Origin of the sequence: Mycobacterium colombiense (assembly GCF_003284975.1) — a bacterium.
GTDB lineage: Bacteria > Actinomycetota > Actinomycetes > Mycobacteriales > Mycobacteriaceae > Mycobacterium > Mycobacterium europaeum_A.
This window is the reverse complement of record NZ_QMEU01000008.1, coordinates 57,672-101,944: the sequence shown is the minus strand read 5'-3', so window position 1 is coordinate 101,944 and position 44,273 is coordinate 57,672. Positions and strand designations below refer to the sequence as shown.

The 44,273-nt window shown below is 67.7% G+C and carries 43 protein-coding genes and 1 pseudogene (1 of these 44 only partly in view); 19 read left to right on the top strand and 25 right to left on the bottom strand.

The window, feature by feature from the left end; translation table 11 throughout:
- The 4 genes and pseudogenes from DQP58_RS05510 to DQP58_RS05495 all read right to left on the bottom strand — a co-directional run.
- Positions 1-306, bottom strand: a pseudogene (locus DQP58_RS05510) (aldehyde dehydrogenase); the annotation flags it as partial.
- Positions 307-308: 2 nt separating this feature from the next.
- Positions 309-1,403, bottom strand: a complete 1,095-nt coding sequence (locus DQP58_RS05505; RefSeq protein WP_112707472.1) for an AMP-binding protein — start codon at positions 1,401-1,403, stop codon at positions 309-311.
- 135 nt (positions 1,404-1,538) lie between these two features.
- Entirely contained in the window at positions 1,539-2,303 is a 765-nt protein-coding gene (locus tag DQP58_RS05500; protein ID WP_112707471.1) for an SDR family oxidoreductase, read from the bottom strand.
- A 161-nt stretch (positions 2,304-2,464) separates the two neighbouring features.
- Entirely contained in the window at positions 2,465-3,424 is a 960-nt protein-coding gene (locus DQP58_RS05495) for an oxygenase MpaB family protein (RefSeq protein ID WP_112707488.1), read from the bottom strand.
- 193 nt (positions 3,425-3,617) lie between these two features.
- Here DQP58_RS05495 and DQP58_RS05490 point away from each other — a divergent pair, with 193 nt between their 5' ends.
- The 3 genes from DQP58_RS05490 (at position 3,618) to DQP58_RS05480 (ending at position 6,521) form a co-directional block, all read left to right on the top strand.
- Positions 3,618-4,223, top strand: a complete 606-nt coding sequence (locus DQP58_RS05490; protein ID WP_112707487.1) for a TetR/AcrR family transcriptional regulator — start codon at positions 3,618-3,620, stop codon at positions 4,221-4,223.
- Between the two features lie 40 nt (positions 4,224-4,263).
- Complete coding sequence (locus tag DQP58_RS05485) at positions 4,264-5,640, top strand: adenylate/guanylate cyclase domain-containing protein (protein WP_112707470.1); 1,377 nt, start codon at positions 4,264-4,266, stop codon at positions 5,638-5,640.
- Between the two features lie 134 nt (positions 5,641-5,774).
- Complete coding sequence (locus tag DQP58_RS05480; RefSeq protein WP_112707469.1) at positions 5,775-6,521, top strand: methyltransferase domain-containing protein; 747 nt, start codon at positions 5,775-5,777, stop codon at positions 6,519-6,521.
- 33 nt (positions 6,522-6,554) lie between these two features.
- On the opposite strand, the gene DQP58_RS05475 is transcribed toward DQP58_RS05480, so the two are convergent.
- Together DQP58_RS05475 and DQP58_RS05470 are read right to left on the bottom strand one after the other, a co-directional pair.
- On the bottom strand, positions 6,555-7,004 hold the full coding sequence (locus DQP58_RS05475; RefSeq protein ID WP_112707468.1) for an SRPBCC family protein: 450 nt from the start codon (positions 7,002-7,004) through the stop codon (positions 6,555-6,557).
- A gap of 253 nt (positions 7,005-7,257) precedes the next feature.
- Positions 7,258-7,953, bottom strand: coding sequence for an SDR family oxidoreductase (locus DQP58_RS05470; RefSeq protein WP_112707467.1), 696 nt, complete (start codon positions 7,951-7,953; stop codon positions 7,258-7,260).
- 148 nt (positions 7,954-8,101) lie between these two features.
- On the opposite strand from DQP58_RS05470, the gene DQP58_RS05465 reads away from it, so the two are divergent.
- Positions 8,102-8,692 (top strand): CGNR zinc finger domain-containing protein, encoded by a 591-nt coding sequence (locus DQP58_RS05465; RefSeq protein ID WP_112707486.1) that lies wholly within the window; start codon positions 8,102-8,104, stop codon positions 8,690-8,692.
- On the opposite strand, the gene DQP58_RS05460 is transcribed toward DQP58_RS05465, so the two are convergent.
- The 3 genes from DQP58_RS05460 to DQP58_RS05455 form a co-directional block, all read right to left on the bottom strand.
- Complete coding sequence (locus tag DQP58_RS05460; protein WP_112707466.1) at positions 8,627-9,238, bottom strand: class I SAM-dependent methyltransferase; 612 nt, start codon at positions 9,236-9,238, stop codon at positions 8,627-8,629. The genes DQP58_RS05465 and DQP58_RS05460 overlap by 66 nt on opposite strands.
- Positions 9,239-9,266: 28 nt before the next feature.
- The gene (locus DQP58_RS26735) at positions 9,267-9,428 is read right to left on the bottom strand and encodes a hypothetical protein (RefSeq protein WP_165827801.1); all 162 of its coding nucleotides are present in this window, start codon (positions 9,426-9,428) and stop codon (positions 9,267-9,269) included.
- A 154-nt stretch (positions 9,429-9,582) separates the two neighbouring features.
- Complete coding sequence (locus tag DQP58_RS05455) at positions 9,583-10,428, bottom strand: SDR family oxidoreductase (protein WP_112707465.1); 846 nt, start codon at positions 10,426-10,428, stop codon at positions 9,583-9,585.
- A gap of 92 nt (positions 10,429-10,520) precedes the next feature.
- Between DQP58_RS05455 and DQP58_RS05450 the strand changes: the two genes are divergently transcribed.
- Positions 10,521-11,135: a PaaI family thioesterase gene (locus DQP58_RS05450; protein ID WP_112707464.1), complete on the top strand. Its 615-nt coding sequence runs from the start codon at positions 10,521-10,523 to the stop codon at positions 11,133-11,135.
- A 14-nt stretch (positions 11,136-11,149) separates the two neighbouring features.
- On the opposite strand, the gene DQP58_RS05445 is transcribed toward DQP58_RS05450, so the two are convergent.
- The 4 genes from DQP58_RS05445 to DQP58_RS05430 form a co-directional block, all read right to left on the bottom strand.
- Positions 11,150-11,914: a DUF2127 domain-containing protein gene (locus tag DQP58_RS05445; RefSeq protein ID WP_112707485.1), complete on the bottom strand. Its 765-nt coding sequence runs from the start codon at positions 11,912-11,914 to the stop codon at positions 11,150-11,152.
- A gap of 67 nt (positions 11,915-11,981) precedes the next feature.
- Complete coding sequence (locus DQP58_RS05440; protein ID WP_112707463.1) at positions 11,982-13,370, bottom strand: MmgE/PrpD family protein; 1,389 nt, start codon at positions 13,368-13,370, stop codon at positions 11,982-11,984.
- A gap of 111 nt (positions 13,371-13,481) precedes the next feature.
- Positions 13,482-14,438, bottom strand: a complete 957-nt coding sequence (locus DQP58_RS05435) for a LysR family transcriptional regulator (RefSeq protein ID WP_112707462.1) — start codon at positions 14,436-14,438, stop codon at positions 13,482-13,484.
- 9 nt (positions 14,439-14,447) lie between these two features.
- Positions 14,448-15,323, bottom strand: a complete 876-nt coding sequence (locus DQP58_RS05430) for an IclR family transcriptional regulator (RefSeq protein WP_112707461.1) — start codon at positions 15,321-15,323, stop codon at positions 14,448-14,450.
- Positions 15,324-15,438: 115 nt separating this feature from the next.
- Between DQP58_RS05430 and DQP58_RS05425 the strand changes: the two genes are divergently transcribed.
- The 4 genes from DQP58_RS05425 (at position 15,439) to DQP58_RS05410 (ending at position 19,071) form a co-directional block, all read left to right on the top strand.
- Complete coding sequence (locus DQP58_RS05425) at positions 15,439-15,807, top strand: nuclear transport factor 2 family protein (protein ID WP_240629572.1); 369 nt, start codon at positions 15,439-15,441, stop codon at positions 15,805-15,807.
- Positions 15,808-16,629, top strand: coding sequence for an SDR family NAD(P)-dependent oxidoreductase (locus DQP58_RS05420; protein ID WP_112707459.1), 822 nt, complete (start codon positions 15,808-15,810; stop codon positions 16,627-16,629). It abuts the gene before it with no gap.
- A 236-nt stretch (positions 16,630-16,865) separates the two neighbouring features.
- Positions 16,866-18,170, top strand: a complete 1,305-nt coding sequence (locus tag DQP58_RS05415; protein ID WP_112707458.1) for a sodium/calcium exchanger protein — start codon at positions 16,866-16,868, stop codon at positions 18,168-18,170.
- Between the two features lie 64 nt (positions 18,171-18,234).
- Positions 18,235-19,071, top strand: coding sequence for an SDR family oxidoreductase (locus DQP58_RS05410; RefSeq protein WP_112707457.1), 837 nt, complete (start codon positions 18,235-18,237; stop codon positions 19,069-19,071).
- On the opposite strand, the gene DQP58_RS05405 is transcribed toward DQP58_RS05410, so the two are convergent.
- The 6 genes from DQP58_RS05405 to DQP58_RS05380 all read right to left on the bottom strand — a co-directional run bounded on the left by DQP58_RS05405 (position 19,068) and on the right by DQP58_RS05380 (position 26,807).
- On the bottom strand, positions 19,068-20,837 hold the full coding sequence (locus tag DQP58_RS05405; RefSeq protein ID WP_240629575.1) for a SulP family inorganic anion transporter: 1,770 nt from the start codon (positions 20,835-20,837) through the stop codon (positions 19,068-19,070). The two genes, DQP58_RS05410 and DQP58_RS05405, sit on opposite strands and share 4 nt — an antisense overlap.
- A 23-nt stretch (positions 20,838-20,860) precedes the next feature.
- Positions 20,861-21,934 (bottom strand): sulfate ABC transporter substrate-binding protein, encoded by a 1,074-nt coding sequence (locus tag DQP58_RS05400; protein WP_112707484.1) that lies wholly within the window; start codon positions 21,932-21,934, stop codon positions 20,861-20,863.
- A 178-nt stretch (positions 21,935-22,112) separates the two neighbouring features.
- On the bottom strand, positions 22,113-23,678 hold the full coding sequence (locus DQP58_RS05395) for a flavin-containing monooxygenase (RefSeq protein WP_112707483.1): 1,566 nt from the start codon (positions 23,676-23,678) through the stop codon (positions 22,113-22,115).
- Entirely contained in the window at positions 23,675-25,474 is a 1,800-nt protein-coding gene (locus tag DQP58_RS05390; RefSeq protein ID WP_112707455.1) for a flavin-containing monooxygenase, read from the bottom strand. The genes DQP58_RS05395 and DQP58_RS05390 overlap by 4 nt, the downstream gene beginning before the upstream one ends.
- 159 nt (positions 25,475-25,633) lie before the next feature.
- Positions 25,634-26,128: a DUF417 family protein gene (locus DQP58_RS05385; RefSeq protein ID WP_112707454.1), complete on the bottom strand. Its 495-nt coding sequence runs from the start codon at positions 26,126-26,128 to the stop codon at positions 25,634-25,636.
- A 67-nt stretch (positions 26,129-26,195) separates the two neighbouring features.
- Positions 26,196-26,807, bottom strand: a complete 612-nt coding sequence (locus DQP58_RS05380) for a TetR/AcrR family transcriptional regulator (RefSeq protein ID WP_112707453.1) — start codon at positions 26,805-26,807, stop codon at positions 26,196-26,198.
- Positions 26,808-26,966: 159 nt separating this feature from the next.
- On the opposite strand from DQP58_RS05380, the gene DQP58_RS05375 reads away from it, so the two are divergent.
- Positions 26,967-27,527 (top strand): pyridoxamine 5'-phosphate oxidase family protein, encoded by a 561-nt coding sequence (locus DQP58_RS05375; protein WP_112707452.1) that lies wholly within the window; start codon positions 26,967-26,969, stop codon positions 27,525-27,527.
- Here DQP58_RS05375 and DQP58_RS05370 read toward each other — a convergent pair whose 3' ends face one another.
- On the bottom strand, positions 27,528-27,998 hold the full coding sequence (locus DQP58_RS05370) for an SRPBCC family protein (RefSeq protein ID WP_112707451.1): 471 nt from the start codon (positions 27,996-27,998) through the stop codon (positions 27,528-27,530).
- 125 nt (positions 27,999-28,123) lie between these two features.
- On the opposite strand from DQP58_RS05370, the gene DQP58_RS05365 reads away from it, so the two are divergent.
- From DQP58_RS05365 to DQP58_RS05340, 6 genes are all read left to right on the top strand, one after another.
- Positions 28,124-28,336 carry a heavy-metal-associated domain-containing protein gene (locus DQP58_RS05365; protein WP_112707450.1) on the top strand — a complete coding sequence of 71 codons (213 nt, stop codon included), beginning with the start codon at positions 28,124-28,126 and terminating at the stop codon, positions 28,334-28,336.
- Positions 28,333-30,588, top strand: a complete 2,256-nt coding sequence (locus DQP58_RS05360; protein ID WP_112707449.1) for a heavy metal translocating P-type ATPase — start codon at positions 28,333-28,335, stop codon at positions 30,586-30,588. The genes DQP58_RS05365 and DQP58_RS05360 overlap by 4 nt, the downstream gene beginning before the upstream one ends.
- A 173-nt stretch (positions 30,589-30,761) precedes the next feature.
- On the top strand, positions 30,762-32,162 hold the full coding sequence (locus DQP58_RS05355) for an alpha/beta hydrolase-fold protein (RefSeq protein ID WP_112707448.1): 1,401 nt from the start codon (positions 30,762-30,764) through the stop codon (positions 32,160-32,162).
- Positions 32,163-32,417: 255 nt separating this feature from the next.
- A complete protein-coding gene (locus tag DQP58_RS05350; RefSeq protein WP_066868462.1) occupies positions 32,418-33,227 on the top strand; it encodes a polysaccharide deacetylase family protein in 810 nt (269 codons plus the stop codon).
- Positions 33,228-33,380: 153 nt separating this feature from the next.
- Positions 33,381-34,670 carry a lipase family protein gene (locus tag DQP58_RS05345; RefSeq protein WP_165827800.1) on the top strand — a complete coding sequence of 430 codons (1,290 nt, stop codon included), beginning with the start codon at positions 33,381-33,383 and terminating at the stop codon, positions 34,668-34,670.
- Positions 34,671-34,713: 43 nt separating this feature from the next.
- A complete protein-coding gene (locus DQP58_RS05340; protein ID WP_430915696.1) occupies positions 34,714-35,349 on the top strand; it encodes a TetR/AcrR family transcriptional regulator in 636 nt (211 codons plus the stop codon).
- Between the two features lie 22 nt (positions 35,350-35,371).
- Here DQP58_RS05340 and DQP58_RS05335 read toward each other — a convergent pair whose 3' ends face one another.
- Together DQP58_RS05335 and DQP58_RS05330 are read right to left on the bottom strand one after the other, a co-directional pair.
- On the bottom strand, positions 35,372-38,575 hold the full coding sequence (locus DQP58_RS05335) for an ATP-binding protein (RefSeq protein WP_240629571.1): 3,204 nt from the start codon (positions 38,573-38,575) through the stop codon (positions 35,372-35,374).
- A 103-nt stretch (positions 38,576-38,678) separates the two neighbouring features.
- The gene (locus DQP58_RS05330) at positions 38,679-39,287 is read right to left on the bottom strand and encodes a TetR/AcrR family transcriptional regulator (protein WP_112707446.1); all 609 of its coding nucleotides are present in this window, start codon (positions 39,285-39,287) and stop codon (positions 38,679-38,681) included.
- A 67-nt stretch (positions 39,288-39,354) separates the two neighbouring features.
- Between DQP58_RS05330 and DQP58_RS05325 the strand changes: the two genes are divergently transcribed.
- The 3 genes from DQP58_RS05325 (at position 39,355) to fadD1 (ending at position 43,099) form a co-directional block, all read left to right on the top strand.
- Complete coding sequence (locus DQP58_RS05325) at positions 39,355-40,185, top strand: alpha/beta fold hydrolase (protein WP_112707445.1); 831 nt, start codon at positions 39,355-39,357, stop codon at positions 40,183-40,185.
- 38 nt (positions 40,186-40,223) lie between these two features.
- Entirely contained in the window at positions 40,224-40,994 is a 771-nt protein-coding gene (locus DQP58_RS05320) for an SDR family NAD(P)-dependent oxidoreductase (protein ID WP_112707444.1), read from the top strand.
- A 362-nt stretch (positions 40,995-41,356) separates the two neighbouring features.
- A complete protein-coding gene (fadD1, locus tag DQP58_RS05315) occupies positions 41,357-43,099 on the top strand; it encodes a fatty-acid--CoA ligase FadD1 (RefSeq protein ID WP_112707443.1) in 1,743 nt (580 codons plus the stop codon).
- Here fadD1 and DQP58_RS05310 read toward each other — a convergent pair.
- The 3 genes in view from DQP58_RS05310 to DQP58_RS05300 are tightly spaced (each overlapping or abutting the next) and all read right to left on the bottom strand, a layout consistent with a single transcriptional unit that may run on beyond the window.
- Entirely contained in the window at positions 43,038-43,688 is a 651-nt protein-coding gene (locus DQP58_RS05310; RefSeq protein ID WP_112707442.1) for a PadR family transcriptional regulator, read from the bottom strand. The two genes, fadD1 and DQP58_RS05310, sit on opposite strands and share 62 nt — an antisense overlap.
- Entirely contained in the window at positions 43,685-44,119 is a 435-nt protein-coding gene (locus DQP58_RS05305) for a Zn-ribbon domain-containing OB-fold protein (protein WP_112707441.1), read from the bottom strand. Before DQP58_RS05305 ends, DQP58_RS05310 begins: the two co-directional genes overlap by 4 nt.
- On the bottom strand, positions 44,116-44,273 hold the 3' portion of the coding sequence (locus tag DQP58_RS05300; RefSeq protein WP_112707440.1) for a thiolase family protein. Its footprint extends 1,009 nt past the window's final position; the window shows 158 of its 1,167 coding nt (coding positions 1,010-1,167); the start codon falls outside the window, past its right edge; the stop codon is at positions 44,116-44,118. Before DQP58_RS05300 ends, DQP58_RS05305 begins: the two co-directional genes overlap by 4 nt.

Here is a 44,273-nt window from a genome sequence, read left to right as displayed (position 1 = left end):
GCCCGAAATCCGGGCGGCCAACGCCACATAGGTCTCGAAATCCAGCCCCGCGATGACACCGTCGGCGAAGATGCCGGCGGCCCGAGAGAGCGCGGCCTCCCGCCGGGCAACGGGCAGCGGTGCGGCCCTGCGCTGCGCGCCCAGCGTCCGCGAAACGTACAGCGGCGGAACCAGGCTCAGCTCCGCGACCGCGGCACCGGCGGTGGTGGTGACCAACTCGCGTTTGCGGGTCCGGTAGTCGCCATCCGCACCGAGGGCGTCGAGTGCCACCAAACCGGTTGCCGCACAGCCACTGTCACCGGCCACGCTCAGTACACGCCCTCGATGACGGCCTCACCCTCGAAGGTGGACACCGGCCGCACCTCGCTGACCGAATCGCTGAGATCGCCCGCCGGTCCGGGCATCCTGATCGCCAGGTCGCGCTCCAGGTTGTTCGGTATGAACATGCCCTTGCTGATGTGGTGCATCACCACCTGACCCGGACGCCCGTGGGGCACCCGCTCCCCGGTGTCGGGATCGACCACCCAGAACACCACATACGGGGTGCGCGGATCGAAGACGAAGCAGTCGTTGTCGCCGGTCCGGGTGACCGCCTGCGACAGCACCATGGTGCTGCCGAACGCCATGGCGATGGTCGTCGCGGGAAAGATGTCGCGCAGCAGGTCGAGGGTGTCGGCGTCCACGTGCGACCCGCTGAGCAGCAGGTAGCGGATCTTGTCGTTGACCAGGTCGACCACCCGATCGTTGCGGGCGATCGCCTCCAGCAGCGGCGGGGTGGTGTGCAGGTTGGCCACGGACTGTGTCTGCAACACGAAGACCGCCTGCTCGACAACGTGGTCGACGTAGGCCGCCACCTCAGTTGCCGCCCCGCGCGCGGCGAGCTTTTTCACCCAGCGGGGATCGATATCGATTGCGTGGACGACGGAGCCGAGCCGCTGCGACACCAGCCGGGAGAAGTAGCCGACGCCGTGCGGACCGCTCGGCATCACACACAGAAAGCCGTGGCCCCGCCGGAAGCCGCCCGCGGCGAAGTCCTCGGTTTGCCATTCGACTACCTGTGCGACCCAATCCGGCAGCTGCACAGTGCGTTTCGGGACGCCGGTGGTGCCCCCTGATTCGAAGACCAGGGGCACCGGTGGCCGGGGCCCGTAACCGCGCGGAATGAGGTCTTCCACTGGGACACTGCGTAATTCGTTGACCAGGTTGGGGAACAGTTGTAGGTCGGCGAAGGTGTTGACGTCGGTCAGCGGGTTGAAGTTCAACGTGCGGGCGGCCCGCAGCCAGAAAGGTGAACCGGTGCCCTCGCCGAAGTGCCAGGCCATCGCCGCCCGCAGGTAGGCCTCGGCGTCTGCCACGGGTGCCGCCCGCGGGACGTCCAACAACGAGAAATCGACTGCGGCCATGCCCTCGATACTCTCGCATCAGGACCGTGCCGCCAAGGACGACGGGCGCCCGCGGCCGCGGCCGTATCGTCTTATCCGCTTATTTCACAAGGATTTTCATCTGCGTGCACGCGGTGTTCAGCGGAACCGCCCCGCCTAGCCGCCGAACATGGCGGTAATCGTCTCGTTGAAGCGGGGATAGATGTCGTCGTACGTGCCGTCGCGCTCGGCGAACCGGAACATCTTGGCGCGCTCCACCACGATCTCCTTGGCCTGCGGCTGCGTCTGCAACAGGGTGATGGTCTCGGTGATGTAGTCCTCCAGCGGCATCGCCCGAGGATCGAATCCCCGCTCGCCCTGCAGCGCGGTCTGCACGTGCGGCGGGATGACCTCGATCACCTGCACCGAAGTGCCGCGCAACTGGAAGCGCAGCGATTCGGTGTAGGAGTGCAGCGCCGCCTTGGAGGCGCAGTAGCTCGGGGTGAGCGCGCTGGGCATGAAGGCCAGGCCGGAAGTGACGTTGAGAATGGTGGCGTGCGGCTTGCGCAGCAGCGCGGGCAGCAGGGCCGAGGTCAGCCGGAGGGGGCCCAGCAGGTTGATGGCCACCGACTGCTCGGCCAGGCCGACGTTGCCGGTGGTGAGGTCCTCGACCCGTTGAATGCCGGCATTGTTGACCAGCACGTTGAGGTCCGGATAGTGGTCGGTCAGCTGGGTGGCGAACCGGCGGATATCGGCGGCGTCCCCCTGATCGAGCGACAGCGTCTGGATGCCCGGGTTGGCCTCGGCGACGGCTCGCAACCGGTCGCTGCGGCGGGCGGCGATGATCACCTGGTTGCCCAACCGGTGGAAGGATTCGGCCAGACCTCGGCCGATTCCGCTGCCACCGCCGGTGACCAGAACGGTATTGCCCGTCATCTGCATCGCGGTTCTCCTTCGGGTCGCCCTTGCCAACGGCTCGATCGACCGGCCCACTGAGCCGACGTAGCGGAATGCCCCAATGCGCAGCCGGCTAACCACCTTGCCTCATCCGCAGGGGCGGTGTCACCGATATCGCCGCGACGATGCCGCGCCACCAGACCGGGTTACGCGGCCGGGCGGTTGTGCAGCCGGCGCGGGTCGACGCCCGCGCGGTCCCACGCGTCGGCCGCCCAGCTCGTGTAGAGCACCCGGACGGGAAGTCGGTTCAACAGCGGGTTGAGCGCGCGGATGGCCGCGGCGACGCGCTGAAAGCGCTTCTCCTTCTTGGCATCCCACCGCAGTTGGCACACCTCGCGCATCTGCGGCGGAAGCGTTCCGACCACGACCAGCCGGGTGTAGGCATTCAGCGGAGCCGAGAGGGCTTTCCACACCGGCTTGGGGATCCGGCGCGGGCCCGGGATGCCCTTGCGGATGTAACCGGTCCCGTACAGCACCGTCTTGTGGGGGACGAACCGGTCGAGCATCTCGTCCCAGTAGGCCAGGAAGTCGTCGTAGGTCTGCGGTTGGCCACGGTCGCTGACGCCATAGAGGCTGTACCAGAGTTTGCCCTCGTTGAAGATCTGTTCCTTCTCGGCGTGGCTCAGCCTCCGAATGAACATGTCGGTGTTGTAGATGATCTGGTCGACGAAGCTGGCGTGCGCCCAGTAGAACAGCTCAGGATTCAGCGCGTGATAGCGCGAGCCGTCGCTGACCGTGCCCTTGATCGTCTTGTGAAAGTCCCGCACCTTGCGGCCCCACTCGTGCGGTTCGTCGGAGTAGACGGTGTTCATCAGGGGCGGGGCGGTCCGCTTGGCCCGGCCGAGCGTGTCGCTGAAGATGACGGAGTGGTCCAGCACGCCCTGGGCGAGCTGCTCGATGCAATTCTCCACGCCGGCGGTGCGCTGGAACCCGAACAGCTGGGTGCGGACGTCGCCGTAGAACTTCCAGATCAATGAGTCCGGCCCCAACCGCGGGGCGGCGTCGGCGATCTCGTCGTCGACGGGCATCGGCATCGCCTCGCGGACGCCCGTATCGAAACGCGCCCCCGCACTTGCCGCGGCCAGTTCGTCGTTTTGGGCGGTCATGCCCACCTCCTCGCCGTACCCGCGCCGCGCGACGGCAACCGGGGTGTGAATCAGTGACACAAAGACGTATCTTTGTTTCAAAACGCCTCGTACACTAGCAAGCGCGCGTCGCCGTCGCACATCCCAGGCAGGTCTTGGCGCCGGAAAAGTCGGCCGTGAACCATGCCGAGGAGTTGATACGATGCCGCCAATCATGCAGTCCGATCCGGGCTTTGCCACCGCCGAGGCGCTCACCGATCTCGACCGCACCATCTTGGACACCGCGCGCAGCGTGTTCGAGACCTACGGCGTGCGTCGGGCCAATATCGACGATGTCGCCGCCCGCGCCGGGGTCAGCCGCAGCACCATCTACCGTCGCTTCCCGACGAAGGAGAACCTGTTCGCCCACGTGGTGCGGCGCGAAGCCGGCCGGTTCTTCAGCACGCTGGACCAGGCCACCACCGGCTGTGACCCGCAACAGGCGGTCGTCGAGGCCTTCGCGCTCGGGGTACGCCTGGTACAGGACTCCGCGCTGTACTCGCGGATCGCCGAGAGCGAACCCGAACTGTTCGGCATGTTCTCCCGGTCGCAGGCCTTTCCGATTCGCCAGTTCGCCGACGGGATCGCCCACACCCTGCGGCGTTGCGGCGCCGAGCTGGCCGAGGCCGACCTGGACAACATCGCCGACATCCTGCTTCGCGTCGCCTTGGGCATCATCGTCTTCCCCACCGACCGGCTCGACACGTCGGATCCGGCGGCGGTTCGCGACTACGCCGCGCGCTATCTGGTGCCGATCATCGGCGGCGAGCGGTCCCGGTAATGGGCCTCGAATTGTCGGCGGCCTGAACTAGCCTTGAACCGTGGCTGGGAGTTCTGCGGCGCCGCGGACTCGGTACGCCAGTTGCGGCGAGATCGACATCGCCTATCAGGTCTTCGGCGATGGCCCGATGGACCTGCTCATGCTGCCGGGCCCGCTGATCCCGATCGACTGCGTCGACCTCGAGCCCTCGATGTACCGCTTTCATCGCCGGCTCGCGTCGTTCTGCCGGGTGATCCGCTTCGATCAGCGCGGCATCGGCCTGTCCTCCCGGGTTCCCTCGCTGGACATGCTCGGTCCGGAGTCGTGGGCGCAGGATGCGCTCGCCGTGATGAATGCGGTCGGTTGCGAGAAAGCCACGATCTTCGCTCCGGGTTTCACCTCGCTGGCCGGTCTGGTTCTCGCGGCCGACCACTCCGATCGGGTGAACAGCCTCGTCATAGCCAACGGCGCGGCGCGCACGCTGCGGGGCCCGGACTACCCCATCGGCGCCGAACTCGACGCCGCCGAGCGATTCACGTCGGTTGGAATGGAGCCGGACGCCGTCGAGCAGGGCTTCGACATGCTCGGCATCATCGCCCCCAGCGTCGCGCACGACGACGCGTTCCGCTCGTGGTGGGACATGGCCGGCAACCGGGCCGCCTCACCCAGCATGGCCCGTGCGTTCATCAACAAGGTCCGGGAGGGCGATGTCCGCGACAGGCTGCCGCGCGTCGCCGTGCCGACGCTGATCGTCCACCGCGACAACCCCGCCTTTAGCCCCGTCGAGCATGCGCACTACCTCGCCGAGCGCATCGCCGGCTCGCGTCTCGTCGAACTGCCCGGACAGGATTCCCTTTACTGGGTCGGCGACACCGGCCCGATGCTGGACGAGATCGAAGAGTTCATCACCGGAGTCCGCGGCGGTTCCGACGCCGAGCGGCTGCTCACCACCATCATGTTCACCGACATCGTCGGCTCCACCGAGCGCGCCGCCGCTCTCGGCGACCACCGCTGGCGCGACCTGCTGGACAACCACGACAGGATCGTGCGCCACGAACTGCAGCGCTTCGGCGGTCGCGAAGTCAACACGGCCGGTGACGGATTCGTCGCCACGTTCACCAGCCCCAGCGCGGCGATCGCCTGCGCCGACGCCATCGTGGACGCCGTTCGTGTGCTGGGCATCGAGGTGCGGGTCGGCATTCACGCCGGCGAGGTCGAGGTGCGCGGCGCGGACGTCGCGGGCATGGCCGTCCACATCGGTGCGCGGGTGGCCGCGCTCGCGGCACCCAGCGAAGTGCTGGTGTCGTCCACGCTGCGCGACATCGTGGCCGGCTCGCGGCACCGGTTCGGCGACCGCGGCGAGACCGCGCTCAAGGGCGTGCCCGGGTACTGGCGGCTGTATGCCCTGGTCCGCGAGCACGCCGTCGTCCGGCGGTAACCGGCCCACAAATCGCGGCGGTCGAAGCGCCGGGGCCCCGGGCGTAGGCTGCGGACGGGGACTCACCGGAGCAGCATCCCGGCTTTGCGTTCGATTTCTGGCGTCCGGCTTGGTATTTGACCGAAGGAGTACGCATGACCGACGTGCACATCTCGCTGCCGCCCGCCCTGCGGCGTGCGCTGGACCTGCTCATCGATCCGCCGGCCGATCCCGACGTGAGCCGGGGCTATCTCGACCTGCTCAGCCCCGGCGCGGCCGCCGGCGGCGCCGTCGAACGGAACACCGGCCCCATCCAGGCGGCGTGGGCCTCACCGATCGGGTCGCTGCTCTACGACAACGCCCAAGCGCTTTCTCGGCGCTGGATCAGCGCATGGCAACTGCCGCTGCAATGGTTGGACGTCCCGCAGGGCGGTATCGCGCTGGACGTCGGATCGGGGCCGGGCAACGTCACCGCCTCGCTGGCCCGTGCCGCCGGTCCGCAGGGGCTGGCCCTCGGCGTCGACATCTCCGAGCCCATGCTGGCCCGCGCGGTCCGCAACGAGGCCGGGCCGCAGGTCGGCTTCCTCAAGGCCGACGCACAGCGACTTCCGTTGCGCGACAGCACCATTGACGTGGCGGTGTCGACCGCCGTGCTGCAGTTGGTTCCGAATCCGGCCGACGCGCTCGCCGAGATCGCGCGCGTGCTGCGCCCCGGTGGCAGGCTGGCCGTCATGGTGCCCACCGCCGGGCGCCTGGCCCGGTATTGGCGGATGCTGCCCAACGTCGGGGCGCACGCGTTCGACGACGACGAGATCGGGGATGCGTTGGAGAACAACGGCTTTGCCAGTGTGCGGGTGAAGACCCTCGGGACGTTCCAGTGGGTGCGCGCCAAGTTGGGCTGACGCGCCGAGAGTTTTCGATGGCGGCGCGCGGACCTAGTCCGGCGACTGGGCCAGCACGGCGAGTCGGTCCATGGATTCGCGCAACATCTCCGCCGTCGTCGCGCGGGCGCGCTCGAGGCGGGTCGCGTCGGTCAGCGCCGTCCAGTCGTAGGTGTGCGTCACCGTGGTGAGTTCGGCATTGACCGGGCTCAGCTCCCAGCGCCACAGGTGCCCCGGTGGCTGCTTGCCGGGTTCTGCTGGGCGCCAAGCTATTACACTGCCCTCGACGAACTCGGTGACGTGGTTTTCGCGCACCGCGCCGTTGGTCAGCCTCGTCTTGAACACGTCACCCACTCGATGCACACGACCGGAGGCAGACGACGCCAGATTGCCGTTGCCGTCCCAGCTCGGCTGGCGGGACGGATCGGCGATCAGTTCGAAAATGCGCGCCGCATTGGCCGACATCACGCGGGTGGCGCTCACGATGCGTTCGGTATCGGACATATCGCTATCCAAACACGTGCGGCCGGTCGGCGCGCCGGTGACCTTGGGCCGCGGCGTTTGGGGACCTCTGGCCGTCGCCGAATGCGACGGCCGGATGCGACGGTAAGCGGTGCCGGGACAACCCGGCGGTCTGTCCGAAGTGCAGAGAGCCCAGTTTTTGGGCTCCGAACGAAGCGGAGCCACCGCGAGGGCCCGCTTGCCCGACCGTCACACCACGGGAATCTGCCTTCGGACAGACCTTCGTGCCCGCAGTTCACCCCATCCGGGGCAGCGCCTCGACGGGTCCGGACAGTGCCGATTTGACGTAGCGGGTGTCGTCGTCGGCCAGCACCTCCGCGTCGTCGCGCTCGATGCCGTCGACGATCGCCCGGGCCACCTGGCGCGGGTCGTTCTTGCGTGCTTCGAAGCCGGCGGCCATCTCGGTGTCGGTGAAGCTGAGGTGCGCGGCGACGACCAGGGTGCCCTGCTTCTCGAGTTCGATGCGCAGCGAGTTCGTCGTCGACCACAGTGCGGCCTTGGAGTCGCCGTACCCGCCGGAGCCGGGCATCCAGGACAGGATCGAGGCGATGTCGACCAGCGCACCGCCGCCGTTGCCGGCCAGGATCGGGGCGAACGCCTTGGCCACCCGCAGCGCGCCGAAGTAGTTCGTCTCGAAGACCGCTCGCACCTCGTCGATGTCGCTGTCGAGCAGCGTCCTGGCGCCGAGGACTCCGGCGTTGTTGATGACGATGTCGGCGTCAGCCGCGCTCGCGGCCAGCGCGGCAACCGAATCCGGCTTGGTGACGTCCAATTCGACGCTGACCACCCGGGGGTCCTGGCTGGGCTGCGGCACCCGGGCCGTGGCGTAGACCTTCGCCGCGCCCCGGTCCAGTAACTCGGCCACGATGGCCTTGCCCAACCCGCGCTGCCCGCCGGTGACCACTACCGTCGACCCCTTGACGTTGACCATGATCCTGCTCCTTTGACTTAGGCAAAAACACTTTGATTGTGTCAAGCTAATTGCTCGGTACGACATAGTCAAGTATTCTTTGCTTATGTCTTCTCCGTGGGTTGCGTCACAGCGATACGGTTGCGCGGGCGCTCCCGGCGGCCTGGGCCTGGTCCAGGACTTCCTCAACACGCGGGCCGTCGACGGCTACGGGCCGGACCTGCTGGCCGACCCGCACCTCGCCGCCGACTGGGCAACGGCCGCCGTGCGAGCGTGGTCGTCCGCGCGCGGCGTGCACCTGTCGCCACCCGAGATGGGTGAAGCAGACCTGGCCAAACTTCGCGCGCTGCGGGCCACCATCGAGCAACTCGTCGCCGGCGAACAACCGCGATCTCCTGGCGCCGACGGTGTCGCCGCGTCTTTCGCGATGTCCGATGCCGGTGAGGTGCGCCTGGATCCCCATGGCGGCGGTTGGCGTTGGCTGGCATCGGCGCTGTGGGGCGAGATCCTGCTGAGCCAGCAAGCCGGCACCTGGCGGCGGATCAAGCGCTGCCACAACCACCGGTGCGGCTCGACGTTCTACGACCGCTCGAAAAACAACAGCGGGGTCTGGCATGACGTCAAGACGTGCGGCAACGCTGTCAATCTGCGGGCCTCCCGGGCGCGCCGGCGCGAACGCGAACGCGCGCTGCAATCAGGCGTTGCGCCAGAGCAGTCGGTAGCGGTAGTAAACGCCGCGCCGGATGCGGGCTCCGGGTAGCGCATCGGTGACTGCCCGCCGGATCTCGCCGAGGCCCTCGTCGGGGTCGGCGACGGCGACGCCGATGTCTCGGGTTTCCCGGTGCAGCAATGAGCCGACGCGCGCCACCGGCGTGCTGAGACCGGCCCACAGCCAGTCGGCAACGCTCTTGTTGGCGGACAGTCCCACCACCGCCAATTGCCCAGCGGGCCGCAGCATTTGACGCGCCTTCTGCAAGGTGTCGCCCAGCGGCAGGTGATGCAGGCTGGCGACGAACGTGATCAGGTCGAAGGAAGCCTCGCCCGGCTCGAACTCTTCGAAACGCCGCAGTTGCGCCGAGGCGTTCGCGATCGGCTGCAATCGCTGCGCGGCGCGCCTCACCGATGTCGGATCCGCATCGATCCCGACGACGCTGCGCGACACCGCGGCTAATCGCTGAGCCAGCAGCCCGTCGCCGCATCCGACGTCCAAAACGTCGCCGCGCTGCCGCGAGGCGATGCCAACCAGCCACGGGTGATAGGCGCTGTTGTGGTTCCAGTAATCCTGGTGCTTCGCGTAGTCATCCACTGTCGACCCAGTCTGCCTGACCGGGCCGTCAACAGCGTTCGACGCCCCGGGACATCAACCGTGGGCCCACGGCGGCTGGCCGTCGGGTGGTTTTGAGCATGGCCTGCCAGGCGCCGGAGGCGCGTTTCAGGGGCGCGACCACGTCGAAAGTCGCGGGAGCCTGGCTGACCCAGGCTGGAAGTGTGGCCACCGTCTGTTCCTTTGTTCTTTCGGCCTGTGCGCCGTCTCATTCAATTGCACCGCAGCCGTTTTACGGGGGCGCCGCGCCGCGGTAAACGCCACGAAAAGCCGTTCTGTGGTCTACGGCACACGCGGGGCGCGAGGAAAGACACGCAACAGTTCCCCTAATGAAAACCCTTGAACCGGCGCAAATACCCGAGCAATCGGTGCGCCGGCACAGCCTTGGGCCAGTCGTCGGGGCGGAAATACGCGTCGGTACCGCCGTCCACGAATACTACACTGCCGCACAGGAAATCGGCTGCATCGGACAGCATGAAGCACATCCACTCGGCCATGTGCCCTGCGTCACCGAAGCCGCCCACCGGCACCGGAAACGACCGGACGGCCTTGGCCTGCCTCGGATCCGAGAGTTGTTCCTGCAGAAGAGGTGTCATGATCGCGCCCGGCGACAGGCCATTCAGCCGCACGCCCGACCCGGCCCACTCCGGTGAGGTCGCGTGTCGCCGCACCCAGCGGCTGACCGCGATCTTCGAGGCGCCATACATCATGGTCGGCGCCGCTGGGCCCAGTAGCCGCACCGCCCGCCACGCCTTATCGGCATCATGTGCCAGCAACGCTTTGACGGCCCGACGCGGCACCGCGGGCATCGTCGTCGCCGAATTGCTGGCCACCACAACAACCTTCGCGCGGTCGGTGGCGGCCAGCGCCGCACGCCAGGCGACGAGTAGGTCGACCACCCCGAAGTAATTGACCGCAGCGATCTGGCGGACGCGATCCCGGCCGCGGCCCGGACCCAACCCGGCCGCCAGCACGGCGCCGTCCAGCCTGTTGCCCGAGGACGCCAGGACGCATTCGGCGGCCGCCGTGCGCCCGTCGGGCGTCGACAGGTCGGCCACGACATCGGCATCCTTGATGTCGACGCCGATGACGGTGTGCCCGTTGTCTCGAAGGCGCTGCGCCGTCTCGCGGCCCATCCCGGAAGCCGACCCGGTTATCGCGTAGGTCCCCATTGACTCCTCCGTTCCCAGCGCAGTATGCCCGGTGACCCGGGCACACCGGCGGGCCACGGCCCACCCAGCGGACGCACTGTTAAGTTGCCAGGATGCATGACCCCACGCCCTGCATCGATTTCAGCCAGCTCGAGTCGGTTTACGCGCCGCTGGCCGAATCGGTCCGCCGACTCCTCGACATCAGCATCCGCACCGAAGCCGGGCCCGCGGCGGTGGCGGCTGCCATCGCCAGGATCGACAGTGCGACAGACGAATTGAGCGATGCGCTGCTACCCGGGCCGTTTGGTGTGCACCGAACCCCCGACGGCCAGACCATCGCATGGGGCAACGCCGTGGTGGGTCTGCGAAACCCGGTGGCCCCACCGCTGGTCATCCATCACGATCCCGACGGACTGGTGTGGTCGGAATTCGTGCTCGGCGCCGCCTACGAAGGCCCACCGGGTACCGTGCACGGCGGCGTCTGCGCCCTGGTGCTCGACCACGTGCTCGGGGCGACGGCCCACCAGCCCAACAGGCCCGCCTACACCGGCACGCTGACCCTGCGCTATCGCCGGCCCACCGCGCTGGGCAGGCCACTGCGCGCGGAGGCTCGCGTCGATCGCGTCGACGGGGTCAAGATTTTCGCCGTCGGCCAGCTGGCCGACGATCAGGGCGTCACCGTCGAGGCCGAGGGCGTTTTCATCCACCCCAAGCAGCCACCGGCGTAACCGTCGGGCCTCGCTCAGGTTCCGGCCGCGGCCCGTTCGACGTCGAGCAGCTGCTCCCCGCGTCGTTCCTCGTCGTATGCCTTCCGCCCGCCGCGCAACCCGAACAGCCGCTTCGAGATCAGTAGGTAGATCACCGCGGCGACATTGATGGTGAAGGTCACCAGCCGGGTCATGGTGATGCCCTTGGCCAGGTCGTGGATCTCGAGGGGCAAGAACACCGAGGTGGCTATCACCGCGAAGTATTCGCCCCAGCGTTTCAGCAGCCACAGGCCCACCCCTTCGACGACCTCGAGCAGCGCATAACCGGCCAGCATCAGGGTCAGCAGCGCCAGGGTGGACGGCTTGGCCGCCAGCGCCTTTTCCAGTTCGTGCACGATGGTCATCTGGTCGACCTTGAAGCCGGCGGTGCGAAAGATGGGCAGGTCGCGATCGAGGGTGGCCTGGATGGCACCGCGCGCTCCGCGGAACTTCCACACCGCGTAGGCCGCCAGCGCGATCACCACCGCCCGCAGCAGGCGTTCGACCGCCAGGATGCGGATGATGATGGCCTGTCGTAAAGCCTTGCCGCGCATGATCATCGGTGCGTCTTCGGCGCGACCGTGCCCGTGTGGCTCGCCGACGGTGAATTCGCCGCACCGCAGGCAGCGCCACACCTCACCCAGCCCGGTACTGCCGCTCAGCCGGTCGGCGAGGGACTTCTCGTCGGGCGCGTAGGTGACGTGACCGGCAACCGCGCAGGTGACCAGCTCCCAGCGGTTGCGGCCGTGTTCTTTACCCATGGCCGGATCATTCATGGCGCGCGGTCGGCCACGCAAGGGGGCGCGCGCACCGCATGTCAGGAGGGTGTCAGAAACGCGGCCTACTGCGCGCGCGCCGCGGCGTGGGAGGCACCGACCCCAGCAACCCGGTGAGTTCGGTGACCTCGAGATCGTCGAGCCGGGCCACCGCCGCGACGATCTCGTCGCGCAGCGGCTCGTCGCAGAACGGTTCGGCGAGCCAGCCGAACTTGTCCACCACGCGGTCCCAGGACATTGGACGGGTGGGCGATCCCTCGTAATCCGACTGCTCGCGGCTGAATTGGCGACCGTCGTGCGTGATCACGTGTACCCGCGCCGCCGTGCGTTGCGGATAGTCCGCGGTCAGGTCGGCCGCCGGAACGACCTGCACCCTGGACAACAGGTCGGTGACGTCGCTTCGCGAAACGCGGTTGTTCTCAAGCTGTTCGGGGCCGACGCCGCCGTCGAGCAGGGCGACCGCGGTCAGGTATTTGAGGTTGTAATCGGCCTGCTCCTTGGTGGTCGGGTGGTCCTTGTCGCCGTAGGCTCCTCCGCCGGCGAAGTCGTAGGCGCCCTGAAAGACCTCGAGGACCACCCGCGCGACATCCGCGCCGCGCAGACCGTGCTCACTGCGCACGGCGAGAATCGCGTCGATGACGACCTGGCCGTGGATGAGCGAGCAGTATTGCTTCAGGTAGGTCTGCCCCACACAGCTGAGACTCCGGTCGGCGGTGTGCAGATCGATTGGCTGATCGAAGAGTTGCACCAACCCGTGTGGGCCCTCGAAGAGCGACTTGGGTCCGGTGATGCCACGCGCGGCCAGCATCGTCGTGTACACGGCGCGCATCCCGGTGATGGCCGGCGAGATGCCCTTCCAATTCGAAACCGGCTCGGAGTGCACCGTCGCCAGTGACACGTTGTCGGCCGCCGCGGCGGCGATGGCGTTGGCGGTCTGCTCGGCGCTCAGCCCCAACAGCTTCGCGCTACCCGCCGCGACCGACATCGCCAGCTGCAGCGCGTGGTTGAGTCCGCGGGCCATCACGGGAACCTGTGCGCTGAAACGGCATTGGATCTCGTATGCGACCGCCAGCGCGAGCAGGAAGTCGGCTCCGCCGGCGCCGGTGTGCTCGGCCACGGCCAGCAGTGCACCGACATTATCGGCGGGATGGCAGAGCCCACCCACCGTGAGATAGGTGTCGAGCAGATCGGGGTAGCGCACCAGCACCGCGTTGAAGAACGCGGCCTGGTCCACCGAGGCGCGTCCGCCGCCGACCAGGGTGGCCGTGGGGGCGCCACCGAACTGGGCGGCGTGGTCGCGGATCGTGGGGATCAGCTCGCCGTCCAGGGCACCGACGGCGCACGCGATGCTGTCGAGCAGGTTGCGTTTCATCAGCGCCCGCGGCCGCCCGGTCAGGTCCCCCGGCCGGGCACCGACGACGAAATCCGCCAGCTCGTCCACAACGTAGTTATGTGCCACCACTTTTCGCCCCTTCGCTCTACACCCTTAAGTGAAGCCCCGCGCCGAGGCGGCGTCCACGATCCATCTCTTATGAGTGGTTGACGAAAGTTCTCACCGCACGCCGGCGCCGGTTTCCAGGACGCCCCGGTGGGGATCGTCGGCCGGAGTCCACCACCGGCCGGTGGGCGGGGTCAGCCAGTCACGACCGCGCGCAGCCGCCAGCAGCGACGTCACGGCACCGCGCACACTGGGCCGGTCATCGTCCTGGCGATGCAGCAACGACCACGTCCACAGCGGTATCGGGTCGGCGACGGGGCGCCGGCTCAACCGGGGCGGGAGCGCCGCGGTGTGGCGCTTGGGTGACGCCAGCACGGCGCCCGCGATCTTGCGGACGTGCGCGTAGAACGCGTCGCCGGTGATGCCGCCGTCGTTGATTCCTACGACGCGTGCGCCGGTGTCGGCGGCGAAGGCTTCGGCGAACCGATTCCACGATGACCATGCCGACACGTCGTCGTCGACGAGGACGCTGACATGCTGTGCGCCAATCGGTTCCGATGAGGTGGTCCCTGGAACGACCGCGCTCAGCGGCTCGGCGCGAAGCAGGTGCGGAGTCAATGCCCGCTGCTTGGCCTGCGCGTCGGTGATCCAGGCCAACGCGATGTCGAGGGTGCCCTCGGCCACCCGGTCCGCCTGCACGTGTGACGGCAACACCCACTCGTCCAGCCGCAAGGCCACCGCGGACCCCACCAGGGCGTCGATGTCGTCGGGCAACCAGCTGACGTACCCGAGCCGCACCGGGGAGCTTTGCGCGGCGGTCCGCTGCAGCCGGTGCTTGGCGTCGTCGGCCAGCGCCAGAATCCTGCGCGCGTCCGGGAGAAACGTACGGCCGGCCTCGCTCAGCCGGACGCTGCGCCGGTCCCGCACCAACAAATCGGTGCCCACTTCGCGCTCCAACGCGATGATCTGCTGCGACAACGCCGGTCCCGAAATGTGCAGGCGCTGGGCGGCGCGACCGAAGTGCAATTCCTCTGCGACCGCGACGAAATAGCGCAGCTGCCGCAGTTCCATGTGTCGAGCTTAAGTCGCCCCACCTGCCCCTTCGATCGCGCCCGCCCGCGGTGGCGATCCGCTGAGCTCGGTCGTCTGGTCGGTCAGATGTTTCCCGATGTCCCGAATCTGTCGCGCGCTCAACGCGCACAGCGGGTGTACGGCCACCATGAGGGCGACGCGGCCCCGCTCGTCGAAGACCGGTGCGGCGATCGTCACCACGGGTTGCTTGCGGCGGCCCGGGTTGTCGTCGGAAAGAAACCCGATGGTGGTGAACTCGACCAGCAGCTGGTCCATGATGTGGCGCACCGGAGTCGGCATCTCGCTGCTGTCCAGGGTGCCGACCACCTGCACCGCCTGCGCGAGCGCCGGCGTCGTCCAGTCGACGTCGAAACCCCGTTCGCGAGTGTGCGCCAACACCTGTTGGAGGCGCTGGGTGCGGTCGGGATTGCCGCCCGCGCCACGCCGGATCCACGCGCGCTGCTCCTCCTCGGTGTCCCAGGCCGCCATCGCGACGCCGAACGGCGGCGCATAGGGAATCCGATCCCCCGGTATCCCCGACGGCTGAGTGGCGGGTTCGCCCTCAAAGGCGGTGACCACCAAGGAGTCACCGAACTTCTCGACCACCGAACAGGCGTAGCCGACCTCGCGGGAGAGTCGCAGCGCCGCGGACCGCGCCGCATGCGCGAGCGGCCGGGCCGTGTCCGTGCGCGCCGCCACCACGGCCAGCGCCGGGCCGAGGGCGAAGGTTTTCGTGATCGGGTCGCGACTGGCCCAACCGCGGTCGCACAACGTCTTCAGGATCGCGTGCGCGGTCGCCTGGGTGAGATCGAGTTCGCGGACCACGTCGGAGAAGCGCAGCCGCGCGCCCGCCGACCGCGCCAGCAGCTCGACGACATCGAGCACCCGGGCGGTCGGCGCTGACGTCGACCCGCGAATCGCTTGACTCCTTTGCGACGGCGTTCTTAAAGTTGTACGAACATTCGAGATTCTATATCGATTATTCGAGAAAGTTAACGCATTGCACGCTGTGGTGTTGCGCGACGGCCGGTTACAGGTCCGGGAGACACCGGATCCCGAGCCCGGACCGGGTGAGTTGCTCTTACGCACCTTGAGCACCGGCGTGGATGCCGTGGCCGACTTCATGGAGCAGGTGCACGCGCTGGCGGGGCATACGCTGCACCGCCTGACCAACCAGGCCATCACGCTGCACGGCGACACCGCCACCGCGCGCACCTATATCGACGGCCTGATCATGGCCGGCGACAACAGCTCTGGCGTCAACGCGATCGGTTTCTACGACGACGACATCGTGCGCACGCCGGCGGGATGGCGCATCGCCCGCCGTCGCTACACCCAGGTTCGCATCACCACGGTCGGGGGCGGCTAGATGACATTCGCGACGAAATACGGGCCGTGGGCGCTGGTGGCCGGCGCGTCCGACGGCGTGGGCGCGGCGTTCGCCGAAGGGCTCGCCGAGCGCGGTGTCAACGTGGTGCTGCTGGCCCGCCGGCAAGCCGTTCTCGACCGGGTCGCGGCCGAGATCGAAGCCAAGACATCGGCGCAAACCCGCACCGTCGCAATCGATCTGGCGCGGCCCGGGGCGGCGGCGGCGGTCGCGGTGGCAACCGCTGGCCTGGAGATCGGGATGCTCGTGTATTGCGCGGGCGCGGACCCGAATTTCCAGCCCTTCCTTGCCAATTCGATCGAAGCCGCCGAATCGATGGTGCAACGCAACTGCATGGTGCCCATGCAGCTGTGTCACCATTTCGCGCCCGCGATGGTGGCGCGAGGCAGCGGCGGCATCGTCATCTTCGGATCCGGTGCGGGGCTGGCCGGTGGACCCAACATGGTCGCCTACGGCGCCTCCAAGGCCTTCGACATGGTCTTCGCCGAGGCGCTGTGGGCCGAGCTGCACGACAAGGGCGTCGACGTCCTGGGCCTCATCCTGGGCAAGACCAACACCCCGGCCTTGCGCGCGCTCGAATACAGCCGCGGTCAGATCGGCTCCCCCGACGAGGTGCCCTCGGACGCGGCGGCCGTGTCCGACGTCATCGCCGAGGCGTTCGAGAACCTCGGCAACGGCCCGACCCTGATGGTGGGCGACACCATGCGTGCCGCCGCGCAGCTGCTCGCGTCGCTGAGCCGCAATCAGGCCGTCGAGCTCTTCGCGCAGGCGGCCGCCGCCGCCATGGGTCCGGACGCCCAATGAGCAGCTCGGCTGTTCGCTGCGCGGCGCGCCGGCGCACGCGAGGTTTGCCAAAGTTCGAAATCAGGGCAGCCTAACTTTTGCAGGCGCACTTCCCTGTACAGCAAATATAGGCTCGGGTGCGGCGCCACTTTCGTGGACCCACTGCGTTGCTGACCGCGCCCGCCGCGGGTACGTTGGGTAACCGGTTCACCACGGCCACCGCGTCGACGTAAGCCACCCGATCGCCAGTGCGAAGGATGACGATGCTCGCCACAGACAGGCCCGCCGCCACCGTCGCGCCGACGGCCAGCCGGCGGCGCCGCACCCTGACCCGTTCCGGACTGATCACCGGCGCGTTCGTCGCCCCGGCGGTGGTCGTCCGCGTGGCCGGCTTGCACACCGGCGCCGTGCTGGCCCTGCTGATCTTCGGAGCCGCGGTGGTGGCGGCCAGCTTCTTGCTGGCGTGGGCGGCCGAGGCGGCCCAGATCGACGTCTCCGGTGGGCTCGCGACGGCGCTGCTCGCCTTGATCGCGGTGCTGCCCGAATACGCCGTCGACCTCTACTACGCCTTCGTGTCCGGCCACAACACGGATTACACCCAGTACGCCGCGGCCAACATGACCGGGTCCAACAGATTGTTGATGGGTCTGGGTTGGCCGGTCGTGGTGCTGGTCAGCATCCTCGTCGCCCGCAAGTCCGGTTCGGACAAGCCCACCGGGTTGACGCTCGAGCCAGCAAACCGCGTCGAACTCGGCTTCCTGTTGATCGCCGGCGTGATCGCTTTCGTCATCCCGGCGAGCGGCCAGATCCATCTCGGGTTGGGGCTGGCGTTGCTGGCCTGGTTCGGGTTCTACCTGTACAAAATCAGCCACGGCAGCGTCGAAGAGCCCGATCTTATCGGCACCGCGGCCGCTCTGGGGGAGCTGCCCGACGGTCGTCGACGCGCCGCCGTGATCGGCCTCTTCCTGGTGTCCGGTGGGGTGATCCTGCTGTGCGCCAAGCCCTTTGCAGACAACCTTGTTGCCGCCGGCGCCGAACTCGGCATCAACCGCTTCCTGCTGGTGCAGTGGCTGGCGCCGCTGGCCTCCGAAGCGCCGGAATTCATCATCGCGATCATCTTCGCCACCCGCGGCAAGGGCACGGCGGCCATCGCCACGCTGATCTCCTCCAAGGTCAACCAGTGGACCCTGCTGATCGGGTCGTTGCCGATCGCCCATCTGCTGGGCGGCGGCGGGTTCTCCCTGCAACTCGACCCCCGCCAGGTGGAGGAGGTGCTGCTGACCGCCACCCAGACGATGATGGGCGTGGCGCTGATCCTCGCGCTGCGGTTCAACCGGGCCGCCGCGTGCACACTGCTCGGCCTGTTCGTCGTCCAGTTCCCGATCTTCTCGACGCAGGGGCGGCTACTGCTCTGCGGTGTCTACGCCGTGGTGGCTATCGCGGCGCTGATCATCAATCGCCGCCACGTGGCCGGCACGCTCACAGCGCCGTTCGTCGGCACGGCCATCCGGCACGGCGGTCACCCCCACCTCGAAGCCGACGGTTCCGTCCGCCCGCACTAGCCCCCGTCACCCACGAGCCACCCCGGTCCCGAGTTGGCGATCGCCCGGCATATACGGTCCGGGTATGAATCGAGTGTCGGTGATCACAGGCGGCGCGGGTGGCATGGGGCAGGCCACGGCGAAAGTCGTCGGCCGCGACCACACCCCGGTGCTGTGTGACATCAGGCAGGACCGGCTGGCGGCCGCGGCCGCGGCGCTGCAGGACATCGGGATCACCCCCACGGTGGTCAATTGCGATGTCACCGACCGGCAGGCGGTCGCAGATCTGCTCAAGACCGCCGGGGGTCTGGGTGCGGTGGTCTCCGTCATCCATACCGCAGGGGTGAGCCCCAGCATGGGTGCCGCCGACTACGTCATGCGAACCAACGCCGTCGGCACCGTCAACGTGAACGAGGAGTTCTTCTCGGTCGCCGACGAGGGCGCCGCGATCGTCAACGTGGCATCGATGGCGGCGCACGTGTTGCCCGCGGAAATCGTTCCGGCAGAACAGTTTCCGCGGGCGCTGGATGACCTGGACGCCTTCATGGCCGCCATGCTCGCGGCATGCGAGATCGCCCCCGAAGACGCGCGATCGGGTCTGGCATACGCCATCAGCAAGAGCTTCGTGAAGTGGTACAGCCAGGCGCAGGCGGAGCGCTTCAACGCCCGCGGACTGCGCATCGTCTCCGTGTCGCCGGGTTCGATCGACACCGAGATGGGCCGGCTCGAGGAGCAGGCCGGCGCCGGCGCGATGGTCGCCAACGCCGCGGTCCCGCGGTGGGGCAAGCCGGAGGAGATGGGCGAGCTCCTCGCCTTTTGCGCCAGCGACAAGGCCGGATACCTCACCGGCACCGACATCCTCAACGACGGCGGGGTCATCGCCTCGATGACCGAACGGGCCCGGGTGGCCGCCGGCGGCTAGACCAGGTAGTACAACTCAGTGTGCGGGGCGAGTTCGGGCGCGCTGGTGAAGGGCTCCTTGACCTTCAGTTCCGCCAACCTGTTGTGGGCGTAGCGCACCGCCTTGAGGGTGGCCGAGAATTCCTCGTCTTCTTCGGGGAAGACCTGCTCGGCCGGGAACCAGCTCTTGAACCCCACGTTGTTCAAGACGCCGAGCGTATCGTCGCGCACCCCGGCCAGTAGGACCGTGACGCCGCGCTCGGTCACCTCACGCAGGAAGTGCTCGATGCGCTCGATGCAGACCACGTCCGGGTGGCGCACCCGCTTGAGCCGCAGGACCACGAACGCGATGCCGCCGTCGGTGATTCGCTGATTGATCGCCGACAGGTAGCGGTCGAGTTCGGGTGCCGCTCCGAAGAACAACTCGCCTTCGAGGTCGTAGATGACGATCGAGGGATCCGGCGAGTCACCCGGAATGCGCTCGCGGACAACGCGTTCGGGCGTGACGACGAGTTCCTTGGACTTGAGCTTGGCCGCCCGCGGCACGAACAGCAGGATCGACAGGATCACCCCGAGCAGCACCGACTTGTCGAGGTCGACGGCGATACCGGTGAAGGCCGTGACGATCACCAGCCCGGCGTCATAGCGGGACGCCCTGAGCGTGTAGATCAGGCGCTTGAAATCGACCAGGCGGGCCGCAGTCACCAACAGCAGCCCGGCCAGCGCCGGCTGCGGAACGTAGCGCAGCAGCGGGGCGAACAGCAGCAGCGCCGCGGCAACCGTTGCGGCCGAGACGATTCCGGAGAATCTCGTCGCAGCGCCGGACTGGAAGTTGATCGCCGACCTCGACAATGAACCCGAACCGGGCAGGCTTTGGAAGAAGCCGCCGGTCAGGTTGGCCAGGCCTTCGGCCATGATCTGGCGGTTGTAGTCGATCTTCTGTTGTGTCTGGTAGGCAATGGCTTTGGCGATCGACAGCGCCTCGATGATGCCGACGAAGGCGATGGCCAGCGCGCCGGTCGATAGATGCGGCAGCCACTCCGGGTGGACCTCGGGGACGTGCGGCCCGGGCAGGCTGCGCGGGATCTTGGCGGCCACCGACACCGCGGTGTGGCCGCCCGCGCCCGGCGTCGACCACTCGGCGAGGTAGGCGATGAGCGCGGTGATGACGAGCACCGCGAGCATGTCGACCTGCGGCAAACCGTAGCGTTGCACCAGCTTACGCAGGACGACGGCCAGCACCACCGCCGCCGCGCTCAAAGTCAGTGCGCGGTAATTGATGTGATCGCCGTGGGTGAGGGTGAGCCAGACGCGGCGCAAGACCTGCATGTGACCGTTGCCCTTGTCGCGCACTCCCAGCGCGTTGCCCAGCTGTCCGATGGCGAGCAGGAACGCCGCGGCCGCCATGAAGCCGATGATGACCGACTCGGAAATGTAGCGGGTGAGGTTGCCGAGCTTGAACAGGCTGATCACGATCTGAAACGCACCCACCAGCACGGCCAGCAGGAAAAGCGCCTCGAAGAGCTCCTTGGAGTTCTCGGAGTCGATGAAGGCCAGCGCCGTGAACACCAGCAGCGAGATGGCGCTCGTCGGCCCGTTGATCAGATGCGAGGACGACCCGAAGATCGAGGCGACGATGGTCACGACGATCGCCGAGTACACGCCGAATCTCGGGTCCACCCCGGCGATCAGGGCGTAGGCCATCGCCTGGGGAAACGATATGGCGGCGACGGTCAGCCCGGCGATCACATCATGCCGACCCTTCACCAGGTCGTAATTCACACGCACACCCACGATGTCGACGTCTTTCGCTAAGCACCCGACGCCGCGGCGGGCGCCGAGATCGTGTCCAGGATTCCGTTGGTGCCGAAGAACTGTTCCCGCGCGTCGCTCCAGTCCTTGGCGATGGCGCTGATCGGGAACAGGGTCAGCGGGCGCAGCCGGTCGGCATGCTTGGCCAGGATCGCCGGCTTGAAGGGCCGGTACCCGTATTGCGCCACCAGTTCCTGAGCCGCGTCGGTGAACAGGTAGTCGAGGTACGCCTTCGCGTGGGCCGCCGTCGCGGGATCGGTCACGTTCGCGTCGACCCAGGCCACCGCGGGCTGAGCGAGGATGCTGACCGGCGGGTAGACGAGCTCGAGCTCGTCCTTGTTCGCCGCGACCTCGCGCAGCGCCTCGTTCTCCCACGTCAGCTGGACATCGCCGATCTTGGCCAGCGCGAAGCTGTCTCCGGCGCTGCGGGCACCGGCATCGGAAACGGCAACGTGTTGCAGTAGCGACTTCACGTACGCGGTCGCCTGCGCAGGGCTGCCACCGCGGGTGGTGACCGCACCCCAGGCCGCCAACACGCTCAGTTGACCGTTGCCGGACGTCCGCGGATTCGGGGACACCACGGCCACATCGGGATCGATCAGGTCGGGCCAGTCGTGGATCCCCTTGGGATTGCCCTTGCGGACGACGAAGACGATGGTCGACGTGTAGGGCACCGAGGCGTTCGGTAGCCGCTGTTGCCAGTTGCCGGCGATCAGGCCCCGCTTGCTGAGCGTGTCGATGTCGCTGATCAACGCCAGGGACACCACGCTGGCTCTTTGACTGCCATCAAGCACGCTGCGAAGCTGACGCCCCGAGCCGCCGTGAGACTCCTTTATGCTCAGCGTTGTTCCGTTGTGCGCGTGGTAGTCCGCGACGAACCGTTTGTCCAGCGCCGCATACAATTCGCGCGTCGGGTCGTAGGACACGTTGAAGATCTCGTTCGAACCACCCGCCGGAAGGTTCTTCAGCACGATCGCGGTCGTGGCGACGACGATCGCGAGAACCCCCAGGAGGCTCAGCCAGGGAAGCCGCAGCGGCCGGCGGGCCGTATCGGGTGGCAGCAGTTTCACCACGTCAACCACACCTTCCACCACCGACCATGATGATGTGCCAAACAGCCGCGTGTGGCACCGAACTTTTTTAAGAATGTTAACTATCGGGCCACTGGGCGGCAGCCTTGAGAATCAGCCTGAAGATAAATACGCCCACCGTGGTTGGGTCATTACGCGGCGCCGAAATGCGTCCGGGCGGTCAGCCCTGCGCGCCGACCCCGACCCTGGATACACCGGCATCGTTGCCGACCCGGCCATGGATCCACTCCCCTGGCCGCAGCCGCCATGTCCGGCGGGCGTAGTCCAGTTCGGTGTACGGCCATTGGGTGACGATGCGCCCGGTCGGCGACCGGAAGTAGCTGTCGCACCGCGTCCAGATGGTGCGCTCCAGGTCCGCGGAAAGTGCGTCGTTGTACCGCCTTTCGGCCTCTGGGCGTACGTCGAGATATCCGCCGCGGCGCGCCAGGCGGCTCACCGCGCTGGCGACCAGCCGCGCCCCGGCCTCGAGGATGTAGACGATGGAGTTGCCGCCCTGGTTGGTGTTGGGGCCGTAGAGCATGAAGAAGTTCGGGAATCCGCTGACCGCGACCCCCAGGTAGGCGGATGGGTCGTCGCCCCAGTGTTCGTGCAGCCGGCGGCCGCCGGCGCCGACGACGTCGATGCCGCAAAGGTAGCGGGAGGTCTCGAAGCCGGTCGCCAGGACAATGACGTCGATGTCAACCTCCGCACCCGTCGCCGTGGTCACCGACGCCGCGCCGACGCGGGCGATGGGATCGGTGACCAGCTCGACATTGTCGCGCTGCAACGCCCGGTAATAATCGTCGCCCAGCAATACCCGTTTACACCGGAACGGATAGTCGGGAGTCAGCGCCCGGCGCAGCGGTTCGTCATCGACGGTGCGCTCGAGAAACGACGTCGCGATCTGGGCGCGCGAGGTCACCACGGGGTCCTCGGCGAAGGTCGCGGTGTTGTCGTGCTGGAACTTCCAGATCTGCCACCGGGTGCGGCGCAGCGCGAGCGGGCTGCGCCGGAAGCGGGCCAATTCGGTTGCGGTGTACGGACGATCGTCCTTGGGCACCATCCAGGGTGGGGTGCGCTGGAAGACTGTGAGGCGCCCGGCGGTCTTGGCCAGTTCGGGGACGACCTGCACCCCGCTGGCGCCGGTGCCGATCACCGCGACGCGGCGGCCGGCCAGATCGAGGTCGTGATCCCACTGCGCGGTGTGCAGCACCGGGCCGGTGAAGTCGCCCAGGCCGTCGATGTCGGGGCGATTGGCAGAACCGAACAAACCGATCGCGCACACGACGACGTCGGCGGTCAGTGTGGCCGAGCGCCCGCCGCGTTCCAGCCGGCAATCCCACCCGCCGGTGTGCGGGTTCCAGTGCAGGGAGCGCACCGTGGTGTCGAGCATGAGCTGGCGGCGCAGGTCGAAATCGTCGGCCACCGATTCGAGGTAGGCCAGTATCTCGGGCTGGCGCGCGTAGGTGCGGCTCCAAGACGCGTTGGGGGCGAAGGAGAACGAGTAGAGGTGGCTTTGGATGTCGCAGGCGGCCCCGGGATAGGTGTTGCGTCGCCAGGTGCCGCCGACTCCGTCGGCCGCCTCGACGATCACCAGGTCGTCGATGCCCGCGCGGCGCAGCGCGACGGCAGCGCCCAGCCCGCCGAAGCCCGCGCCGATGATCGCCACCTTCGGTCCGCGGCGGCGCCGGGTCGCCGCGCGCAATCGCCCAATGGCGTAGAGGAAGCCGGCTTTTCGACTCGTCACGGCCGGCACCCCGCGCGGCGGGTTAGCATGCCGTTTAGGTCGCCGTCGGCGCGCCACCGCTGCAGGATGTCGGCGTACTCGGTGGGTCCGCCGAAGAAGAAGCTGCCCTGCCGAGTCTTGGTGTCGGCCTTGCCCTCCCGGTTGTAATAGCCGGGCGTGCACACCCTGGCCCGTTCGGCGCTGGCGACCGACCGGGACACCACGGTGTCGACCCAGGCGGCCTCGGCGGTGGGCGCGGCCTCGATTTCGGTGATCCCCTCGGTGAGCGCGGTGGCAATGATCCACGCGACGTGGCCGGCCTGCACGTCGAGCAGGTACGGGAAGTTCACCGTCAGACCGGCCTGGGCGATGCTTTCAATGAAGCAGTTCGGGAAGCCGGTCGTGCACAGGCCCTGGAAGGTGCGCACGCCGTCGCCCCAGTGTCCGGTCAGTGTCACACCGTCACGTCCGATCAGCTCGAACCCGGTGCGGCGGCAATAGTCGGTGCCGACCTCGAAACCCGTTGCGAAGATGAGACAGTCGAGTTCGTAGGCGACGCCGTCGACCACCACGCCGGTATCGGTGATGCGCTGCACGCCGCGACCCCGGGTGTCCACCAGGGTGACGTTGTCCCGGTTGAAGGTCTGCAGATACTCGTCGTGAAAGCAGGGCCTTTTGCAGAAGTAGCCGTACCACGGTTTGAGCGCTTCGGCGGTCGCGGGATCGCTGACGATCGCATCGACGCGCGCGCGGATCTCGTCCATCTTGGCGAAGTCGGCCAACTCGATGTCACGGCCGCGTTGTTCGGGATCGGTGAGGCCCTCCCCGTCCTGACGCATCACGGGCAGCTTGCGGGTGATGCTCGTCCAGGCATCGGCGACCATGTCCTGGTCGGCTTGTCCTCCGGCGGTCAGGATTTGAAAGTTCTGTATCCGCTCGCGCTGCCAGCCGGGCCGTAATGCGTTGGCCCACTGAGGATCGGTGGCGCGATTGGCGCGGACGTCGACCGAGGACGGGGTGCGCTGAAAGACGTAGAGCCGGCCGGCGGCCGCGCCGAGGTGCGGTATGCACTGGATCGCGGTGGCACCGGTTCCGATGATGCCGACGCGCTTGCCGGCCAGATGCTGCAGTTGGTCCCCGGTGTAGGCGTAGTCCCACCGACTGGTGTGGAACGCATGACCGCCGAAGGCGCCCAGTCCTTCGATGCCCGGCAACTTCGGCTTGGCCTGATATCCGTTGGCCATGGAGACGAACCTGGCCCGCATCTCGTCGCCGCGGTCGGTGCGGATGATCCAGCGCGATCGTGCCGCGTCCCAACGGATTTCCCGCACATCGGTACGCAGGCAGGCGTCGCGGTAAAGGTCGTAGTGTTCGGCGATGCGGCGGCAGTGGGCGAAGATCTCGGGGCCCTTGGCGTATTTTTCGGTCGGCGTGTAGCCGAGCTCCTCGAGCAGCGGCATGTACACGTACGACTCGACGTCGCAAGCGATTCCGGGATAGCGGTTCCAGTACCAGGTGCCGCCCACGTCGGCCGCCCTGTCGATGAGCCGCACGCTTTCGACGCCCAGCTGGCGTAGCCGTGCACCGGTCAACAACCCGCCGAATCCCGCGCCGATGATGGCGACGTCCACCTCGTCGGCGAGCGGTTCGCGGACGTAGTCGTCGTTCACCCAGGGGTCTTCGGCAAATCGGGCGAACGGGCCGGCCATCTCGACGTACTGCGCGATGCCATCCGCGCGTAACCGGCGCGCGCGCTCTTCGGCGTACTTGCGCCGCAGCGCGTCGACGTCAAGCGCCTGGCGAACGGTCTCGGTCACGGCCTGGGTTCCTCTCCGTGCCCTCGACCCTATAATTTATCGCTTCGCCATATCAAGGGCTCACCGCGGGAGCCTGCCGACGGGCCGTGGCCTTAAGGCGTTGCGCGACACCATGTCTGGGGTCTTCCGGAATGCCGCCACGCAGGGCAGGCCAAGAGGCTACTGACGGCCGCGCTCCTTGCCCGCGGCGATTGCCGCCGCCAGTGAGTCGCCCAGCGTCCACAGCGCCACCCCGATCAAGACCAGATCCTTGAGCAGAAACTGGCCGGGCAGCGCCGAGAGCACCGGAACGCCGTGGGCGTACGTCATGACCACACCCGGCGTGGTGAAGAGAAAACTCAACGTGCCCAAGAACAGCACCACCGCCAGGGCGCTGCCGGCCGCCGAAATCCGCGGCCATAGCGGGCGCACCGCAATGAGCAGTCCGGCAACGATTTCCATCGTTCCGAGGGCATACGCGACGAAGGTGACGCTGAATACGTCATAGACCCAGCTCATCAGCGGGCTGTGCTGAATCAGCACCCGGGCCTCCATCTTCACGTACTTGCCGAAACCGATCCACACCAAAACAAGCACCAGTCCGTAGTGGCTGACGAGTTGGCCCCACCGGGTCAGTGCCGGCGCCGCGGCCGGTGCGAGGGTTTGGTCGATCATCGGGCGAGGTCCTTTCGGCTCAATGCGTGGGCGTTCCCCCAACACACGGTTCAGGGCACGGTTGCGTTCACTCCGGCAACCGCTCGAGGCCGGCGACGATGAGCCGCAACCCGAACGCAAACTCGTCGGCCAACGGGACGGGCAGGTCGTCGGCGACGGTCACCGTCGCGGGAAAGCGGGACGGATCGAGCCGGTGAAACGCCGCTGAGAGTTCGGCGTCCTGTGCACCGTCGGACGCCGCGCCCGCCAGTTGTATTGCGAAGCCCAGCACATAGCGCGCCAGCGTCGCGTACGCGTGGGCGGCGACCGCCGGTGAAAAACCGTTGCCGAGAAGAACGGCCAGGCACCGCTCGCGATTGGCCAACGCGTTCGGCCCCATCGGGGTGTACTCGACCAGAAGGGGCGCGACATTGCCATGCCGGCTCAGCGCGTCAAACATGTGCTGCGCGAACGTGACACACGCCTGCTGCCACGGCATCGCGGCGAGCTCGTCCGCGTCGAGGTCGACCTCGCCAAGAATTTCGTCGATCACCAGTGACACCAATTCGGACCGGTTGGAGAAGTGGCGGTACAACGTGGCGGTGCCCGATTCCAGGCGCTGCGACAGCGACCGCATCGACAACGCCTCAGGACCCTGCTCGTCGACGAGCTCGACGGCCGCGCCCAGGATGCGCTCCATCGGTAGAGCCGGGCGCCCCCGAGAGCGGCGCGGCCGGTCGGTGTCGTCCGCGTCACGCAAGGTGGCTCTCCTGACGCTTGACAGCCCGACCTATTACGGAGACACTGTATCCATAATTAGGTCCATGATTCAAGCCCCTTGACAGCAAGGACATTCGCGATGCTCCTTCCCCTGGCGGTGAAACCCTTTACCGCTCCCACCGACCGTGACATGCTGCCCTCAGAGCGACGCGAGTTCGTGCGCACGCATCGCACCTGCGTCTTCGGCTACCGTCGCCGCAACGACGGCCCGGGCATGTCGATCGTGTACTACATCCCGACCGATACCGACGAATTGCTCGTCTCCACCATGGCCGGTCGTGGCAAGGCCCGCATCGTCGAACGTGACGGCAAGGTCAGCCTGTGCGTGCTCGACGAGCGGTGGCCCTTCGCCTATTTGCAGGTCTATGCCGACGCGACCCTCGACCGGGACCGGGATCTGGCGGTCGACGTGATGATGGCGGTCGGCGGTCGGATGTCGGGCCAACCACTGGGCGACGAGGCGCGGCCGCACATCCGGGAGATGTGTGAACGCGAGGATCGGGTGGTCATTCGCTGCCGGCCATACTCCACCTTTGCGACGCCGCCGCGGCATCTGCACCGTAACGACCAGGCCAAGGAACTCAGCCACTGGGTGTCGGGTGTGATGCCCTGGGACACAGCCGATCCGGCGGCCGGCTGATCACCCGGCGTAGCGGTCACGCAGTTTGCTCAGCGTCGCTTCGATGCCCGAGGCGTTCGCCTTGGCGAAACCCATCCGCTCGTAGTACTTCAGCTTGTTCTTGAGCGCACCGGCGTCGCGGTAGTCGAAGGTCTCGGTGACCGTGGTCTGGGTCGGCGACACCGCGTCGAACTCCCACCGCCACCGGTGACCCAGCGGATGGCGCCATTCGACCAGTTCGTTCGGCATCAACGCGGTAATCGTGCTGGTGATGCGGTAGGGAATGCCGAACATCTTCATGTGCGTCGAAAACTTCGAGCCCGCAACGAGTTGCGGTGGCACGGTGATGTTGTCGCGGACCGTGCCCGATCCGTCCAGTTCGTGGTGCCGGCGGGGATCGGCGACCAAGGCGTACAGCTCCGCCGCCGGGGCGGCAACGTCGACCCTGCGGCTCACCTGGCGGGGACCCCGGTCGACGACAGTGACGGTCATGATGTCTCCTTCCGCTACCCGGCAGCCTAATCCCGTCGCCGGCTTCCACCTGCGCCAATAGCCGCCGGGCCGAGCAGGCAGAATGGAGGGGTCAAGACCTGCCGGGGAAGCGAAGAAGGAGCGGCATGCCCACCAGCGAATATCGGGTGAGCGGGATGAGCTGTGGGCACTGCGAGGCCGCCGTCCAGAGCGAGGTGGCCCAGATTCCCGGCGTCGAGGACGTGGCGGTCAGCGCCACCACGGGCCGGCTCGTCGTCACCAGCGCACAGCCCATCGACGCGGATGCCGTCCTTGGCGCGGTCGACGAGGCCGGCTATGCGGCCGTCCTGGTCGCATGAGCACGCCCCCACGCCAGATCAATCGCGCCGCCTCAACCGCCCCGTCCCGCATCGAGCTGGAGATCACCGGGATGACTTGCGCCTCGTGCGCGGCCCGGATCGAGAAGAAGCTCAACAAGCTCGACGGCGTCGCGGCGACCGTCAACTACGCCACCGAGAAGGCCGCCGTCACGGCCCCCGCCGGTTACGACCCGCGGATTCTCATCGGCGAGATCGAAAGGGCCGGGTACGCCGCCGCACTGCCGCAGGGCTCGACACCCGATGACCGGGAGCTGGCCTCGCTGCGCCGGCGGCTGGTCACCGCGATCGTGCTGGCCGGGCCCGTCATCGCCATGGCCATGGTGCCCGCGTGGGATTTCCCGCACTGGCACTGGGTTTCGCTGGCCCTGACCACACCGGTCGTCGTGTGGTGCGGCCGGCCCTTCCACGCGGCCGCCTGGACCAACCTCAAGCACGGCGTCGCCACCATGGACACACTTGTTTCGCTCGGCACCCTGGCGGCATTTCTGTGGTCGATCTACGCCCTGATTGTCGGGGCCGCCGACCAACCGGGCATGCAGCACGACTTCGAGCTGACCGTCGGGCGCGACGGCGCCCCGTGCCACGTCTACTTCGAGGTCGCCGCGGGTGTGACGTTGTTCGTGCTCGCCGGCCGGTATTTCGAGAAGCGGTCCAAGCGGGCGGCCGGCTCCGCGCTGCGCGAGCTGCTGACACTGGGCGCCAAGGACGTCGCGGTACTACGCGACGGTGCCGAGACCCGCATCCCGATCGAGCACCTCACGATCGGCGACGAGTTCGTCGTGCGTCCCGGGGAACGGATCGCCACCGACGGGATCGTCGTCGCGGGTTCCTCGGCCGTCGACGTCGCCATGCTGACCGGCGAATCCGTCCCGGTCGAGGTCGGTGCGGGCGACGCGGTCACCGGCGCCACCGTCAACGTCGGCGGCCGGCTCGTGGTGCGCGCCACCGGGGTCGGTGACGACACCCAGCTCGCGCAGATGGCCAGGCTCGTCGAGCGGGCGCAATCCGGCAAGGCCCGGGCGCAGCGCCTCGCCGACCGCGTCTCGGGGGTGTTCGTTCCCGTGGTCATCGGCCTCGCGGTGGCGACGCTGGCCGGCTGGCTAGCGGCGGGCTTCTCGATCACCACCGCCCTGACGGCGGCCGTCGCGGTGCTCATCATCGCCTGCCCGTGCGCGCTGGGGTTGGCCACCCCGACCGCCCTGCTGGTCGGCGCCGGACGCGCCGCTCAGCTCGGCGTGCTCATCAACGGGCCCGAAGTGCTCGAGGCCACCCGCAGCGTCGACACGATCGTGCTCGACAAGACCGGCACCGTCACCACCGGCAAGATGACCCTGGTCGACGTCATCCCCGGCCCGCAGACCGACCGCAGCACGCTGTTGCGTTACGCCGGGGCCCTGGAAGACGCCTCCGAGCATCCCGTCGCACGGGCCATCGCCCGGTGCGCCGCGGCCCAACTCGGCGCGCTGCCCGTTCCCACCGACTTCACCGGGATCGACGGCGACGGCGTACAGGGCACGGTCGACGGGCGTGCCGTCGTCGTCGGCCGCGAACGCTTGCTGAGCGGACGCGGGATGCACCTCGACGCCGCGCTGTCGGCGGCCAAGGCCCGCGCCCAGGCGGATGGCAAGACCGCCGTGGTAGTCGGCTGGGACGGCCTGGCCCGCGGCATCGTGGTGGTCGCCGACACGATCAAACCGTCCAGCGCCGAGGCGGTCCGGCAGTTCACCCGACTTGGCCTTACGCCGGTGCTGCTGACCGGCGACAACGCGGGCGTCGCCGCCGGCATCGCCGACGAGCTCGGGATCGCGCAGGTCATCGCCGACGCGACGCCCGTCGACAAGGTCACCGCGGTGCAACGCCTGCAATCGGAGGGCAAGGTGGTCGCCATGGTCGGTGACGGCGTCAACGACGCCGCGGCGCTGGCCGCCGCCGATCTGGGCCTGGCGATGGGCACCGGTACCGACGTCGCGATCCAAGCCGCCGATCTCACGGTCGTCCGCGGTGACCTGCGGGCCGCTGTGGACGCGATCCGGCTGTCCCGGCGGACGCTGGCCACGATCAAGACGAACCTGCTGTGGGCGTTCGGGTACAACCTCGCCGCCATCCCGCTGGCTGCGCTTGGCATGCTCAACCCGATGTTCGCCGGCGCCGCGATGGCCGCCTCCAGCCTTCTCGTCGTCGGCAACAGCCTGCGGCTGCGCTCGTTCACCAGCGTCGTCGACGACGCATGAGCGCGGCAGGGAGTCGAGCGGACCTTGCTCGGCCCACACGCTCAAACGGTCGGCTGACGGACCGCGATCGTATGGGATAGTTGGTCCGGCCGCCGTCTTCGATGACCCCGAACCGGCCCTCGGATATTCACCGCACCCCCGCACAGCGATCGATCTAGCGAAGGTCACGACCGTTGGAGCAGTTCTTCGGACAACTGTCCCTGCTGCATGGCTGGTTTCCGCCGGCCGTGCAGGGGCTGGCGCTGCTCGTGCTGCTCGTGGCGATCCAATGGCGTGCCGGGAGCTGGCTCAAGCGGGTGCTGCCGGTCGCGCTGATCGCGGCCGTCGCGGTGACCCTGCTGGCGCGGTGGTACATCACCTCGCTCGGGGTGGCCGGCGACCCGGCGCCGACGACGCTGTGGCTCTGGATCGCGATGAGCGGCCTGGCCGCCGCCGTCTTCCTGGTGGGGTGGCGGGGCGTCCGCTGGTGGCGTCGCGGGGTGGCGATGGTGTCGATACCGCTGTGCGTCCTGTGTGCCGGCATGGCGCTGAATGGCTGGGTCGGTTACTTTCCGACCGCGCTCGCCGCGTGGAACCAGCTGACGTCGGTGCCGCTGCCCGACCAGATCGACCGGTTGCGGGTGACCGAGATGCAGATCGCCGGAACCAGGCCGACCAAGGGCGTGGTGGTGCCGGTGGACATCGACGACAAGGGCCCCTCTGGTTCGCACTTCACCCACCGCCGAGAGCTCGTCTACCTGCCACCGGCCTGGTTCAACAGCAATCCGCCGCCGCGGCTGCCGGCGGTCATGATGATCAGCTCCGCCTTCAACACCCCGGCAGACTGGCTGGGCCCGGGCGGCGCGTTCACCGCCATCGACAACTTCGCGGCCGCCCACCACGGCTTTTCCCCGGTGCTGGTGTTCGTCGACCCCACCGGTTCCTTCGACAACGACACCGAGTGCGTCAACGGCCCCCGCGGCAACGCCGCCGATCATCTGACCAAGGACATTGAGCCCTTCATGGTGTCGAACTTCGGCGTCAGCACCGACCGCGCCAACTGGGGCGTCGCCGGATGGTCGATGGGCGGTACCTGCGCGGTGGACCTGGCCGTCATGCACCCCGAGTTGTTCAGCGCGTTCGTGGACATCGCGGGTGACCGCGGGCCCAACGGTGGCTCCACAGATCAAACCGTCGCCCGCCTCTTCGGCGGCAATCACGAGGCGTGGGCCGCCTTCGACCCGGTCACCGTCATGACGAAGCACGGCCACTACGAAGGCCTGTCGGGATGGTTCGACGTGCCCTCGTCGACGGAGGCGCGCACGGTCGCGCAGGAAGCCAATCCCACGCTCACCGCCTCCAGCAGCGATCCCGCCGCCAACCCCGAAGGCCAGGACGCCGCGGCGAACTCGCTGTGCGCCGTCGGCACCGCCCACGGCATCGCCTGCGCGGTGGTCACCCAACCGGGCAAGCACGACTGGCCGTTCGCCGCCCAGGCGTTTGCCACGGCACTGCCCTGGCTGGCCTCGACGCTGGGCACACCGAGCACCGAACCGGTGCAATTGCCGCAACGGGCCGCCGGGGAACCGCACTGATTCACCCGCCGGCCCGGACCGTGAATTAGCCAGGGTCGGCGAAATTCACAGCTGACCCTCCCGTAACGGAGCCGACTTCTCGGCACGGCGAATGGTACGGTTCGCTGCTGTGGCCTCGATGTTTTGCATCAACGGCGGTTCCCGCGTGGACCCGCTTGGTGCGCAGCGCGCCACAATCCGGGTGCAAATCCTCGGGCCGAATTCGCCATTTTCATCGCCTCGTGATCATTTGATCGACGCCGTCGCTTGTCAGCCATGAACCGCCGCCAGTTCCTGGGATCGCTCGCCGCGTCTGTCGTCGCGGGCGTCGGCGCCGCCCGGCTGATCGTCGATCCGCAGCCACGCACCTTTGCCCAGACGCCGGCGGCCGACGTGCCGACCTCCGGACCGACCGCCCCGCGGGCCCTATTACCGCCCCCGCCGCCCAGCGCCCGCATCCCGCTGCCCGGCGGCGGCGCCCTGATGAAGCTCCCGGGCGAGGGTGACCTGCTGGCGCTGACCGTCGACGACGGCGTCAACAGCGACGTGGTGCGCGCCTACACGCAGTTCGCCAAGGACACCGGCATACGGCTGACTTATTTCGTGAACGGGATCTACGACTCGTGGACCGACAACCTGGAGCTGCTTCGGCCGCTGGTCGACAGCGGTCAGATCCAGCTCGGCAACCACACCTGGTCACACCCTGACATGACCACACTGACCAAAGAGCAAGTGGCAGAACAGCTTTCCCGCAACGACGCGTTCCTGAAGAAGACGTACGGCATCGGCGCCAAGCCGTACTGGCGGCCGCCATACGCCAAGCGCAACGCCGCCGTCGATGCGGTGGCCGCCGACCTCGGTTACCACGTCCCGACGCTGTGGTCGGGCTCGCTGTCGGACTCGACGCTGATCACCGAGGAGTACATCGTCCAGATGGCCGATCAGTACTTCACGCCGCAGGCCATCGTGATCGGGCACCTCAATCATCTGCCGGTCACGCACGTCTACCCGCAACTCGTCGACATCATCCGCGACCGGAACCTGCGCACCGTCACGCTCAACGACGTCTTCCTCAAGACGCCGTAGCGACTGCTAGTCAACGGATTCCGGCTTCATGCGCCGGGCGCCACCGCACCACCTGGCAATTCTTCGGCCAAAAACATGCGCCGGAGAATTTGATCTCTAAAATTTTAGAGATTGCCCTTCCGCTGGCGGCCCGGTGATTGTTACCGTTCCGTAATGCATCGGGCCGGGGGAGTTTTCGCAGCACTGCTGGTAATTGCGTGCGCACTCGTGGGAGTGGGAAATGCGCGGGCCGACGGCGGTGACGAACCGCAGTACGCGGACTTCTACACCCCGCCTGACCCGCTACCGCCCGGCCAGCCCGGCGATCTGATCCGTACCGAGCCGTCGCGGCTTGTGCTGGAACCCTCCGGACAACTGGGCGCGATCATGGCCACCGGCACCCGGATCATGTACCGCAGCACCGATACCCGCGGCAATCCCATCGCGGTCACGGGCACCTACTTCGAGCCCTACAACGACTGGCCCGGGCGCGGACCGCGGCCGTTGATCAGCTACGCGCCCGGCACCCAGGGCCAGGGCAATCAGTGCGCCCCGTCACGAATGTTCAACCAGGGCATCCACTACTCGGGTGGCTGGGACATCATGTTCAACTACGAGGAGCTGTTTGTCGCGACGATGGTCGCGCGTGGCTTCGCCATCGTGATGACCGACTATCAGGGTCTGGGCACCCCGTCCATGCACACCTATGTGGGCCGGGTGGCCGAGGGTCAGGCCGTGCTCGATGCGGCCCGCGCGGCCATGCGGCTGCCCGCGACGTCGTTGGATCCGCATGGGCCGGTAGCGTTTTGGGGCTACTCGCAAGGCGGTGGCGCGACCGCATCGGCCGCCGAGCTCGCCTCCCAATACGCCCCGGACCTCCACATCGTGGGCACCTACGCCGGCGCACCTCCGGCCAACCTCAAGGAACTGTTGCCCTACGCCGACGGCAGCGCGCTCGTCGGTGTCGTCGGGTATGCCCTCAACAGCGTCATGGCGGCCTATCCGGAGTTCGCCGACATCATCCGCTCCAAGATGACGCCCCGCGGGTTGGCAATGCTGGAATCGGTATCGCGGCAATGCGTCGGACAAACCCTGCTGGACTTCATGTTTCGCCACATTCAGCCCTATTTCACCGAGGACATCAACCAGCTGGTGAACGAGGAGCCGTTCAACAGCCTGTTCGAGGCTCAACGGCTCGGGCGCTTCAAACCCAACGCGCCGGTCATGATCGACAGCAATCGCTATGACCCGCTGGTGCCCTGGACCGCGGCCAACCAGCTGGGCCGCGACTGGTGCGCCCAGGACGCCGACGTCGAATTCCGCACCAACGAAGAGCCACCCTTCCTCAACAAGCTCGTCATCAACCACGCGCTGCCGATGCTGGTCGACGGCGAACCGGCCATGCAATGGATCGCCGCGCGCTTCAACGGCGAGCCCACCACGCCGAACTGCGGTCAGTTCTAACGGATTCGCGCGATCCGGGCCGCCGCCGCCTCCGCCGGATAAACTGGGGCGTATCGCTGCACGTAGAAAGCACAACGCGCCGGAGCGGCGCCGCCAGCTCGCCGACGCCGCGATCGAGCTGCTGGGCGCCAACGGTGTGCACGGCGTCAGTCATCCCAAGGTCGACGACCACGCCGCAGTGCCGGCCGGCACCACGTCGTTCTATTTTCGGACCCGCAAGGCATTGGTGCACGCCATGGCGACACGGCTGGCCGAGCTCGACATCGCCGACTTCTCGATGATGGCCGAGCTCGCCGAGAATCACGCGACCCAGTTCGCCGGCACCGCTGGCCTGGCCCGCATCGTCATGTACGTGAACAGCGAACCCTGGCTGACGCGCGCCAAGGCCCGCTATGAACTCGCGCTGCTGGCCGGCCGCGACCCGGAACTGGCCGCTGCGCTCAACGAATCCGCCGACCGGCTCTACGCGTTGGCGCGCAGTGTCGTCACCCAATGGCATACCGCCGACAGCGCGCCGGATCCGGACCTGGTCGATGACCAGGCAACCGCCACCCTGGCGTTCATCAACGGCATCATGTTGACCTTCGTCGCGGGCCAGCCGGCCGTCGACGATGCCGAGCGCTTGGACCGCCTGATCCAGGGCGTCATCGCGGGCGTAGCCGCGGTTCGCGCAGACTGACGAAACTGTCGCTGGCACAGAACTATCGAAGGACCGCACGCGCCCGTGCAAGCTCGGGAAGCCGACTGTCTTTTGGGATCTTCCCGATGGCATCAATAAGCTGCCTTCGCGCCGGCTCGCCGCGCAGCTCGAAATCGTCGAGGCTCGCGCGGATTTCAAAGAGCCGCGCACCTTGGCGGCGGGCGACCTCGCGGGCGGCGGCGAGGTCATCGGCGCGCGCATTCGACCCCGCGTGGGTCTGCGCCCGGGCCCGCAGCAGTTCGGCGTCGTAAAAACGCACGCCGGTGTCGGCTGCGAATTGGAGCGCGGTGTCGAGACGGGCACGGGCCTGGTCCACCTGCTCGCCGGCAATCAACAGCCGTCCCAGAATGCACCAATAGAAGGGCCTATACGTGCTGGCCCCGAGCGCTTGCCAGACCTCGATCACCTGCGTCATGGCCTCAATGTGTGGACCCAGCGAGGCGGGATCGCGATTGCGCGCAGCGATAGCGGCCCGCCCGTCGACCATCGCTTTTTCGGTCTCGCCGAGCAGCTGCCAATACAGATAGTCGAGCCCGTATCGGTCTGCGGTGTCGGCTATTTCGTGGACCAGTTCGCGAGCGCGATCGTACTGAGCGGTCTCGGCGCAGACCCAGATGTCCATGTCGATGGCGTAGAGATGGTTATAGGGCCTTTGTGGATAACCGAGCTGGCTCGCGCGGTCGACGGCGCGCTTGAGCTGCACCTCGGCGCCGGTGAGATCGCCTTGCACCAAGAGGTGCCAGGCCAGGTGTTCGTGTGCCAGGGCCACCGGGTCATGCGGGACGAACCAAATGGCCTGGATCCGCTGTTCGTATTCCTCAACTAAACCCGTCGCCTGTTCGAAATATGCCCTAGCGCTGTCGAATTCACCGCGTAGCCACGCCACGATTCCCGCCGAGCCGGCGAGAGCCGGCCGGAACCATTCTCGGCCATCCGCGGTGGCCGCCTGTGCGGCCCGTAACAGCGAATCGGCCCGGCGCAGGTCCGAACGCCAAAGGTAGTAGGCGCCTACGGCGGGCAGCGTCGCAAACAGTTCATCGTCGCGCAGATTTGTGCCCGCAAGCTGTAGGCAGCGCTCGAAATCCGCAGCGGCAACCGGGCTTTGGGCCCCTTCGGCGGTGGCAGTGAGGTAGCCGCGTTCCAGCCGCGGGGCGATCTCGCGGTGGTCGCGGTCCGGGCCGGGCGGGCATTGCTCAACTTGGGTGAGGGCGTGGGTCAGGTAGGTGCGGGCTTCGGCGAGGGCGCCGCGGCGACGTGCTGCGGCCGTCGCCCGTTGGTAGGCCGACGCGGCATCGGCGTGGCGGGCGCCCCGCTCGTAATGCGAGGCAACCAATGGCCAGTCGGGGTCACCGGTCATGGTGTTGATCAAGGCGTCGGCGACCTTCGCATGCAGCGTGCGCCGCACGCTCGGCGGAGCGAGTTCGTCGGCGACCTCGCGAAGCAGCTCATGGCGGAAACGGCAGCCGGCGTTTCCGGTGCGTTCGAACACGCCCGCATCCATGAGACGGTCGATGACTTCGTCGACCTCTTGCTCGTCGAGGTCCACCACCGCGATCAACAGCGATCGATCGATGTTGCGGCCGATGACCGCGGCGGCCTCCACCACCGGCACCACATTGTTGCCCGCGCGCAGCTGTGCGAAAAGCGGTTCATACAGCGCGTCGGGCACCTGTGTGCCGTCCGACGGCGCCATGTGCAACCCCGCCAGGACCTGCTCGATGTAGAAGGGCACCCCGTCGCAACGGCGTCGTACCTCTGCGCGCTCTTCGGCGCTTGCTGTCGGGTCCAGTGCGCCGATGAGCACGTCGGCCTCTTCGTCCGTCAACGGCGACAAGTCGAATTGCTCTAGCCGCCAATCGTTCGGTAGCGACTTCTCGTCACGACTGGTTAGCACGACGAGTAGCTGTCCACTGCCGGCGTTCAGCATCGCCCCGACCACATCCAGCGTCGGGGGATCGAACCACTGCAGGTCCTCGGCGACGAGCAGCGCCGGCGCATCGCTCAGGCAGGCCGTGAGGTAGTCGCGCACCGTCGCGGCGATCGACTGCTCCAACCTGCGGCCCTCGGCTTCGAGAGGTTCATAGCCGTGTTCGGGTCCGATTCCCAACACCGGTGCGAGCGCGGGCAGGGCGGTATTCGGATCGAGCTCGCGCGCAACTATTTCGGCTCGCAGCAGACGCAGCCGCTCCGTCGGATCGATTTCGCGAGTTATGCCGCACCGTCGCTCCAGCAGAACGCGAACCGGGTGCAAGCCCACGTGGGGGTGGAAGGGCGACCCGGCCAGCTCTAGAACTTCCGCGCCCGACTGCCTCACCAGGTCCGTGGCTTCGGCTACGAGCCGGCTCTTGCCGACGCCCGGTTCGCCGCAGAAGAACAGCCCGGGGGTTTTGAGCGCGCCCGCTTGTGCGCGCCGCCAGTGTGTGTGCAGCTGGGTCAGCTCGCGATGGCGGCCCACCAGAGGTCCGTGGACGCGCGCCGGTCGGTCAGCACGTTCGCTGTCGACGCGGTGGTGAGCGATCAATCCGGCCACGCCCTTGACCGGGGCGGCGGGCTGCTCTTCGAGCTCGAAGTCGTTGCGCACCAATGCCGCAACCGGATCGGAAACCACCACCGAATTCGGCGCCGCGAGTCCCGACAGGCGGGCAGCCAAGTTCGCCGCCAACCCGTACACATCGTCCTGTGCGGTGTCCAGGTACACCAGCCCGCGGTGCACCCCTACGCGCACCGCGATGTCGAATCCGAACCGGCGGTGGGTCTGCTCGCTGAGCCTTGCTACCCCGCGGGCGATGTCCAGTCCTGCGTGCACCGCCCGTTTGACGTCGTTCTCATGCGCAGTCGGGTGACCGAACACCGCCAGCAATCCGTCGCCCTTGGTGGAGCCGATGTGACCCTCGTACCCGTCAACCGTGCGAGAAACGATATCCCGGTAGCCTCCCACCACCAGGCGATAAATCTCCGGCTCCACGCGGGTCGACAACACGGTTGAATCGACCACGTCGGCGAACAGAATGGTGAGCCGCCGGATCTCGCCTCCCACACCGGGCGCGGCCGACAGCAAGTCCTCGGCGTCGGCATTCGCCTGGTCGATGGCAAGTACCTGACCGGCCAAGGCCGTCGCCGTCGTCGGGTCACCACGATTGATTGCGGACACGGCGCGATCGACCAGCTCGTCGATCGATGCGTCGAGCTCGCTATGGGTACTCACGCTCTCCGCCGGCATGCCCCAGCCGTCCGTCACGTGAATATCGTCCCACCATCGACGCCTCAGCAGCCTGATATTCAGCAGCTCAGCGAACCGCCGACGGCCGTCAGCGCACGTCGAACATCGCGTCGATGAGCCGGTGCAGCACCTGGCCGGTCTCTCGGCGGGTCCGTTTCGGGTCGTCGGCCGTCGCGATGACCATGGCCGCCTCGTCGAGTGCCCCGATCAGCACGTGCGCCAACGGCCGCACCGGCTGCTCGGCCAGCTGGCCGGCCCGAATCGCCTCGGTGAGCATCTGCTCGGTCATGCCCAGGCTGTAGCGCTGGGCGACATCACGGAATTCGGCCCAGCCGAGCACGCTCGGCGCATCCAGCAGGATCAGCTGGCGCACCTCGGGATCGCCGGACACGTCGAGCCACGCGTCGACCGCGGCTCGCACCGCGTCGGCCGGCGTGGCGGCCCCGGATTCGGCCACCGCCACGGCCATCCGCGCCATCACGTCCTGCTCGACGACCTCGACGACGTCGCGGAAAAGCGCTGCCTTGTCGGCGAATTGGTGGTACATCGCGCCCCGCGTGACCCCCGCGGCGGTCGCGATCTCCGGCGTCCCCACTTCGGCGTAACCCCGCAGCCCCCACAGCTTGCGGGCAGCCGCGATCAGCGCGTCGCGGGTCGCCGCGGAGCGCTCTTCCTGGGTCCGTCTCTTGCTTTCCATACAGTCTGTTGGTAACTTACGAACAGACAGCCTGTTTGTAAGTGTATCCCCAAGGTAGGAGTTTGCTATGTCGACGATCGACATTAGTGCCGGAACGATCCATTACGAAGCAACCGGACCCGAAAACGGCAGGCCTGTCGTCTTCGTGCACGGCTACATGATGGGTGGGCAACTGTGGCGCGAGGTCAGTAAGCGCCTGGCGGCCCGCGGTCTGCGGTGCATCGCCCCGACCTGGCCGTTAGGTGCGCATCCCGAGCCGCTGCGCCGCGGCGCCGACCGGACGATCACCGGTGTCGCCGGCATGGTCGCCGAGGTGCTCGCCGCGCTGGATCTGCAGGACGTGGTGCTGGTGGGCAACGACACCGGCGGCGTCGTCACCCAGCTGGTGGCCGTGCACCATCGCGAACGGCTGGGTGCGTTGGTGCTTACGAGTTGCGATGCGTTCGAACACTTTCCGCCGCCGATCCTCAAGCCGATCATTCTCGCGGCGAAGACCAAGCCCTCCTTCCGGACCGTGACCCAGGCCATGCGGGTGCCGGCCGTGCGCAAGCGCGCGTTCGACGGCCTGGCGCACCGCAACATCGACGAGCTCACCGAGGCCTGGGTCAGGCCGGCGCTGTCGCTCCCCGCGGTCGCGGAAGACCTGCGCCAGTTCACCCTTTCGATGCGCACCGAGGTGACGACGACGGTGGCGGCCCGGCTGTACGACTTCGACAAGCCGACGCTCATCGCGTGGTCGGCCGACGACGTGTTCTTCGAGCAGGAAGACGGGGCGCGGCTGGCCGCGACCATTCCCAACGCCCGCCTCGAAGTCATCGCGGCGGCACGGACGTTCTCCATGGTCGACCAGCCCGATCGGCTCGCCGATCTGCTGTCATCGATTGCGGTGCGCACGTAACCGGCCGGCGCTTAGACGCTCGCGGTAGCGTCTTGGCCATGTCAGACGCGACGTCTCCCCTGCTCGGCCGGCGGATCCTGGTCACCGGGGGCGCCAGCGGTATCGGCGCGGCGGCCGTGGAGGTGCTCACCGCGGCGGGAGCGAAGGTGGCAGCGACCTACCACCAGACCCCGCCGCCGGACGGCCTGGCGGCCGAGTGGTTACAGTGCGACGTCCGCGAGGCCGAGGCCGTCTCGGCGATGGTCCGCGACGTGGCGCAACGCCTCGGCGGGCTCGACGTCCTGGTGAACGCCGCCGGGCTGTGGCAGGCGGGCATCCCCGGTTACATCGGCGCCGACGACATCTCGTTTCTGTTGGACACCAACATCAAGGCGACCATCCTCACCAACCAGGCCGCCTACGCGGTCATGAAGGACCAGGACCCCAAGGGGGGCCGGATCATCAACTTCGGATCATCGGAAGCCGTGATGGGCAGCCCAATCTCGGCCGTTTATGCCGCGACCAAGGGCGCGGTGCAGGCATGGACCCGGTCGGCCGCCAAAGCCTGGGCCGCTGACAACATCACCGTCAACGCGCTTGCCCCCGCGGTCCAGACGCCCGGCGCCGACCGGCTCCGCGAATTCCTCGGTCCGGACGCCGCGGCCCTGATCGACCAGCAGATGAAGATGATGATCCCGCTTGGGGGCACGCTGGGCGAACCCGCCCGCGACGTCGGTCCGATGTTGGTCTTCCTGGCCGGCCCGGGCGCGGGTTTCATCACCGGACAGCTGCTGGCCGTGGACGGCGGTCTGATGATGGTGGGCGGATAGCGCCGCCGCGCATCAACTTTGGCCGCCGCCCTTCGATGGTCCTCTGCGGCCGTGCCGCCGGCCGGACAGGTGCGACGATCGCGACTGTGAGATTTCGCGGCGAAGTTCACGCGCTCGATTCCGTAACAGCAACAGCGACCGGTGCAGCTCAAACAGCATGGGGCCAATGATGACCGTCCGAGACGAACGGATCCGCCATACACGCGGGCCCCGAAGCGGAATCGTGAGCGAAATAAGTGTGAAAACTTCACACATGCGTGGCGCGAGGCGGCAGGCCACTTACCTCTCGGCCGAGCCAACCGCTACTATAAGACGGACCGTCTCGTCTCGCAGGATGGGCTAAGTGAAGGTGGATCCGGCCGATGGCTGACGACACGATTCAAGCGCTGCTGAACAAGCGCCTGTCCGATCCGTCAGTCGCGGTGAAATACCATGACCTGCAATGGACTTGGCGTCAGTATCTGGAGGGCGCCGCGGCGCGGGCCGCCGCGCTGCTGGCCGCCGCCGATCCGCAACGGCCCGTGCACGTCGGTGCCCTGCTGGGGAACACGCCCGAGATGCTGAGCCAGATGGCGGCGGCCGGGCTCGGCGGCTACGTGCTGTGCGGCCTGAACAACACGCGGCGCGGTGAGGCGCTGGCCGCCGATGTCCGTCGTTCGGACTGTCAGTTCGTGGTGACCGATGCCGAACATCGGCCGCTGCTCGACGGCCTGGACCTCGCCGGCACGCAGATCCTCGACACCTCGACAGCGCAATGGGCCGAATTCGTCGGCGCCGCAGGCGAACTGACGCCACATCGGCAAGTCACCGCGATGGACGCCTTCATGATGATCTTCACCTCGGGCACGAGCGGAAATCCCAAGGCCGTCCAGGTATCCCACTTCATGGCCACCATCGCCGGTCTCAGCCTGGCCGACCGCTTCACCCTCACCGACCAAGACACCTGCTACGTGTCGATGCCCCTGTTTCACTCCAACGCGGTCGTCGCGGGCTGGGCACCCGCGGTGTGCTCGGGTGCGGCGATCGTGCCCGCGAAATTCTCGGCGAGCAGTTTTCTCGAGGACGTCCGCCGCTACGGCGCCACCTACATGAACTACGTCGGGAAGCCGCTGGCCTACATCCTGGCCACCGCCGAACGCGAGGACGACGCGGACAATCCCCTGCGGGTGGCGTTCGGCAACGAGGCCAACGACAAGGACATCGAGGAATTCGGCCGCCGGTTCGGTGTGCAGGTCGAGGACGGCTTCGGGTCCACCGAGAACGCCGTCATCATCATCCGCGAACCCGGAACCCCGAAGGGCTCGATCGGCCGCGGCGCCCCCGGGGTGGCGGTCTACAACAGCGACACCGTCACCGAATGTGCGATCGCCCGGTTCGACGCCGCTGGGGCGCTGGTCAACGCCGACGAAGCCGTGGGCGAGTTGGTCAACACGGCGGGTTCGGGTTTCTTCACCGGCTATTACAACGACCCGGACGCGAACGCCGAACGCATGCGCCACGGCATGTACTGGTCCGGGGACCTGGCCTACCGGGACGCCGACGGCTGGATCTACCTGGCCGGGCGCACCGCCGACTGGATGCGGGTGGATGGCGAAAATCTGGCGGCGGCGCCGATCGAACGGATCCTGTTGCGCCACAACGCGGTCAGCCGGGTCGCGGTCTATGCCGTGGCCGACGGCCACGTCGGCGATCAGGTGATGGCCGCGATTGTCCTCAACGACGGTCACACCCTGACCGCCGCGGAGTTCGAAGCGTTCCTGGACGCCCAGCCCGACCTGTCCCCCAAGGCCCGTCCGCGCTACGTCCGGATCGCGGTCGACCTGCCCAGCACCGCCACGCACAAGGTGCTCAAGCGCCAGTTGATCGCTCAGGGAACGACCGTCGACGCCGGCGAAGTGCTGTGGGAGCGCCAACCCCGGGGCACGGCCTACACCCTCAGTGGCGATCGCAAGGGCGGCGAAGCCGGGCGCGGCGGGTCGCCACCATCGACTAGTGTCGATCGCAAGCTCGGCGGAGCCGGGCGCGGCGGGTCGCCACCATCGACTAAGCCGGGTTCCTCGGTATCCGGCGCCGGATCTGACCCTTCGACCGTCGCACCCGTTTGACCGGGTCCCGGGTTGTGCCGGCGGCGATCTCGTCGCGCAGCTGGGTGATGTTGGAGATCTCGGCGTAGAGCCCGCGGATGGCGTAATCCAACACCGCGAAGGAGTACCGCTGCTCGGGGTCCTCGGTGATGCCGAGTTCGGCCGACCGCTGCCGCGACCACAGCGCCTCGTCCAACCGGGCGCGGGTGGCGTCCAGATGGCGGTCCAAGGTGTCGACGACGTGTTCGGGATCCTGGCCGCGCGCGAGCCACGTTTTGAGGATGACGGGATGCTTGATGACCACGCGGTCGGGGCCCGGGAAGTGCTGCACCCAGCGGCGCAGCGCGTCGCGGCCGGCATCGGTGGTCTCGTACAGGGTGATGGCGCGCTTGCCGGATTGCGCGCCGATCTCGCTGACCATGCCCCGCTGCAGCAGCCGGGTCAGTTCGCGGCGCACGTGACTGACCGACGGCGACCAATAGAAGTGCCCGACCGACAGTTCGGCACGCATCTTGATCTCGCCGGCGGTGAGTTGCTCGTCGTTGGCGGCCAGCACCCCCAACACCAGGTACGCCGTGACCGGCAGGCCGTTGCTGGTTCTCGGGCTCACGAACTGCCGGTTTCCGCTGCGGCGAAGTACGGGAGCGTCACGTCGGGCCCGGTGGCGTGGAACTGCACGCGCACCCGCATGCCGACGGCCAGATTTTCCGGTGGCACGCCGACGACGTTGGTCAGCATCTGATAGCCCTCGTCCAGGGTGATGATCGCCGGCGCGTAGGGCGGTTCGAATTCCGGTGTCACTGGCCGGTATACGACCGTCCAGCTGTAGATCTCGCCGCGGCCGCTGCCCCGCCGCCAGGCGATGTCCTGCGAAAGGCATTGGCGGCAGTGCTCGGTCGGCGGGAAGTTCGCCAATCCGCAAGCCGCGCAACGCTGGTAGCGCAGCTCGCGGGAGCGACATCCCTCCCAGAACGGGCGGCTGACGTGGCTGCTCGCGTGCGGGACGGGCCCGGCTTGGGGCCGCAAGTGATCGGAAGTCATCGTGGTTGGTCTCCCAGAATCAGCACGGTGGTGAACAGGGCCCCCGCTCCCCCGTTGCTGCACAGCGCGACGTGCGCATCGGGGACCTGAAGGGCGCCGGCCTGCCCGCGTAGTTGCTGCACCGCGCGGATCGCCCGCTGCATCATCTGCGGAT

Excerpts from the sequence above, each read along its gene's own strand:
- DQP58_RS05505 (WP_112707472.1), bottom strand. The coding sequence starts at position 1,403 with ATGGCCGCAGTCGATTTCTCGTTGTTGGACGTCCCGCGGGCGGCACCC.
- DQP58_RS05500 (WP_112707471.1), bottom strand. The coding sequence starts at position 2,303 with ATGCAGATGACGGGCAATACCGTTCTGGTCACCGGCGGTGGCAGCGGA.
- DQP58_RS05495 (WP_112707488.1), bottom strand. The coding sequence starts at position 3,424 with ATGACCGCCCAAAACGACGAACTGGCCGCGGCAAGTGCGGGGGCGCGT.
- DQP58_RS05490 (WP_112707487.1), top strand. The coding sequence starts at position 3,618 with ATGCAGTCCGATCCGGGCTTTGCCACCGCCGAGGCGCTCACCGATCTC.
- DQP58_RS05480 (WP_112707469.1), top strand. The coding sequence starts at position 5,775 with ATGACCGACGTGCACATCTCGCTGCCGCCCGCCCTGCGGCGTGCGCTG.
- DQP58_RS05475 (WP_112707468.1), bottom strand. The coding sequence starts at position 7,004 with ATGTCCGATACCGAACGCATCGTGAGCGCCACCCGCGTGATGTCGGCC.
- DQP58_RS05470 (WP_112707467.1), bottom strand. The coding sequence starts at position 7,953 with ATGGTCAACGTCAAGGGGTCGACGGTAGTGGTCACCGGCGGGCAGCGC.
- DQP58_RS05455 (WP_112707465.1), bottom strand. The coding sequence starts at position 10,428 with ATGGGGACCTACGCGATAACCGGGTCGGCTTCCGGGATGGGCCGCGAG.
- DQP58_RS05450 (WP_112707464.1), top strand. The coding sequence starts at position 10,521 with ATGCATGACCCCACGCCCTGCATCGATTTCAGCCAGCTCGAGTCGGTT.
- DQP58_RS05445 (WP_112707485.1), bottom strand. The coding sequence starts at position 11,914 with ATGGGTAAAGAACACGGCCGCAACCGCTGGGAGCTGGTCACCTGCGCG.
- DQP58_RS05435 (WP_112707462.1), bottom strand. The coding sequence starts at position 14,438 with ATGGAACTGCGGCAGCTGCGCTATTTCGTCGCGGTCGCAGAGGAATTG.
- DQP58_RS05420 (WP_112707459.1), top strand. The coding sequence starts at position 15,808 with ATGACATTCGCGACGAAATACGGGCCGTGGGCGCTGGTGGCCGGCGCG.
- DQP58_RS05415 (WP_112707458.1), top strand. The coding sequence starts at position 16,866 with ATGACGATGCTCGCCACAGACAGGCCCGCCGCCACCGTCGCGCCGACG.
- DQP58_RS05410 (WP_112707457.1), top strand. The coding sequence starts at position 18,235 with ATGAATCGAGTGTCGGTGATCACAGGCGGCGCGGGTGGCATGGGGCAG.
- DQP58_RS05385 (WP_112707454.1), bottom strand. The coding sequence starts at position 26,128 with ATGATCGACCAAACCCTCGCACCGGCCGCGGCGCCGGCACTGACCCGG.
- DQP58_RS05380 (WP_112707453.1), bottom strand. The coding sequence starts at position 26,807 with ATGGAGCGCATCCTGGGCGCGGCCGTCGAGCTCGTCGACGAGCAGGGT.
- DQP58_RS05375 (WP_112707452.1), top strand. The coding sequence starts at position 26,967 with ATGCTCCTTCCCCTGGCGGTGAAACCCTTTACCGCTCCCACCGACCGT.
- DQP58_RS05370 (WP_112707451.1), bottom strand. The coding sequence starts at position 27,998 with ATGACCGTCACTGTCGTCGACCGGGGTCCCCGCCAGGTGAGCCGCAGG.
- DQP58_RS05365 (WP_112707450.1), top strand. The coding sequence starts at position 28,124 with ATGCCCACCAGCGAATATCGGGTGAGCGGGATGAGCTGTGGGCACTGC.
- DQP58_RS05360 (WP_112707449.1), top strand. The coding sequence starts at position 28,333 with ATGAGCACGCCCCCACGCCAGATCAATCGCGCCGCCTCAACCGCCCCG.
- DQP58_RS05350 (WP_066868462.1), top strand. The coding sequence starts at position 32,418 with ATGAACCGCCGCCAGTTCCTGGGATCGCTCGCCGCGTCTGTCGTCGCG.
- DQP58_RS05345 (WP_165827800.1), top strand. The coding sequence starts at position 33,381 with ATGCATCGGGCCGGGGGAGTTTTCGCAGCACTGCTGGTAATTGCGTGC.
- DQP58_RS05330 (WP_112707446.1), bottom strand. The coding sequence starts at position 39,287 with ATGGAAAGCAAGAGACGGACCCAGGAAGAGCGCTCCGCGGCGACCCGC.
- DQP58_RS05325 (WP_112707445.1), top strand. The coding sequence starts at position 39,355 with ATGTCGACGATCGACATTAGTGCCGGAACGATCCATTACGAAGCAACC.
- DQP58_RS05320 (WP_112707444.1), top strand. The coding sequence starts at position 40,224 with ATGTCAGACGCGACGTCTCCCCTGCTCGGCCGGCGGATCCTGGTCACC.
- fadD1 (WP_112707443.1), top strand. The coding sequence starts at position 41,357 with ATGGCTGACGACACGATTCAAGCGCTGCTGAACAAGCGCCTGTCCGAT.
- DQP58_RS05305 (WP_112707441.1), bottom strand. The coding sequence starts at position 44,119 with ATGACTTCCGATCACTTGCGGCCCCAAGCCGGGCCCGTCCCGCACGCG.